Source organism: Cytobacillus sp. IB215665 (assembly GCF_033963835.1).
Taxonomy (GTDB): domain Bacteria; phylum Bacillota; class Bacilli; order Bacillales; family SM2101; genus Nanhaiella.
Genome location: NZ_JAXBME010000013.1, coordinates 1 through 57,671 on the forward strand (window position 1 = coordinate 1; position 57,671 = coordinate 57,671).

General features: G+C 32.7%; 57 protein-coding genes and 6 pseudogenes (2 of these 63 only partly in view). 44 read left to right on the forward strand and 19 right to left on the reverse strand.

Going from position 1 to position 57,671, the window contains the following annotated elements; all coding sequences use genetic code 11:
• The coding region (locus SLH52_RS15290) for a DUF1456 family protein (RefSeq protein ID WP_320210147.1) at positions 1-197 on the forward strand (197 nt) is incomplete at its 5' end.
• A gap of 339 nt (positions 198-536) precedes the next feature.
• Here the strand turns inward: SLH52_RS15290 and SLH52_RS15295 are convergent.
• On the reverse strand, positions 537-1,073 hold the full coding sequence (locus SLH52_RS15295; RefSeq protein ID WP_320210148.1) for a hypothetical protein: 537 nt from the start codon (positions 1,071-1,073) through the stop codon (positions 537-539).
• Between the two features lie 376 nt (positions 1,074-1,449).
• On the opposite strand from SLH52_RS15295, the gene SLH52_RS15300 reads away from it, so the two are divergent.
• The 8 genes and pseudogenes from SLH52_RS15300 to SLH52_RS15330 all read left to right on the forward strand — a co-directional run.
• Positions 1,450-1,962: a hypothetical protein gene (locus tag SLH52_RS15300; RefSeq protein ID WP_320210149.1), complete on the forward strand. Its 513-nt coding sequence runs from the start codon at positions 1,450-1,452 to the stop codon at positions 1,960-1,962.
• 486 nt (positions 1,963-2,448) lie between these two features.
• Positions 2,449-3,552 (forward strand): hypothetical protein, encoded by a 1,104-nt coding sequence (locus SLH52_RS15305; protein WP_320210150.1) that lies wholly within the window; start codon positions 2,449-2,451, stop codon positions 3,550-3,552.
• 40 nt (positions 3,553-3,592) lie between these two features.
• A complete protein-coding gene (locus SLH52_RS15310; RefSeq protein WP_320210151.1) occupies positions 3,593-4,402 on the forward strand; it encodes a YwqG family protein in 810 nt (269 codons plus the stop codon).
• Between the two features lie 12 nt (positions 4,403-4,414).
• Positions 4,415-4,525, forward strand: a pseudogene (locus tag SLH52_RS23425) (cupin domain-containing protein); the annotation flags it as partial.
• Between the two features lie 298 nt (positions 4,526-4,823).
• Positions 4,824-5,870 (forward strand): beta-propeller fold lactonase family protein, encoded by a 1,047-nt coding sequence (locus SLH52_RS15315; RefSeq protein WP_320210152.1) that lies wholly within the window; start codon positions 4,824-4,826, stop codon positions 5,868-5,870.
• A 418-nt stretch (positions 5,871-6,288) separates the two neighbouring features.
• Positions 6,289-7,206 (forward strand): hypothetical protein, encoded by a 918-nt coding sequence (locus SLH52_RS15320; RefSeq protein WP_320210153.1) that lies wholly within the window; start codon positions 6,289-6,291, stop codon positions 7,204-7,206.
• Between the two features lie 300 nt (positions 7,207-7,506).
• Positions 7,507-8,124, forward strand: coding sequence for a rhomboid family intramembrane serine protease (locus SLH52_RS15325; protein ID WP_320210154.1), 618 nt, complete (start codon positions 7,507-7,509; stop codon positions 8,122-8,124).
• Positions 8,125-8,391: 267 nt separating this feature from the next.
• Positions 8,392-8,678: pseudogene (locus SLH52_RS15330) on the forward strand (IS3 family transposase); the annotation flags it as partial.
• A 129-nt stretch (positions 8,679-8,807) separates the two neighbouring features.
• Here the strand turns inward: SLH52_RS15330 and SLH52_RS15335 are convergent.
• Positions 8,808-9,338, reverse strand: a complete 531-nt coding sequence (locus SLH52_RS15335) for a GNAT family protein (RefSeq protein ID WP_320210155.1) — start codon at positions 9,336-9,338, stop codon at positions 8,808-8,810.
• A gap of 927 nt (positions 9,339-10,265) precedes the next feature.
• Between SLH52_RS15335 and SLH52_RS15340 the strand changes: the two genes are divergently transcribed.
• The 5 genes from SLH52_RS15340 to SLH52_RS15360 all read left to right on the forward strand — a co-directional run bounded on the left by SLH52_RS15340 (position 10,266) and on the right by SLH52_RS15360 (position 16,002).
• A complete protein-coding gene (locus SLH52_RS15340; protein ID WP_320210156.1) occupies positions 10,266-10,766 on the forward strand; it encodes a DUF3986 family protein in 501 nt (166 codons plus the stop codon).
• An 825-nt stretch (positions 10,767-11,591) separates the two neighbouring features.
• On the forward strand, positions 11,592-12,752 hold the full coding sequence (locus tag SLH52_RS15345) for a SidA/IucD/PvdA family monooxygenase (RefSeq protein WP_320210157.1): 1,161 nt from the start codon (positions 11,592-11,594) through the stop codon (positions 12,750-12,752).
• 13 nt (positions 12,753-12,765) lie between these two features.
• Positions 12,766-13,950, forward strand: coding sequence for a GTP-binding protein (locus SLH52_RS15350; protein WP_320210158.1), 1,185 nt, complete (start codon positions 12,766-12,768; stop codon positions 13,948-13,950).
• 20 nt (positions 13,951-13,970) lie between these two features.
• Entirely contained in the window at positions 13,971-14,120 is a 150-nt protein-coding gene (rpmG, locus tag SLH52_RS15355; protein ID WP_320210159.1) for a 50S ribosomal protein L33, read from the forward strand.
• A gap of 670 nt (positions 14,121-14,790) precedes the next feature.
• Complete coding sequence (locus tag SLH52_RS15360) at positions 14,791-16,002, forward strand: serine hydrolase domain-containing protein (RefSeq protein WP_320210160.1); 1,212 nt, start codon at positions 14,791-14,793, stop codon at positions 16,000-16,002.
• A gap of 305 nt (positions 16,003-16,307) precedes the next feature.
• On the opposite strand, the gene SLH52_RS15365 is transcribed toward SLH52_RS15360, so the two are convergent.
• Both SLH52_RS15365 and SLH52_RS15370 read right to left on the reverse strand, forming a co-directional pair.
• Positions 16,308-16,862, reverse strand: coding sequence for a hypothetical protein (locus tag SLH52_RS15365; RefSeq protein ID WP_320210161.1), 555 nt, complete (start codon positions 16,860-16,862; stop codon positions 16,308-16,310).
• 496 nt (positions 16,863-17,358) lie between these two features.
• On the reverse strand, positions 17,359-17,679 hold the full coding sequence (locus tag SLH52_RS15370) for a hypothetical protein (RefSeq protein ID WP_320210162.1): 321 nt from the start codon (positions 17,677-17,679) through the stop codon (positions 17,359-17,361).
• Positions 17,680-17,768: 89 nt separating this feature from the next.
• Between SLH52_RS15370 and SLH52_RS15375 the strand changes: the two genes are divergently transcribed.
• From SLH52_RS15375 to SLH52_RS15405, 6 genes are all read left to right on the forward strand, one after another.
• On the forward strand, positions 17,769-18,134 hold the full coding sequence (locus tag SLH52_RS15375) for a MerR family transcriptional regulator (protein WP_320210163.1): 366 nt from the start codon (positions 17,769-17,771) through the stop codon (positions 18,132-18,134).
• A 484-nt stretch (positions 18,135-18,618) separates the two neighbouring features.
• The gene (locus tag SLH52_RS15385) at positions 18,619-18,807 is read left to right on the forward strand and encodes a hypothetical protein (protein ID WP_320210164.1); all 189 of its coding nucleotides are present in this window, start codon (positions 18,619-18,621) and stop codon (positions 18,805-18,807) included.
• A 432-nt stretch (positions 18,808-19,239) separates the two neighbouring features.
• Positions 19,240-19,344 carry an NUDIX domain-containing protein gene (locus SLH52_RS15390; protein WP_320210257.1) on the forward strand — a complete coding sequence of 35 codons (105 nt, stop codon included), beginning with the start codon at positions 19,240-19,242 and terminating at the stop codon, positions 19,342-19,344.
• A 47-nt stretch (positions 19,345-19,391) separates the two neighbouring features.
• Complete coding sequence (locus tag SLH52_RS15395; protein WP_320210165.1) at positions 19,392-19,583, forward strand: hypothetical protein; 192 nt, start codon at positions 19,392-19,394, stop codon at positions 19,581-19,583.
• Positions 19,584-19,682: 99 nt separating this feature from the next.
• On the forward strand, positions 19,683-20,216 hold the full coding sequence (locus SLH52_RS15400) for a DUF4275 family protein (RefSeq protein WP_320210166.1): 534 nt from the start codon (positions 19,683-19,685) through the stop codon (positions 20,214-20,216).
• Between the two features lie 201 nt (positions 20,217-20,417).
• Entirely contained in the window at positions 20,418-20,819 is a 402-nt protein-coding gene (locus SLH52_RS15405) for an RDD family protein (protein WP_320210167.1), read from the forward strand.
• A gap of 475 nt (positions 20,820-21,294) precedes the next feature.
• Here SLH52_RS15405 and SLH52_RS15410 read toward each other — a convergent pair whose 3' ends face one another.
• The gene (locus SLH52_RS15410) at positions 21,295-21,921 is read right to left on the reverse strand and encodes a GyrI-like domain-containing protein (protein ID WP_320210168.1); all 627 of its coding nucleotides are present in this window, start codon (positions 21,919-21,921) and stop codon (positions 21,295-21,297) included.
• Between the two features lie 191 nt (positions 21,922-22,112).
• On the reverse strand, positions 22,113-22,304 hold the full coding sequence (locus SLH52_RS15415; RefSeq protein ID WP_320210258.1) for a DUF4872 domain-containing protein: 192 nt from the start codon (positions 22,302-22,304) through the stop codon (positions 22,113-22,115).
• Between the two features lie 590 nt (positions 22,305-22,894).
• Here SLH52_RS15415 and SLH52_RS15420 point away from each other — a divergent pair.
• The 4 genes from SLH52_RS15420 (at position 22,895) to SLH52_RS23430 (ending at position 25,753) form a co-directional block, all read left to right on the forward strand.
• A complete protein-coding gene (locus SLH52_RS15420; protein WP_320210169.1) occupies positions 22,895-23,290 on the forward strand; it encodes an NUDIX hydrolase in 396 nt (131 codons plus the stop codon).
• Positions 23,291-23,429: 139 nt separating this feature from the next.
• Positions 23,430-23,987 (forward strand): sigma-70 family RNA polymerase sigma factor, encoded by a 558-nt coding sequence (locus tag SLH52_RS15425; RefSeq protein ID WP_320210170.1) that lies wholly within the window; start codon positions 23,430-23,432, stop codon positions 23,985-23,987.
• Positions 23,984-25,006, forward strand: a complete 1,023-nt coding sequence (locus SLH52_RS15430; RefSeq protein WP_320210171.1) for a DUF4179 domain-containing protein — start codon at positions 23,984-23,986, stop codon at positions 25,004-25,006. The genes SLH52_RS15425 and SLH52_RS15430 overlap by 4 nt, the downstream gene beginning before the upstream one ends.
• A 612-nt stretch (positions 25,007-25,618) precedes the next feature.
• A complete protein-coding gene (locus tag SLH52_RS23430) occupies positions 25,619-25,753 on the forward strand; it encodes a hypothetical protein (protein ID WP_413785545.1) in 135 nt (44 codons plus the stop codon).
• A 128-nt stretch (positions 25,754-25,881) separates the two neighbouring features.
• On the opposite strand, the gene SLH52_RS15435 is transcribed toward SLH52_RS23430, so the two are convergent.
• The gene (locus tag SLH52_RS15435; protein WP_320210172.1) at positions 25,882-26,139 is read right to left on the reverse strand and encodes a hypothetical protein; all 258 of its coding nucleotides are present in this window, start codon (positions 26,137-26,139) and stop codon (positions 25,882-25,884) included.
• A 458-nt stretch (positions 26,140-26,597) separates the two neighbouring features.
• Here SLH52_RS15435 and SLH52_RS15440 point away from each other — a divergent pair, with 458 nt between their 5' ends.
• Both SLH52_RS15440 and SLH52_RS15445 read left to right on the forward strand, forming a co-directional pair.
• Positions 26,598-27,728, forward strand: coding sequence for a serine hydrolase domain-containing protein (locus SLH52_RS15440; protein WP_320210173.1), 1,131 nt, complete (start codon positions 26,598-26,600; stop codon positions 27,726-27,728).
• A 623-nt stretch (positions 27,729-28,351) separates the two neighbouring features.
• Positions 28,352-29,245 (forward strand): hypothetical protein, encoded by an 894-nt coding sequence (locus tag SLH52_RS15445; RefSeq protein WP_320210174.1) that lies wholly within the window; start codon positions 28,352-28,354, stop codon positions 29,243-29,245.
• A gap of 228 nt (positions 29,246-29,473) precedes the next feature.
• On the opposite strand, the gene SLH52_RS15450 is transcribed toward SLH52_RS15445, so the two are convergent.
• From SLH52_RS15450 to SLH52_RS15465, 5 genes are all read right to left on the reverse strand, one after another.
• On the reverse strand, positions 29,474-30,514 hold the full coding sequence (locus tag SLH52_RS15450) for a beta-propeller fold lactonase family protein (RefSeq protein WP_320210175.1): 1,041 nt from the start codon (positions 30,512-30,514) through the stop codon (positions 29,474-29,476).
• Between the two features lie 89 nt (positions 30,515-30,603).
• Positions 30,604-31,680, reverse strand: coding sequence for a cytochrome D1 domain-containing protein (locus tag SLH52_RS15455; protein WP_320210176.1), 1,077 nt, complete (start codon positions 31,678-31,680; stop codon positions 30,604-30,606).
• 599 nt (positions 31,681-32,279) lie between these two features.
• Positions 32,280-32,432, reverse strand: a complete 153-nt coding sequence (locus tag SLH52_RS23435) for a hypothetical protein (RefSeq protein WP_413785546.1) — start codon at positions 32,430-32,432, stop codon at positions 32,280-32,282.
• 683 nt (positions 32,433-33,115) lie between these two features.
• Positions 33,116-33,661 carry a hypothetical protein gene (locus tag SLH52_RS15460; RefSeq protein WP_320210177.1) on the reverse strand — a complete coding sequence of 182 codons (546 nt, stop codon included), beginning with the start codon at positions 33,659-33,661 and terminating at the stop codon, positions 33,116-33,118.
• Positions 33,662-34,736: 1,075 nt separating this feature from the next.
• Positions 34,737-35,303: a TetR/AcrR family transcriptional regulator gene (locus SLH52_RS15465; protein WP_320210178.1), complete on the reverse strand. Its 567-nt coding sequence runs from the start codon at positions 35,301-35,303 to the stop codon at positions 34,737-34,739.
• Positions 35,304-35,525: 222 nt separating this feature from the next.
• Here SLH52_RS15465 and SLH52_RS15470 point away from each other — a divergent pair.
• Positions 35,526-36,399: pseudogene (locus SLH52_RS15470) on the forward strand (pirin family protein).
• A 39-nt stretch (positions 36,400-36,438) separates the two neighbouring features.
• Positions 36,439-36,816 (forward strand): DoxX family protein, encoded by a 378-nt coding sequence (locus SLH52_RS15475; protein WP_320210179.1) that lies wholly within the window; start codon positions 36,439-36,441, stop codon positions 36,814-36,816.
• Positions 36,817-37,195: 379 nt separating this feature from the next.
• Here SLH52_RS15475 and SLH52_RS15480 read toward each other — a convergent pair whose 3' ends face one another.
• On the reverse strand, positions 37,196-38,272 hold the full coding sequence (locus SLH52_RS15480) for a GNAT family N-acetyltransferase (RefSeq protein ID WP_320210180.1): 1,077 nt from the start codon (positions 38,270-38,272) through the stop codon (positions 37,196-37,198).
• Between the two features lie 634 nt (positions 38,273-38,906).
• Here SLH52_RS15480 and SLH52_RS15485 point away from each other — a divergent pair.
• Both SLH52_RS15485 and SLH52_RS15490 read left to right on the forward strand, forming a co-directional pair.
• Positions 38,907-39,665: a hypothetical protein gene (locus SLH52_RS15485; RefSeq protein WP_320210181.1), complete on the forward strand. Its 759-nt coding sequence runs from the start codon at positions 38,907-38,909 to the stop codon at positions 39,663-39,665.
• Positions 39,666-39,844: 179 nt separating this feature from the next.
• Positions 39,845-40,063 carry a hypothetical protein gene (locus tag SLH52_RS15490; RefSeq protein WP_320210182.1) on the forward strand — a complete coding sequence of 73 codons (219 nt, stop codon included), beginning with the start codon at positions 39,845-39,847 and terminating at the stop codon, positions 40,061-40,063.
• Positions 40,064-40,642: 579 nt separating this feature from the next.
• Here the strand turns inward: SLH52_RS15490 and SLH52_RS15495 are convergent.
• On the reverse strand, positions 40,643-40,771 hold the full coding sequence (locus SLH52_RS15495) for a hypothetical protein (protein WP_320210183.1): 129 nt from the start codon (positions 40,769-40,771) through the stop codon (positions 40,643-40,645).
• Between the two features lie 60 nt (positions 40,772-40,831).
• On the opposite strand from SLH52_RS15495, the gene SLH52_RS15500 reads away from it, so the two are divergent.
• The 5 genes and pseudogenes from SLH52_RS15500 to SLH52_RS15520 all read left to right on the forward strand — a co-directional run bounded on the left by SLH52_RS15500 (position 40,832) and on the right by SLH52_RS15520 (position 46,545).
• Positions 40,832-42,217 (forward strand): erythromycin esterase family protein, encoded by a 1,386-nt coding sequence (locus SLH52_RS15500; protein WP_320210184.1) that lies wholly within the window; start codon positions 40,832-40,834, stop codon positions 42,215-42,217.
• A gap of 512 nt (positions 42,218-42,729) precedes the next feature.
• A pseudogene (locus tag SLH52_RS15505) lies at positions 42,730-43,214 on the forward strand (N-acetyltransferase family protein).
• Between the two features lie 235 nt (positions 43,215-43,449).
• On the forward strand, positions 43,450-44,370 hold the full coding sequence (gene pyrF / locus SLH52_RS15510) for an orotidine-5'-phosphate decarboxylase (protein WP_320210185.1): 921 nt from the start codon (positions 43,450-43,452) through the stop codon (positions 44,368-44,370).
• Between the two features lie 273 nt (positions 44,371-44,643).
• A complete protein-coding gene (locus SLH52_RS15515) occupies positions 44,644-45,618 on the forward strand; it encodes an NAD(P)H-dependent glycerol-3-phosphate dehydrogenase (protein WP_320210259.1) in 975 nt (324 codons plus the stop codon).
• A 387-nt stretch (positions 45,619-46,005) separates the two neighbouring features.
• Positions 46,006-46,545: a hypothetical protein gene (locus tag SLH52_RS15520; RefSeq protein ID WP_320210186.1), complete on the forward strand. Its 540-nt coding sequence runs from the start codon at positions 46,006-46,008 to the stop codon at positions 46,543-46,545.
• 27 nt (positions 46,546-46,572) lie between these two features.
• Here the strand turns inward: SLH52_RS15520 and SLH52_RS23440 are convergent.
• Both SLH52_RS23440 and SLH52_RS15525 read right to left on the reverse strand, forming a co-directional pair.
• A pseudogene (locus tag SLH52_RS23440) lies at positions 46,573-46,786 on the reverse strand (IS200/IS605 family element RNA-guided endonuclease TnpB); the annotation flags it as partial.
• A gap of 578 nt (positions 46,787-47,364) precedes the next feature.
• Positions 47,365-47,610 carry a hypothetical protein gene (locus SLH52_RS15525; RefSeq protein ID WP_320210187.1) on the reverse strand — a complete coding sequence of 82 codons (246 nt, stop codon included), beginning with the start codon at positions 47,608-47,610 and terminating at the stop codon, positions 47,365-47,367.
• A gap of 130 nt (positions 47,611-47,740) precedes the next feature.
• On the opposite strand from SLH52_RS15525, the pseudogene SLH52_RS15530 reads away from it, so the two are divergent.
• A pseudogene (locus SLH52_RS15530) lies at positions 47,741-47,952 on the forward strand (hypothetical protein); the annotation flags it as partial.
• 602 nt (positions 47,953-48,554) lie between these two features.
• Here SLH52_RS15530 and SLH52_RS15535 read toward each other — a convergent pair.
• The gene (locus SLH52_RS15535) at positions 48,555-49,481 is read right to left on the reverse strand and encodes a hypothetical protein (protein WP_320210188.1); all 927 of its coding nucleotides are present in this window, start codon (positions 49,479-49,481) and stop codon (positions 48,555-48,557) included.
• A 1,073-nt stretch (positions 49,482-50,554) separates the two neighbouring features.
• Here SLH52_RS15535 and SLH52_RS15540 point away from each other — a divergent pair.
• The 3 genes from SLH52_RS15540 (at position 50,555) to SLH52_RS15550 (ending at position 52,312) form a co-directional block, all read left to right on the forward strand.
• A complete protein-coding gene (locus tag SLH52_RS15540; RefSeq protein WP_320210189.1) occupies positions 50,555-51,430 on the forward strand; it encodes an aminoglycoside phosphotransferase family protein in 876 nt (291 codons plus the stop codon).
• A gap of 311 nt (positions 51,431-51,741) precedes the next feature.
• A complete protein-coding gene (locus SLH52_RS15545) occupies positions 51,742-51,894 on the forward strand; it encodes a hypothetical protein (RefSeq protein WP_320210190.1) in 153 nt (50 codons plus the stop codon).
• 280 nt (positions 51,895-52,174) lie between these two features.
• Positions 52,175-52,312: a hypothetical protein gene (locus SLH52_RS15550; protein WP_320210191.1), complete on the forward strand. Its 138-nt coding sequence runs from the start codon at positions 52,175-52,177 to the stop codon at positions 52,310-52,312.
• A gap of 618 nt (positions 52,313-52,930) precedes the next feature.
• On the opposite strand, the gene SLH52_RS15555 is transcribed toward SLH52_RS15550, so the two are convergent.
• Positions 52,931-53,200 carry a hypothetical protein gene (locus SLH52_RS15555; protein WP_320210192.1) on the reverse strand — a complete coding sequence of 90 codons (270 nt, stop codon included), beginning with the start codon at positions 53,198-53,200 and terminating at the stop codon, positions 52,931-52,933.
• A 234-nt stretch (positions 53,201-53,434) separates the two neighbouring features.
• Here SLH52_RS15555 and SLH52_RS15560 point away from each other — a divergent pair, with 234 nt between their 5' ends.
• The 3 genes from SLH52_RS15560 to SLH52_RS15570 all read left to right on the forward strand — a co-directional run bounded on the left by SLH52_RS15560 (position 53,435) and on the right by SLH52_RS15570 (position 55,959).
• Positions 53,435-53,962, forward strand: coding sequence for a hypothetical protein (locus SLH52_RS15560; protein ID WP_320210193.1), 528 nt, complete (start codon positions 53,435-53,437; stop codon positions 53,960-53,962).
• Positions 53,963-53,985: 23 nt separating this feature from the next.
• Positions 53,986-55,062, forward strand: coding sequence for a metal-dependent hydrolase (locus SLH52_RS15565; RefSeq protein ID WP_320210194.1), 1,077 nt, complete (start codon positions 53,986-53,988; stop codon positions 55,060-55,062).
• A 513-nt stretch (positions 55,063-55,575) separates the two neighbouring features.
• Positions 55,576-55,959, forward strand: a complete 384-nt coding sequence (locus SLH52_RS15570) for a hypothetical protein (protein ID WP_320210195.1) — start codon at positions 55,576-55,578, stop codon at positions 55,957-55,959.
• Between the two features lie 34 nt (positions 55,960-55,993).
• On the opposite strand, the gene SLH52_RS15575 is transcribed toward SLH52_RS15570, so the two are convergent.
• Positions 55,994-56,299 carry a hypothetical protein gene (locus SLH52_RS15575; protein ID WP_320210196.1) on the reverse strand — a complete coding sequence of 102 codons (306 nt, stop codon included), beginning with the start codon at positions 56,297-56,299 and terminating at the stop codon, positions 55,994-55,996.
• Positions 56,300-57,266: 967 nt separating this feature from the next.
• On the opposite strand from SLH52_RS15575, the gene SLH52_RS15580 reads away from it, so the two are divergent.
• A protein-coding gene (locus SLH52_RS15580; protein ID WP_320210197.1) for a GntR family transcriptional regulator crosses the window boundary here: on the forward strand, positions 57,267-57,671 show its 5' portion. 3 nt of this gene lie beyond the right edge of the window; 405 of the gene's 408 nt are visible here — the first part of the coding sequence; the start codon lies at positions 57,267-57,269; its stop codon lies off the right edge, out of view.
• A protein-coding gene (locus tag SLH52_RS15585; RefSeq protein WP_320210198.1) for an ABC transporter ATP-binding protein crosses the window boundary here: on the forward strand, position 57,671 shows a 1-nt sliver of it. 920 nt of this gene lie beyond the right edge of the window; a 1-nt sliver of its 921-nt coding sequence is all that appears in the window; its start codon straddles the right edge of the window (only 1 of its three bases is visible, at position 57,671); its stop codon lies beyond the right edge, outside the window. The genes SLH52_RS15580 and SLH52_RS15585 overlap by 4 nt, the downstream gene beginning before the upstream one ends.

The following is a 57,671-nucleotide window of genomic DNA, read 5'->3' on the forward strand; positions in this document are numbered from 1 at the left end:
TTCTAAAGAAAGTGAAAATCGCTCTCTCTTTGACAAGTGAGGATATGATCGAGATATTGGAAGGCGCTGGAGTGATCATAACAAAAGGGGAATTAGGTGCCCTATTACGTAAAGAAGGCCATAAGAATTACAAAGTGTGCGGTGATCGGTACGCGCGGAATTTCTTAAAAGGACTAACCATAAGATACAGGGGATAAGACTTGAACCATCCTTCTTGCTAAGCTTATATTACGAAGGTTAATCAACCAGGATAACCTGTTTCTTTTAAGTATTGCCATTATCTTTCACACTTGAACTTAGCTTACTCCTTTTGCGACATCCAGGACAATGACTGGACCCATACTTTATCACTTCTCCTTTTAAAATATCAATCTGGATGACCTTATAATACGATATGGCGCATTTCTGTATTGAAATGCGTCTTTTCTTTTAGGCTCTAATTAAATTTTTAGTGAATTTCTGTACATAAATTAGGGACTTTAGACTTTATACAAAATCCCCTAATTCCACAATCATATTAGTTTCATACTAGAAGGTTATTTAATTGAATTAGCTATATCAACCAATACTTCAGGAGTCACCTTGTCAGAAACCCTTTTATCTATACTAAGCATATATTGCCAATGATCATTATCAAAAACTATTACATTAAATCCACTTATATTCATATGTGTGGCCTGAATGTCATTTTTTAACTTATAACGATCTAAAACATACTTATCACTTATATGGATTTTATGCTCAATAGGTCGTACACCAATTTTGTAATGATTTTCAGGGGATTTATCACTAACAAATTCCACATCTAATGAGTCGTTTATTTCACCTTCTAAATCATTAAATCTTCCAAAATAGTGTGTGAATTCGATAGGGGGAACTCTAAGTGGCATTTTCAAGTCTTGATTAAAATGCTTTTCAACTTCATTTACAGCTTCTTCAACAGTCGTATATCCTATCTCTAAATATAATTGTTCAAGAGGTTGGGGCTTATCATTTGAATGTGCAAATACGGTACTTACAGTAAATATTTGAAAAAAAGCAAATGATATTAAAATGTGCAAAACTCTATTCATTGAAACCACCCTAAATATTGTTTGAGATATCTTTCCCAATGATTAGCTATATATCCCATTTTATGCGAAGAAATAAGGTTTTTTTCTAAGTTATTCCACAATATGGCGCGTATCTGAAATACTGATGACCGTCACTTATTATTTTTGGGCACTTAATGAGTCGATTAATTCCAGTTTCTCAGAAATGAAAAATTGGAACTTTTTCATATTCTTCATAATCAGGAATCTACTTCTCAGTATACCGTAGCTTAGCTCTCGTTGACCTTATTAACATTGACTTTCGCACAATTTAGTCACGTTATATACGTTAGTCTAACCTTCTATAGAAATTAACCATAAATTAGAGTAAACAAATTATAGAAGGTGAATATTATCAATGAAAGATAAAAATTGTAAATGTAGGGTAGTTCCACCACCACCTCAAGGACCACAGGGACCACCGGGGAAACCTGGACCACAAGGACCAATGGGCTTACCAGGTAACGCGCTAGGGGTCTGCCAAATTCAAGGAGAGGGAACAGAATTTGCATCACCTGGTGGGAGTGTCGTATTTGGTGTACCAGGGCCCTGTATCGATTTATCAACAGCCAATAACAATAATGCAATTCAGCTTTCTGATATTGGCATATATGAGATTTCATTTGAGACAAATTGTAATATGGATATAAATGAAAATCTATCTTTTCAATTTAATTCGGATGTTACAGGATCTATTGGATCAACCATACAACTTAGACCTGCAGCATCTTCATTTGAAACCTTTCCAGTTTCAAAATCTTTTCTATATCAAAGCAGTGCTATGAATGAAGTAATTTCCGTTTCAACACCTACTGCCGATGGTTCTCCTAATTACGGTGACCAACTTTTACATGTAATTAGATACAGTTGACGCACCCGAGGTTGGATTGAAAAGACTGGTGTATCCAGTCTTTTTTGTAAATTAATGAATGTCATATTCAATTCTAGCTTACTTAATAGCCCGTTACAGGAATTTTCATGACTATTAGTTAGTCACAAAATGGTATAGAAGGTAATATGAAATTTTGATTTTGTTACGTAATTTTTGAAATCAAAAAGATTAAGGTAGGAATTATTAAACACAAGTTGAGTTGTGAATTAGATGTTATTCCACAATATGGCGCAAATCTGAAATTCAGGTAAGCGTTTTTTTATTTTAGGACATTGTTTTGAATGATTTAATAATGTTCTATACAAAAAGAGCATTAAGTTCATTTCTTGTAGATGGTATTTTATTGAAGAAAGGAATTGTATTATACATATAGAATAAATTAATAACTACTAATTAGATACACCTATTTTTGCACTATTATTTTTAGAAAAAATATAGAGCTACATCGAAAGGGGATATTGATTTATGGAAGAGTTGCTCAGTAACAAAGCAGTACTCAAATATGAAACACACTCCACTGAATATGGTCATTTAACAATACTGCAAAATCAAAAAGGAGTTGTTCCTACTGACAATATTAATATCGGGAATAATACAATTATTTCATTTGACATATATAAGGATAGTAATACTATTTGTGACAAGGTAATATATGTAATTTTAGATTCAAATGGAACTATATTTGATATTTTAGAAGATAAAGAACAAATCTTAGGTCATCCCCAATTTTTTAAGACAATAGATGATGAACCGTGGGTACTGATAACTACATATCCTAATGAAAAAGAAATACCCTTGCCTTTATTTAATAGGGGTAGAATACAAGTTCCTAAGGGGAAAAGAGAGTTTGTAGGAAAATTCATAGGTAATATAAATAATAAGTCACTTCTTTATTCAAAAGACTGGTTTGATAATAAAAGACCCGACAAACTAAGGACTATTACTTTTAAAGATGGTGTCATTAAATCAGATAAAAATGTAAAGATTCAGCCTCCAATAGGTAACAAGGTATATGTTAATGGAGATAACATTCATTTACTAAAAGATGAAAGGGATCATGTTATTCATAGGATGCTGGATACAAAAGGTGAGGTCTTGCAAGAAAGAAAAATCAGTTGTGAAATTCAAGGAATTACAGAAGTTTGTAACTTAGATTTTAACAATAATAGTCATTTTGTTTTTTATAAACAGAATCAAATGTTTCATTGCACCATTAGTAAAGATGGAGAAGTAGATATAAAGGAACTATTTGCTATAGATTTTGATTTTTATAATTTAGATGTGGAAGATAAAATATCACATAATACATTTTTATTCAGGTTTACATTTGAAGAAGGAAACGGTTGGTTTGTAGTAAGAGGAGATAATCTGATTCAGTGCTTTATTTCAAATGAAAGTAATAGTTATATTGATAGGGTTAGTAATCAACGAATCGATTTACCGTATGAAAACCTTCTTCTTCATGGAATGAACAAAAGTGTAGAGAATGGTTACTGCATTAATTTTTATCGACAAACGGAGTATCCTTTAAAAAGTGATGTTACTGTGATAATTAACATAAAGCTCTAGAGTTCATGGGAATAAAAATTCTGTTTTAAATGGAGGGACTATGGGTAAAAAGCATAGGTTATACTTACCCGATGAGCTTGAAGGTTTTCGAATAGACATTGAAAAAACAGTAAAACCTTATGTTCAAATCAAAGCTGAGAAAGGTGTTACAAAAATTTATCAAAGTAAATTTGGAGGCTATCCATACCTCCCAAAAACAATGGAGTATCCAAAAGGTGCGAATGGTAAGCCAATGAAGTTATTGGCTCAGTTGAACTTTGAAGAAATTCCACAACTAGAGTTGATGCCAGAAAGAGGTATATTGCAGTTCTTTATCTCTGCTGAAGTTGAGGTGATGGGGATAGAATTTGAAGATTTGACGGATCCCAAAAATTTTAGGATTTTGTACCATCAACACACTCTTAATGAGGAGGCATTAATAACGGATTTTTCAATCCTAGAATCTTTGGAAACAGATTTTTTTCCAATTGAAAACGAATTAGCGTTAACGTTTGATATAGATTATGAACCTGTTTCTCTAGTAGATTTCAGGTGTTACGAATTATTAGATGATTCAGTGAATCGATTTCAGCAAATTGATAAGGATAATGACATAGAAATATGGGATGTATATGATAGTTATTATGGTGAAGGGCATAAAATAGGTGGGTACCCCTATTTCACTCAAACTGATCCAAGAGAGCATGAAACACAATTACAAGAACATACCATTTTATTACTACAAATTGATACTGATGATGATGCGGGAATAATGTGGGGAGACAGTGGTGTTGCTAACTTTTTTATAAGAAAGGATAATTTAGAAAGGTTAGATTTCTCAAATGTGCTTTACAACTGGGATTGTCATTAATATGACGGAAACATTGAGCTAGATGGGAAAGATATAACCCTAAATCCCCAAGAGGGAGTTGAAGTTGAGTTTTTAGTGATTTCCCAACCGGAAAGTAAGGGTGATCGGGTTTTGGTGGGATAAATTTATTGAACAATATGGCGTAGGAATGTAGTTAGCACATCCCTACTACCTGAAGAATATTACCTATTAATAATAAATCAATTTAAATGTACTGGTTGATCTCATAATACGATAGGGCACTAATCTAAAAGATCTTTTTTCCCAAGCAACTTCAATAAATTCTTTATTAATAGGATGAGAGACAATTTAATGAGGCATACCCATTTGTTACCTTTACCCCAAACAAACTAAATTTGAATCATGTTAATTTTTTTTCATACAATACAGTGAAGTATAAAGATTGGAAAGGTGGGTTGATATGGGTATGGGATTAGTTTATGTTGCAAATGTAGGTACCAATACAGTTTCTGTGATTGATAGTAAGACACATTCTGTCATTGCTACTGTTCCTGTTGGGAATCAACCGAATGATGTTGCAATTACGGCAGATGGAAAATTAGTTTATGTAGCAAATGAAGGAGTTGGTTTCAATCCCTCAACGGTCTCCGTGATTGATGCAAAGTCACACTTTGTCATTGCTACTGTTTCAATTGGGGTTAATCCGTTTGCACTAGCAATCACGCCAGATGGGAAATGGGTCTATATATCAAATTTGTTACTTTCCGACTCAGTCTCCGTAATCGATAGCAAGACACATTCTGTTATTGCTACTGTAGGCGTTGGGACTAATCCAGAAGCTCTGGCAATCACGCCAGATGGAAAATTAGTTTATGTAGCAAATAGAGGTGACTTTCCTGGTACAGTCTCCGTAATCGACACAAAGACGCATTCTGTCATAGCTACTGTTCCTGTTGGGAATCAACCGAATGCTGTTGTAATCACGCCAGATGGAAAATTAGTTTATATAATAAATTCATTTGGTAGCGATACAGTCTCTGTGATTGATACCAAAACGCATTCTGTCATAGCTACTGTATCTCTTGATAGTCCTGTTGCCCTTGCAATCACGTCAGATGGAAAATTGGTTTATGTAGTAGAAAATAACTCTACAGTCTCCGTGATCGATACCAAGGCAAATTCTGTCATAGCTACTGTTCCTGTTGGGGATCAACCAAGTGCTGTTGCAATCACACCTGACGGGCAATTGGTTTATGTTGCAAACAGCGGTGACTCTCCTGGTACAGTCTCCGTGATCGATACAAGAACGCATTCTACCATAGCTACTGTCACCGTTGGGCTTGGTCCAATTGCTCTAGCAATCACATCAGATGGGCAATTAGTTTATGTTGCAAATAGTGTTTTTGCTGGAAATAATACAGTCTCTGTGATCGATACCAAAAAACAGTCTGTTATAGCTACTTTACCTGTTGATAGGCCTGTTGCACTAGCAATCACGCCCAATTGAAAATGAATATGGATCATGGAAGTAACTCACTGTGTTCAATTTGAATAAAGGCACCTTGTGTAAAAGTAGTAAATAATCCAAAGCAAAAAATAATTGACTTTGCTCTGAATTTTTGCAAGTGCTCTATTATAATTGAAAATAATGTAACAGTCCGAATGTTACTGCTGAATAAAAAGATTTGTAAACAAGATACTTCTCAACAATATGGAGCATATCTGAAATTTAGATATGTGTGAAACATGATGAAGAATGAACTAGGTGGAACAAGAAAAAGGAAAAGAGATCTTGGAGGGAAATGTATTTAAATATACTTGTCCATGCAGCGCTTATAAAAACTTAAATGAAGAACTCCCTAGAATATATAAGAGTGACAAATATGTTGTAATGTATTTATACCATTAAGGGGAGGAATTATGTTATGCATACGATAGAAGAACATTTAGTACTGTCGTCCAGTAGTGGGTTCTCTAAAAATTTAAGTGTCGATACGGAAGAATACTATAGAAAATTACTTAACGAATATAGAGAGAGTTTTAGTATACTTGATTATTTTTTAAATTCCTCGACTGCAAGAATTATGGAATCGAGTTTATTTGAAGCAAACATCTCTATATTCGATAATAAATGTGTGCGTATTTTACCTAATGCAAAATTAGTAAAGCATGAAAAAATTTCAACTAGAGCTGATGAATTACTTTCTTTTTTAAAAAGTGTTGATTTAAGTGATAAGCATATAGGTCATATTTTGGCTGACTTAAAGTTTGATTTTGGTTATTTTATTGATAAAGGAACTGATGTAGCGAGTGTTCTTGTAACTGAAAAGCTTATAAGAATTAAATACAAGGATGTTACAAAGTATGATATGACAAAAATAAACCCTGGCATTAAAAAGTTGTTGGAGAATACTTCATTTAATTTTGGTGGACATCATGCTATTGAGTTACTAAGTAGTATGGGTTGTTTTGAGTTAGAACAATTTGATTTAGGAGATAATCTTTCTGAGATAAGACTTTCGGTCTTGAATAATACAATAAATTTAGAACATGCCATACTTTATGTACCTTTACATTCTTTACGTTATTTAAGAGATCCAATTGAATTAAACAGAATTCTAAAATTACTTAGCCAAAATTCCCCTATGGATTACACGGGTTTTGAGAGTTTATCTGACCATGATCAATTAGTTACAGCTATTTCAGCTTACATTTTAGAGACAATAACAAACATACAATCACATAACTACAAAGACTATGATTATATAAATGTATTATGGTTTGAAAATTTTTCATCACCTTTCCTTGTTCCAGATGGTTATACTGAAGGTCTTGATATTTAAATTATAACAGCCAGCACATAAATTAATTTATACATTAAAATAGTTAATATTGTATGGTTGCTTGGGTGCTTAAACTTTAGCAATTTTCTTATGCTTTTATACAATATGGCGCATATCTGAAAAGTAGATATGTGTCATTATCCATTTTAGGTCCATATTTTGGAATAGTGGTGTTGTGAAGATTTAGAAATTAATGGATAATAGACTTTTAAGAAAGGATTTTTTTATGAAATAAAAAAGTAATTGGGTATAAGTTAAAAAGAGCAAATCTGATATATCTGTTATTGGGGTGTAAATCATATGGTGTTATCTACAAGGAAAATAAAAAATCTATTAACATTATCCCCTGTCACCTTGTTGTTATTAATCTCTTACACTGTTGTAATGATCCTTACCATCGTTAACGGGGGCTATAAAAGCGACGTGTTAATTAAACTAGGTGCCTATGAAAAGCAGCTAGTTACTGAAGGACAAATATGGAGATTAATAACATATTCTATTGGACATATGAGCTTAATACATTTTTTCTTAAATTTTCTTTTTATACTTTATTTTTCTAAGCCACTAGAAAAAATATATGGGAGTGTAAAATTTCTATTCATTTGTATAATATTAAGTGTTTTCTCAGGAATAGTTATCCATTTCTTTTCGAATAGAACTACACCGTTGGCAGGGTCTTCAGGTTTAGGGTATGGATTACTAGGAATTTATTTTGTTTTAATTATTAAAAAGACAAAATATTTTACAACGCTCAATAATAGCATGATAATGTTATTCATTTTTCTTAGTTTTATTATGACTTTTCAAATCGAAGAAATTAGCAAGGCTGGTCATGTTGGCGGCTTTATAGGTGGCATCGTAATGGCTTTTATACTTAGCTTACATAACCTCCATATACGCCCAAGTAATACCATTTGATATGAATAGGTTTACTACAAAAATAGCAAATCAATTCATTTACCTACCTATCTTTATATTTGTCTAACTGAAATCTGTATGGGGAAAAAATTATGCTTATTGATTTATTTTAAATCGAACATAAGTTTAAAAGTAATGTTTTATTTGAAAGGAGCGAGTTAATGGTTTTTTTTTAGCAAATTATTTGGAAAAGGTAGCCCTAACCAACGAGAAACAGAACGTAACAGCTAAGATGAAATTCTTGAATTCATTATTATCTATAAAGGGAATACAGATAGAGGAAAAGAATTTAAAAATCAGTTAATTGATAATGCTTTCTCTATTAAACGCTCCTAAAGCATGAAGGGCTGCCCTATGATAATGCAGTTGCAGAAGCTACATTTAAGATTATTAAGACAGAATTTGTTAAAGAGAGGAAATATGAAAGTTTAGAAGAATTAACACGAGAACTCCATGACTACGTGCATTGGTTTAATCATATTCGTATTCATAGCACACTAGGGTATGAAAGTCCTGTTGAGTACAAAACTAGACACCTTAAGAAAGTTGTCTAGTTAGGTGTTGACAGTCCAAAAAGTGGTGTACAATTCATGGGTTGATCTTATACAATATGGCGCGATGACCTAAAATCATCGTTCTGAAGTTATACTGAATGCATCTAGAATAACTTTAGAAAAATCAGATTAGTTTGTTGAAAGCAAAGAGTAGACATTCGTATCATATGGAATGTTATTTTGATACATATAGTTTCTAAGAATCCCTTCTTTTTCAAATCCTAACTTAGCTAATAATTTATTAGATGGTTTGTTATCTATAAAAACAACTGCTCCAATTCGAGTTAGCTCAAGTTCATTAAATCCATATGATAAAACATTAGTAATTGCTTCAGTTGCATACCCATTTCCCCATCGTTCTGGAAAAAGTGCGTAAGCAATGTCAGCTCTCTTATGTTCGGAAGACCAATCATGAAAACCAATGGTTCCAATAATTCTTTCTGTTCCTTTAATTTCAATGCCCCATTTAATCCCTCGTTTTTCCTTGTAGTTAATGGAAAAATTTTTAATTATATTTTTCACCTGTCCTATACTTGTTAATGGTTGTTGACCGTAGTGACGTAAAACATCTTCATTTGAAAAACAATTCAAAATATCTTGTGCATCATTTTCTATTAGTTCTCTCAGCATTAGCCTTTCTGTTTCTAATTTAGGAAACATATTCTCACTCCTTGTATAACAATTTTATACAGTACTCAATCTAAATATTTGTGATTAATAACAAATATTTCTAATTAAATAAATTCTCACAAGAAGATAATTAGCAATTTGATCTGTTATGAAGTATAGCGTCACTAGATAAGGTTTAATTAGGAATTAAAAGGGAGAAAAGGAAAAGTAGGTATTGATATGCTGGGTAACTTACATTAATTTTTTACTTTATTGTTGTTGACTTATGTTGATACTTATAGAAAAAATTACTTCCATTTTGAGGAGATTCTGTTTAGGGTTATTTTCCTGTCCACCTATCGATTCCCGATAATATTATTAACTCTCTAATTGGATAAGCAACACCTTGATGTACGTGAAAGTTCTCTGTTTCAATAACCAAACCACCATCTGGCTCTATTAATCCACTTGTTATTGCACAGCTAAGACACTCAGCTTCTACTGTTTTTCCATTTGATAAGGTTATTTTCCCAAGCTTTTTCTCCCCATAACAAAAATTTATAAAGTTTCTTTATTCCAGACAACAACCTCATTAGGTTAAAAGAATATGTTTTACCCCTTGAACTTAGATAAGGTTAGTGTATCATAGGTTTCGACACTTGGAATTAAACTTCCTTTTAGTAGACTTCGTTTTTCTGATGAGGTTATCCAGAAATTATGATGAAACCTAAACCAATAAACCAATAAACCAATAAACTAATCAACAAAGGGAACGAGGTAGGGGTGCAAAGCAAATTAAACTCATAATGAATTAATAACTTAGTATATTTTTCAGTAGTTGCTGTTGATTTTATATCATCAAAAATCCAACAACTCCTTTTTTCCGCCAAATATGATAACTCATTATAGTTTGTTTAAAGTACCATTTGGAAAGAGAACTCCTAAATTTCCTTTGTAAGATGAGATAGAGGTGACAACATGGGAATAGAATATAGTGTATATATATTAAAAGAATATGCAAAAAATAATTTTTATCCTACTAAGGCGTATATAAGAAACTTTATAAAAAAAAATTCTATATCTGGTATGATTGAACAAAGTGAGCATGATCGAGTAATATTTTCATTTTTTACTACAAGTGAAATATACAATGAACTAGCAACTGTCATAAAAATGGAATTTGGGTATAATATAGTTGAGTTTTCAACAATAGCTTATAGACATTATCATTTACACCGATATGATGATTACAATCAGATGATACACTCAGCTACAGCTTACAATGTGGATGAAAACATCTGGGAGTTATATTATGATGACGGAATAATTGCACATAAAATCCCTAATATGATAGTAGGCAGCTTAGATGATGGTGGTCTGTATTTATTTAAGGTAGAAATGAATGAAGATGGAAATGAAACAGAAACTTTAGAAAAAGCATTTAGTAAATGGCTTATAGAGTTTTACAAAGTAAAATAGTTAATTATAGATAGCTAAGGTATGAAAAAGTAGTTTCTTTTATATAAAGAGTTAAAAATAGCAACAGGGTATATTATTATTTATAAAACAATAAGTGCTCTTGTCTTATTATGAAACATTTGGCTTAAAGTATGATTAAGGAAAGCTAATAAATACAATCCAACTTCAACAATTTTTTATAGCATATGGGTCTTTCTCAAATATATGAAACAGAAGTTAAAAGAGGCTGGGACATAAGTGGAAAACTAACTGGTTTTTATACATTAAGCAAAAATAAAACCGCACGAAATCAAGGTTTATAAATTTGATTTCGTGCGGTTTCTTCATTTTAATTAGGTTTTGTCCCAGCCTCTTTTTTATACTTTAATATTTCATAAGGCAACTAAAAAACTTCTTCATGTCACAACTGAGTTGTAATATCATTGACAACTTAATCGTGAAAAGATAATCTTTCACGAAAATGCCAGTGGTTTTCTTCCTCAGTCGGGCCATATTGTGGAATAACAAGTATTTTTATTTAATCATTTTTTTAGTAATAAATTGTAGGGAAATCGGTAACTGCCGCTGTGAGTATTGAAGAAGCCCCGTTCATATTTAAAAGGGATTAATTACTAGTGCATCGAGGTGTAAATTCTTCGTTTCATATTATTTATGTTCGAAGACTTAGTGTTGTTTTTATTAGTAAAAGAGAACCGAAAATAAGTAAGGGAAGAGCCTCAGCTAAAAATGAGGTCACTTTAAATATTCAGTGACTTGATTTCATGTGACTCGTGTAATATAATTTAAATCGTAATCATTACGATTTAAGAGAAAGGAGACATATTAGTGTATGAATTGGCCATAATTGGTGGCGGGGTTCATGGCTGTACGATAGCGAACTACTTAATAAAAAGTGGTAAAACGACGATTGATGAACTGTTAATTATCGATCCTCATAAAGAACCGATGAGGAAATGGAAAAAATTAACTAACAGGATTGGTATGGAATATTTACGTTCACCTTCTGTTCATCATATTGATGTTAATGCATTTAGTCTTCAAAACTTTAGTAAATCATTCAAACATACAGATTTTTACGGTCATTATAAGAGACCTTCTCTTACTTTGTTTAATGAGCATTGTGATTCTATTATTAAAGATATTCGGCTTAAAGATTACTGGGAACAAGGAAGAGTCATACATGTTAATAAAGAAACTGGAAAATGGAAGATTGAAACGGATAAAGGCAAGTCAGTCTTATCAAATAATCTTGTCATTTCCATTAGTGTTAATGAGCAATTACATATTCCTGAATGGGCAAAAGAATTAGACATAGGAATAGCTGGCCATGTTTCACATATTTTCAGTGAAGAGCTTACAAGCCTTAAGAACTTACAACCACCTGTTGTGGTTGTGGGTGGAGGAATAACAGCAGCACATACTGTAATCAAGCTTTGTAATTTGTTTCCAAGAAAAGTTACATTACTATCAAGACACAGGCTTCGTGTACATGAATTAGATAGTGATCCGGGATGGCTCGGCCCGAAATACATGAAGTTTTTTTCTGAAATAACAGATTATAAAATACGGAGAGAACAAATAACTCATGCAAGTCACAAGGGATCAATACCAAAGGAAATCTATCAGAAATTAATAAGACTAGAAAAACAAGAAACATTACGAATCGTTTATGATGAGGTTGAATTAGCTAGTCAACATAATAGTGAAATTTTATTAAATCATAAAAGTGGTACTCGCGACCTTGTTAAGACTATAATCTTAGCTACTGGATTTGAGTCAAAACTTCCGGAAAAAAGTTGGTTAAAACAATTGATTCAGAACGAAAATTTGATGTGTGCAAATTGTGGATATCCAATTGTAAGTCAAAGGTTAGAGTGGTGTCCCCATTTATATGTTTCAGGACCATTAGCTGAGCTTGAGATTGGACCTGTAGCAAGGAATATTTCTGGGGCAAGGAAGGCTGCAGAAAGAATCGTAACTAATTAAAGGAGAGGTTGTTTTGAAAAAGAAAATACCAGTTACAGTTTTAAGTGGTTACCTTGGTTCGGGTAAAACAACATTGTTAAATCATATCTTAGCGAACAAAGAAAATAAGAAAATTGCGGTTATTGTTAATGATATGAGTGAAGTGAATATTGATGCTTCAATGATAAAGCAAAAAAGTTTTTCAAGAACGGAAGAGAAAATGGTTGAGCTACAAAATGGTTGTATTTGCTGTACATTACGTGAGGATTTAATGATTGAAGTGGAAAGGCTTGTGAAATCAGGGGATATTGATTATATCGTGATTGAATCGACTGGGATATCAGAGCCGATTCCTGTAGCCCAAACATTTACGTACATGGATGAGGAATTGAATATCAACTTATCCGAATTTTGTAGGTTGGATACGATGGTGACGGTGGTGGATGGCAATCGCTTCTGGCATGACTTTGCTTCAGGAGAGACGCTGTTAGATCGTAAACAAGCCAATAATGACAACGATCAACGAGAAGTAGTTGAACTGTTAATAGATCAAATTGAATTTGCAGATGTCATCCTACTAAACAAAACAGATTTAATTGAAGAGATTGATGTTAAAGAATTACACTCTGTTCTTAGAAAGTTAAATCCAGAAGCAAAAATTTATAAAACAGTAAATGCACAAGTACCTTTAGATACTGTTCTTAACACACAACTGTTTGATTTTGATCGAGCAAGTCAAGGTGCAGGTTGGATTAAAGAGTTAAACGAAGAACACATTCCTGAAACGGATGAGTATGGTATCTCATCCTTTGTCCATCGAAGTAGAAGACCGTTCCATCCTGAAAGATGGAAGCAATGGCTTGAAAATTGGCCGGTAGATGTTGTTCGAGCAAAAGGATTTTTCTGGCTTGCAACACGAAACAATATGTCTGGTTTAATTTCTCAAGCAGGACCATCAATTATGCTTCAAGGAGCCGGCGAATGGGTGGCAGCTTATCCGGAAAATGAAAGAAATCAACTTTTGAAAGAAGAACCAGAACTTGTAGCCAAATGGGATCCAATCTATGGAGATCGAATGAATGAAATTGTATTTATTGGGCTCGAAATGAATCAAAAGGAGATTGCAGCTTCAATAGAGGAATGCCTGTTGACCGATATAGAGATGAATAGCGATTGGTCACTATTTAAAGACGAATTACCCACATTTATTGAAGATTAAATTCTAGGAGGAAACAAATCATGAGAGTAAAAATTACACTAGCCTGTACAGAAACTGGAGACCGTAACTACATTACTACAAAAAATAAGAGAAACAACCCAGACCGAATTGAATTAATAAAATATTCACCAAGACTAAAAAGACGTACATTGCATAGAGAAACGAAATAATGCTGTTTTTAAACTTGAATGTGACTCATTGTTAGGAAAAAGAAATTATAAAAGTTTTTTGGCGTAGATATTGAAACAGGTAGATCTAAGTAGAAATAACCTAATACAAATCTTAAATCCAAGTCTTCAGCAAAATGGCTCAAGAATGTTGTAAAGGCTATCCGTAACCTAAAGAATGAATCTACCTTTTATAATAGGGCAATCTGAAATGGACTGTCATGGACGAAGAAATATTAAATATTACTGAATTGGGAGTTTTATATAAAATTTTTTTAATAGCGTTTATACATTTTTCTGTACCACTCAAAAATAGATTAACCAAATAACAATTGGTCGACCTCATAATACGATTTGGCGCGCTTTTCAGTAACAAACAGAAAAGCGCCCTTTTTATTGATCGGACTTTTTATTTAGTTTTATCTTTAATGTTGTTTTTAACATAATAATCCAAACTGTACAGCTTTCTTTCCAAATGGTACTTTTTGTTGGCTTTCAAGAAGTAAATCTAAATTGCCCTGAATGATGCACTTCTGTTTTCTGATGAAATGTTCCTCATTTATTTAGAAATAAATTGAAACCTTTAGGATAATAATCCGTATTAAATTCATTACGTCTCTGAAAGAAGCTTAGTTATTCATGTATCATCAAAAAAGTATAAGGGGTGATTCGTATGAAAAAAAGCTTATTTTTTATGTTCATTAGTTTTTCGCTTGTTCTAAGCGCGTCTTCTACAGAGAACTCTACAAAAGAAGGGAATGAATTATCAGAAAGATCAGACTTTGTTGAAGAATCAACAATAGAAAATACTACATCAGATCAAGTACGAGGTGAGAGTCAAAATTCAAACAACTTGGATTTATATAGCAAAATTGATAAAGCTGTAACTCGCTACGAAGAATACTATGATTTTTCAGGAGCTGTATACGTCGGTATGAAAGGTGAGGAAATATTCTCTAAAACGTTTGGTAAGGCCAACTATGATAAAGATACCCCAAATACCTTAGATACTAAATTCATGATGGCATCAGTGACTAAACAATTTACAGCTGCAGCGATATTACTACTAGAAGAAGGAGGATTGCTAGAGCTTGATCATCAAGTTACAGATTACATTCCTGAAATTACTCATTGGGAAGGGATTACGATTCATCATCTATTATCAATGTCGTCTGGAATTGTAAATTCAGATCATAGAAAATTACTTGAGAACATTAATAAATTTCTTGAAAATTCAGATGTTACCCCATTGCTAGCCCCAGAAGAATCCATTGGTATATATAAAGACATTCCCCTTAACTTTAAACCTGGTGAAAGATATGAATATAGTAATTCAAATTATTTAATATTAGGGTTGATCATAGAACGAATATCGGGTATTCCATACGAATTATTTTTAGAAGAGAATATTTTTGAACCTCTAGGGATGTCGAATTCGGGCTATAGTATTGACTGGGATATTCAAGATAACAAAGCCATTGGATGGTATAAAAAAAGTCATTTTGAAAATGAGGTATATCCTATCCATTTTGACTATTTCTTGTATCATTCTTCTGGGGGTTTGTATACAACTATAAATGATTTAGTGACATGGGATAGAGCCTTATATTCTGAAAAATTATTAAAAAAAGAGACAATAGCTAAGATGTATGCTCCTTATACTAAGATTTCATCCAACGATGAATATGGGTATGGGTGGTTTACAAATGGAGATACTGTTGAACATTCAGGATCTGTACCAGGATTTATATCCCATATTTACCGTGAGCTTGATACAGAACTTGTCATTATTATTTTAAGCAATAATGAATCCTTAGTTGGGGGAGTGTTGGATATCTTAACAAATGACCTAAAAGAATTGTTACAGGTGAAAAGTGATGATTAAAAATAAAAAGAGATCCCAATTTTTTACTAAACACAATGACAAGTGAGTCGAATAGACTAAGATAAGCTTATCTTACTACTGGATTTCATGAAAATATTATTCAACAATATGGCGCTGTTCTGTAATATGACAGTCCGTTTTTTATAATTTTACAATTACATTAATACGCAATTACCAAAAAATAGAACTTGCGGACGATACCTTTCTTCTAAACCAATATTAGTCAATTCTTTTTTTCATTCAGCGAGATTATCTATAAAGTAGTGTATTAGAAAATAAGGAAAAATACTCATCTATTACAAACCTCAATTAAGTAATTCTCTTAATTCGATTATGATAATGACTATGCCTTCATAATCATCGTTATTAAGTTCATCTATTTTGTGTAAGGTTGTATAGTATGCAAATGCAGAATCTAATACTGCTTGAAATAGTAGATTTCTTGGTGCGCATCCGTGATATTCATACTTTTCTTCATTACCTTCTTTAAAAATGATAAATTCTACATCCTCACCTTTATTGTTAATACGGATACGACTGTAGTATACACCCAGTGTTTGTGTTAATGATTTAAAACCATTTTTATAAAATTCAGCTAGTGCATACATTACGTCTTGAATAAGTTCAAGCTCACGCACACCTGGCCCTATTAAAATCTGATCTTTATAAGTGATCAACATAGCATTTTCTATCCATTCTCCTAGTTCTTCATCTATACAAAGTTCTCCTTTTTTAACCTTGCTAACATCATAATAAAAAAAATCAGGATAATTATGGTGGTTTTTGGGGGTGTTACTTAAATCAATATCTTTGATTGGTTTAGTGTGACCTTTGGATATGTATGTTTTAACTTCAATCAATTCTTGTCCTCCTGAAAAAAAGTATAAATCTTATAATAACGTACTTTCATCATATGTAACAGTTAATCAATGATAAATATTAATTAAGTAGACTTCCATCTTATATAGGTAAAAATAAACCAGAAATACAATCAAAAAAAGATCAAGTAATCTTCTACAAATGGGTGCTTTGATTATGTAAGAAAATACCGAGAAATTGATTCAATTATTAATAAGAAACACATAAATTCTATAGGGGAAGAAGCCATTTTTATCAATCTTGTTTCAAAATGGCTACTAACCTGTATATTCACCAGTTGAGCATAGAAAGAAAAGAGATTACCAGAATATCGTATTTTTATGAGCATGAACATCAAATACCAATAGGTGAAAAGCAGCTTGAATATTATACAACCTTTTACACAACAGAGCTAACAGAAGACTTGGTACCATTGACTATAGAATTTATAACAGATGGTTCCAAACAATAGCATAGAGTGATAGTCTGTGACAGAAATTAAATTACAAATAATATAATAATTACTACAGAAAGAATAGCTCTTATTGTATGATGAAATAAATTAAGCTTATGGTGCATGTATAGTCCATTATATATTGCTAATAAATGTAGCGTTATCAAACAGGTGGCTAAAACATAAAACAACACCGAGTTCGTTACAACTAAAATAGCCGTACCAATTAATACTAAACCAGAGATTACCATACTCAGAGCTGCCCAGGTTGGAATTAATTTTTTCGGAAATTGTAAAAGTCCACTTAAGATACACGTTCCACCATAAAAACTTGCTAAACAAATTGCCAAAACTAAAGATATCATATGTCAGTCACCTCCATTTCCTAGTATTCATAGTGATTTAACCATGTGTGGTTAACCACACGTCAATACAAATATAAGGAGGGAGTAAAATGAAGATAGGGGAATTTATATCATCTGTAAATACAACTAAGGAAACAGTCCGTCATTACGAAGATATGAATCTCTTACAACCATCATGGGATCAAAATCGCAAAGTATACACAAAAAAAGAAATAGATGATTTTCAAATGATTATGGATTTAAAGTCAATGGGATTTAGTCTTAAAGATATTCAATTAATGTTTAATTTGAAAAAGGCTTATGGATGTGGAAATGAAAAATTGATTAATGATGTGATGAAGCAACTTAATAATCATATTGATGTGCTTAAGAAAGAAGAAGAAGAAATTTTACAGAGGAGAATAAAACTCGAAAAAGAAATTAATTTGATAGATTCTTATATGAGTAATAAATAATTAACATCACTTTCTCGTTATACGATAGCGAGAATATGCTCCGATAATCTTTTGTTTATTTGTCCATGATGTTCCAGGTCGTCTTTTTCTGAATCTATTTCAAAGTTAAATACTAATGGGAGTTCTGTTTAGGACGATTCACTGTAATAAGGATTGCCTGAAAGATAAACATTTGAAATAATTGGTATTAAGTTATAGGGTAGTGGTTATTGAATAACTGAAATTATCTTTACTCAAAGTGGAGGACCTTATAGAAACAAACATGCAGGGATAAATCATGATTTAAAGCTAAATAAAGAAGGGAACATAACTGTAAAACAAATCTCTGAAATTACTAATGTTTCTAGGTCAGCATGATATAGAAGGTTAAAAAAAATGAATTAAGCAGTTATTGAAAATGTACTAAAATATCAAGCCATTAGTACAAGCATATCTTCTCTTGTTTCATAGTCTACTATGAGACTGTTAGAGAGGAGGTTATTCAATGGAGAATCTGCAAGTAATATGTGTAAGATCATCATTGTGTGATGATGTTATCACTTACTTTGCTAGAGTACAGCAAGGTGCTAGCGTATTAGATATTGTAATAGGTGAAGATACGTTTAATATTTTGAAAGACATCTTCCAGGTACCACTTTGTCCTCCTGAACAAGGAGACCCTGACCCAGTATAAATAAGTATAATACCTCTATTTTCCGAAATGGAGAATCAGAGGTATTTTCGTATGTTTATGTTTAGCGTATTCAACTATAGGAACCCGCATACTATAGAGAACGTTGATATAACAGTGTTTTTTAGAATTGGAATTTTAATGAATATACATGATTTTATACATTGTTAAATTATAAAGGTTTTGAAGAGGGGGAATTTAATTATATCCCGAATTTCTTGCATAAAAAGTTTTTGCAACATGAGGTGTTAGTATACATAAGTTGAGTTCTGTTTACTATATTAAATGTTATTCAGCACTATGGCGCGATGATATAATATCATTGCGTTTTGTTTGATTAAATTAGGATGTAATAGTTAAAAGGTATTTAACATTGAGGGAAATATGAGAAATAGAGGCTCAGTGGTTTTTATCGATAAATAAAAAGTATGTCTTATTAAGAGAGTTGTTGGAGATTCAGTTTATTATGTTTTCCCTGGTGGAGGAATAGAAAGTGGAGAGACACATGAAGATGGTGCAAAAAGAGAAGCCCTAGAATAGTGGAAGTACGGTTAATATAAGTGAATGCTTTGCAAAAGTTCAGTATAATGGTACACAATATTTTTTCCTTGCCTGAGATAACAGAAGGAAAACTTGGTACAGTGAAAGGAATAGAATATACAGATAAGAATAGAAATCGGCGAACTTATCTTCCTATGTGGTTTGAAATAAATCAGTTATTATCAGTTGATGTAAACCCAAAAGAAGTTGCTACTAAAATTCAATCGGTATTCAACTAAGTGGCGCAAGAATGTAGTTAAGGGTATCCAGACTACATTCATGGAGAACTATATTTTTTAGAAAATTGTGTTATAAAAATGTTATATTGAGGTGGAATAATGAATAGAGAAAAAGAAAAATTGCAAGCAATTATTGATGTGCTACCTAAAAAAGCAGTTACTGAATTGTTATATCATGCTGAATTTACTAAAGGAAGATACGATTTTATTAAGGGTTTTACGGATAAAGGAGTAATTGCTACAGATTATGATGGCGCATATTTACGAAAACTGTGGGAAGAAGCATTTGCGAACACCATTAGTAAATCGAGGAAATATGATGAAATTTATTTTGATCAATTTTTATGGCATGTTTTTAGTTATAATGATTTGTCTTGTAAAAAAGGAGAAGAAGCAAACGCAGCGTTTACTGAGGTTAAGAAAGAAAAATGTTTCGTATTTTACCAAAATCATAATTATGGGTGGCTGTTAGAAAGTGCAGAAAAAATAAAAGTAGGGTATTTTAAAAATGAACAAGATGTTTATGTAGTTGATTCAGATTTCACATGGACTTATATAAACACACATGAATCGGATTTAGGTCCATACTTTTATAAAAAACCCGTTCGATTGGAAAATATTATCTCAAATTAAGTAATGTAATTCATTAAATAGAGTATTATTATATCTTCAACAATGGCGTCTTTCTTGAAAAAAGAGAGACTATCTTCTAGGTATTATTAGTTTTTTCTTATGTTAAATAAAGATGTTATCTTTCAATAATTTGGAAGTAATTGAAAAAGAATATAGATGATATACTTTTCTAAAATAAGTTATTTTTAGGGAAGTGTTTAAGTGGAGCAGAGGCCAGCTGATTTTGTATTTAGATTTTTTGCATATTTTATAGATAGCGTCTTAATATTCCTGTTTATTTCACTACCAATTTACTTGATAACTAAATCAGAAGAGGGTTTACTTCTAATGCAGATTATATCAAGTTTATATGTGATTGTTTTACCTGTAATTTGGAAGGGTTATCTACTAGGAAAACGTTTAATGGGTATCAGAGTAGTAAAAACTAATGGTCAGAAGGTTACAATTGGAACAATGGTTATTAGATATATAGGTGGAAGTTTTCTCTATTTAATTTCATTTGGAATACTTCTAATCATAAGCATTTTTATGGTAATTTTGCGACAAGATAATCGTGCTTTTCATGATTTATTAGCTGGAACAATTGTTATAAATAGAACTTAGTATTTGTTGTAGAATGAAGTTTTATAATCTGTTGATTTTCCACAATATGGCGCATTTGTAGAAGAAGTTAGACAATAGAATGATAAACTTTTTTATATAATTAAATAGTCGAGCTCAAATTTAGAATCCATTTTGATCAATCTTTTTTTCAAAATGGATTCTTTTTGTTAGCCATAGAATGTGAGTTTGGGAGAGGCTTTTGATAAAACTTCCTTCAAAAATAACATTCTATAGAAAAATTATATTCCTATAAAATCATTCTAGAATTAATAAACGAATACCCAAATGATAGGGATGCAAAAAATATGTTTCTTTCCACATTTCTGACAACAATTCCATAAGTGTACTTAATGTATATTATATAACTAAATGTCTTTAATGTACCAAATTAGTGGTTCATAGATTTCACTTCCACTGTATATTTCTTGGTTGTAAGTGAAAAATCTATTTACCTATTGTTAAATCATCGAGAAAATTACCCTCCAACTTCAAAAGCTAGAACAGTTTTTAGTTTATCACTGCTTACTCTTCTGAAATCACTTAAATAAATTTCTTCGTGATCTCTTGATTTACGTCGATACCCATTTTCCTTAACATATGTTTCCATTATATTAAATGTTTTGATTTCCGTGTCAAACGATCCAATGTGCATCATTACACAATGCTTTTTTGATTCTCTGGTGATTAAAGCTACTTCATCAAATTTAGGATTATTCTTTTTAGCTGATACAATACTTCTTGCTTTTTCAAAATACTTTTGAGAAACGAATTCTGGCATCATTATTCTAAGTTCCCATTCAAAAATACTTTGGTCCACTCCATCGTATTCTGCTCCATTTATTGTACTCCAATGACCTTCTAGTGGCGGACAAACAAATCGGTTAAAATTTGGTATTTGTAAGTCATCATTTGCGTGACTCATTGAAATAGTATATGCAATACCATATAAAGCTTGAATAGATTGTTTAAACAAGTCGCTTCCTGGTGCGCCTTCCCCCCTAATTGCTATAAATTGTAAAGTGGGTATATCTACAACTGCTGCTTTTTTAGATGACGGTTTGTATATGGTACTATATACTTTTTTATAATCTATTTTATCCATTTTATGCTCCTTTTGAATCATAATTTGTTAGTTAATTGATATAAGTCTGTTAATGCTATAGTTTCATCCTTGCATATTGACTTTATTAACTCAGACATATGGGGGAACTATTTTCAATCAATTGTTTCAGATAATTTCCATAATAAATTTGCTAATGTATCCGTTATCTGAATTTGCAAGATACTCAATACCTAAAGTTTCATTTCTTTGCTGTTAACAATTTCACTTGCATGAACTAAAAAATTGCCATACATCTTTCTAAAAATACCTCCACCAGTACCACCAGCCTTATTGATCATAAAATAAATTGACATTCCTAATATTTTCAACTTTTCGTCATCAAATATGTCCCACTTCATTATCACTTTGCTAAATTTATTTATACCTTTCCTCTAATACTATCATTGCACTGAATTACGACAGGGTACGTCGTAAATAAAAAAGTTTTTGGTAATATGTACACACGGACGTATGTAATATCGTTAGAATAATGAACCAGGTCTTAAGTATTGCTTTAATGTTTAATGATCTCTGTACTTATTTAACAAAATGGCGCGAATATGAATAAACATAGGTGGAAATGATAAATCTTTTTTTCAAAATGTCTCCTGTAATTAGTGGTAGATTCAGTTTATTGTAATATTTTTAATTAATCTTAAAGAAAATTTTGTAAAAATATTTAGATATAAAAGTAAACATTTATGAAAATGTCTTAAATAGAAGTCTTTTTAAATTGTACTGTTGTTTTTTAGTGTAAAATACGGGAACGTCCGATTTGGACGTTCCGCAGCGTCCCAATTCACTTTCTCAATGGGACAACAGACAACTTGGATTGCTAAAGACTATCTATGATTCTTATAGAGAATTTTAATCTATGTTATTCAACAATATGGCGCGATGATATAATATCATTGCGTATTGTTTGGTTAAATTAGGATGTAATTGTTAAAAGGTATTTAACATGGAGGGAAATATGAGAAATAGAGGCTCAGTAGTTTTAATTGATAATAAAAAGGTATGTCTTATTAAGAGAGTTGTTGGAGATTCAGCTTATTATGTTTTCCCTGGTGGAGGATTAGAAAGTGGAGAGACACCTGAAGATGGAGCAAAAAGAGAAGCCCTAGAGGAGTTGGGTGTAACGGTTAATATAAGTGAATGCTTTGCAATAGTTCAGTATAATGGCACACAATATTTTTTCCTTGCTGAGATAACAGAAGGGAAATTTGGTACAGGGAAAGGTATAGAGTATACAGATAAGAATAGAAATCGGGGAACTTATCTTCCTATGTGGATTGATATAAATCAGTTATCATCAGTTGATGTTAAACCAAAAGAAGTTGCTACTAAAATTCAAATGGTATTCAACTAAACGGGGCTAATCTGTAAAAAAGGTTAGTGTCTTTTTTCATTTTTGGACTATAAACAACAAGTTTTTTTGAGAATAATCTCTTAAACAGTTCGTTGTACATTATGAAAAAGCTTTTTCAATCAAATAAGGAGAAATAAAAATGATAAGTTCATCAACAAACTTTATCACTAGATTAAAAAAACAGAAAGAAGATGCACTTGAGTATACCATTGATGCTTATATGCCACTCGTGAAAACAATTGCCACCAAAATTTTATACATGAGACCAGATGTTGAAGAATGTATTAATGATGTTTTTCTAACAGTATGGCAAAATGCTCATCAGTTTCAGGGTGATACACACGACTTTAAAAAATGGATTGGCATAATTACTAAGTACAAAGCAATCGATCGATATCGTCAGGCGGAAAAACGAATCGCTCATGAACAAGCGGATGCTCCTATCGAACAGAAAGCAAGTGCTTTACAAACAGACGAATCAGTCTTGAAACGAGAAGAAAAAAACGCAATGTTATTTGCGATTAGTCAATTAAAAGAAATTGACCGCGATATTTTTATAATGAAATATTATTTAGAGCTCTCAAATAGTGAAATTGCTGACAATCTAGGCCTATCTAAAGCTGCTGTCGATAATCGGTTGTATCGAGGTAAGAAAATGTTAGCCACAGATACCAAGTTAAAGGAGCTATTAGTATGAGTATGAAAGAATGGATAAATATGGATGTTGAGCAACTTGAGTTATTAGACGTAACAGACATAGAAAAGGCACGTGTCAAACAACATTTACTAACAAAACGCAAAAAATTACCGATTTGGCGTAATATTGCCGTTGCTGTTGTTGTCATTGTTGGAGCAAGTACGGCAACAGGTTTCGCATTCCCGACTCTTGCATCACAAATTCCGTTTATAGATAATGTAATTAATTATTTTATTGATGAAGAACAACATTACAAAAATTTTGAAACCTTTTCTACTGATATTGGTCTTGTGCAGACGGATAATGACGTTTCGGTCATGATTGATAACGCGGTATACGACGGCACGAACATTACTGTGTCTTTTGCGATTGAAACAAATCATGATTTTGGAAAAGCGATGAAAATGAGTGGGGGAAACCATTTTAATGTCATTAGTGCAACCGGTAGTGGTGGTAGTTATCAAATTACTAAGATTAGTGATACACACTATGTGGGCTTATCAACATTCACACCACATTTCAAAGATGAAAAATACCCAGAAACAGTTGAAATTACTTGGTCTCCCCATGCCTTTTATAGTATGTCTAATGATTTAGAGGTTGAGGGGGATTGGTCATTCGACTTTTCATTAGATCGTATAGAGGGAGATATCCAACTTGTGAATGATACTGTCCAGGACAAAAATGTAAACTTCACACTGAAGTCAGTTGAACTCACAGATGTTTCGACGATTATTGCCTATGAGCAAGTTGTGACAGACGAATTACTGAAACAATGGCCAAGTGTAACACCTGTATTCCGAGTTTCAGATAATCTAGGTAATGTGTACTTGAGTGAAACTGGTGGTGGTGGTGTTTCACCTGATAATGGGAAGACCTTTGAAGGAACGACAACATTCGGTACAATACAAGAAGGTGCTAGTCAGCTTATCATTCAACCTGTTGAAATCGCAAGCCTAATGTCTGGTCAAGGTCATATCGAAATTGAGCTCGATCCGATTGTTATTCAGTTGAAATAAATGAAACATGAAAATGTTATTCCACAAACTCGCGCGATTAGCGCGATACTGTGATAAAAAAACCCTTGCGTTCTTAAACAATTAAAAATAAAAGTAGTTAAATTAATTCATAGTGGGTAAAATTGTTATGAAAATGTACTTATGAATAGTGTGTAGATAGGAGAGGTTAAAGTAAAATATTCTATAAAGATTAACCTTCCAATATGTAGGGAAGAGGTGCCAGGTTTAAGCCCGTCCTCTTAAAAAGTGAACACCAAATATAAGAGTTGCATAGGATAATATGTACCATGATTGCTTTCACGAATTCACTCCCTACCTACACCAATTGGATAGGGAGTACATATTTTATATGCGAGGCAGAGTATATGTTTAGTCACTTCATACCTCAAAGCCCTGCTTTTTATAATGTGGGGCTTTTTTATTTTGCATTTTTTAGGCTAGTAAACAGAATATATGTTCGTTTACAATGTAATTAATTGCAGTTATAAGGAGCATATATTGTGTTAGATGGAATGACAAAAACAGAAATGAAAATGTTGGACAAAGAGCAGAAAGTATTAAAAGCTATAGAAAAAGAAAAATATCTAAAAGCTTTATAATCGTACACCGAGCATGAGAGAGATCAGGGGAATGACTGAAATAAAATCGTTAGCCACTGTGTCCGATGCTCTCAAGAGACTGCAGGAAAAATGTTTATTAAGTTGGGAGCCCAAAAGACATAAAACAATAAAGATAGTAGAGAAATAATGCCTTACTACTTGATTAAGGCTTTTTATTTTGCGTTTAGTTATACATACGTTAACGAAAAGATAATTTTGTCTGAGTGCGTTATAGCAACACTATCAATCACAATAGTCATAATGGTTACAAAACAATTATGTTACTATCCTCTTTAATTGGTCTTTGGGATTCCAATTATCAGGTTGCTTTCTTGCTTTAGAATACCAATTACATCCTTCTTCTATCCACTTTTTACGGTAGTCTTCAAATGAATACCCATCATTATCATCTGAATAACCGTACTGAAACCCACAAGAAGGACAAATTTCATATGATGGGTATTTATCCATTATATATGCTGGCTCTAATAACTCATCATATCCACAAACTGGGCATATATCTATTTTAATCACCTCTAAACATATTATTTACTAAGGATATAATAACAAAGATAAGATATTCAAGGGTTATTTGAAATCGAAAATTTAATCAACTTTACTTGGTAAACACAAGTGATAAAAACAATGGCGCTAATCTGAAAATAAAGATTAGCGTCTTTTTTATTTCGGACCATTTAGTTAAAAAAATGTCAAAAACGTGGAATAAATTCTGGCGGAAGAAAGATTATTTTAAACTAAATGTTAAAAAGATATCGAGCAGAGCTGGAAATTGAATTAGTTGGTCTCCACTTATCAATTAAAATGATAGTTTCTGAGATTTCAAGGGAGCATCGCCCTTTCATAAATAGAATGACTTTGGTATCTAGAAACAAAACGAAACCCTTAGAATATATAATTCGTATTATTAGCTATAACTTCTCATAGAGTAATCGATTCACGTTTTTAAAAAAAGAGTACGATGGGAGATTCGTATGAAAAAAAGTTTGTTTATTGTGTTCATTAGTTTCTCACTTGTAATAAGTGCTTGTTCTGCTGAAAACTCTACAAAAAAAGAGAGCAAATCAATAGGAAAATCAACAATAGAAAATGTTGCATCAGATCAAACTCAAACTGTAAATCAAGATTTAAGCAACTTAAATTTATATACCCAAATGGATAATGCTATGACGCGCTTCGAAGAATACCATAATTTTTCAGGGGCTGTATATGTAGGTGTGGAAGGGGAAGAAATATACTCTAATGCGTTTGGTAAGGCTGACTTTGATAAAGATATCCCAAATACATTAGATACGAAATTCATTATGGCATCTTTGACAAAACAATTTACAGCTGCAGCGGTATTGTTACTAGAAGAAAGAGGATTACTTGAGATTGATCATCAAGTTACAGATTATTTACCTGGAGCTACTCAATGGGAAGAAATTACGATTCATCACCTATTATCGATGTCATCTGGAATTGTAAATACCAATCATCCAAAATTTGGTGAAAAGTTCTTTAAATTTATTGATAACGGAGGGAGTTCTAGATCTAATTTTACATCGTTGCCAACCACAGAAGAGGCCATTGCTATCTATAATGACATTCCTCTTAATTTTAAACCTGGTGAAAGATATGAATATAGTAATTCGAATTATATAGTATTAGGATTGATCATAGAACAAATCTCGGGGGAAACATACGAAACCTTTTTAGAAAAAAATATCTTTGGGCCTTTAGAGATGTTGAATTCTGGTTCTAGTATTGACTGGGACATTCAAGAGAATAAAGCTCTTGGGTATGAAAAAATCCTTTCAGAAAATGATGTTTATCCTACTCCATATTATGAGTATTTCTTGTATTCTTCTGCCGGTGGATTGTATACAACTATGAATGATTTAGTAACATGGGATAGGGCATTATATTCTGAAAAATTATTAAAAAAAGAGACAATAGATAAGATGTATGCTCCTTATACTAAGATTCCTGCTAACTCTAGCTATGGATCTGGATTTGAATATGGCTACGGGTGGCTTTCGAAAGGAAATATTGTTGAACATGCAGGGTATTCGCCAGGATATTTAGGAAAATTTATCGTGAGCTTGATTCTGAACTTGTCATAATTATCTTAAGCAATAATGAATATTTAGGCGGGAATAAAATTAATAGTTTAACAAATACCCTAACTAAAATAGCTAAAGGGAATGATTAAAATGTAGATGGTTATATATTGAAAGGTATCGAGCCCTAATGGCGCTAACCTGAAAAAAGATAAGTGTCATTATTTATTATCGGCCAGGTTACTGGAGATTATAATATAATATTTATATGTTATTAGGATAACCTAGTAAACTCATTGATTATTAAGTCGCATAGTTCCAGTTTTTCAGAAATGAAAAATTGGAACTTTTTTATTTGTACAGATTGACAGCTTATACTTATAGAATAGGGTCATCGGATTTATAGTCACATAAGCCTAGTATTAGGTAAGGTAAAAAAAGTACTAATGGATTATTACATATTTCGACAATATCTCTTATAATTTTAAAATACAGAATATTCAATTATCTTAAATTATAGCTATTTATTATAGGGGGTGATAGAAAACTTCAGATGAGCCGTGATGAATAACTAAAAGATTGCTGTTATTAGTTTTTTGGAGTGACTTTTTTTCGTTCGTATGATTTGTTTCCGAGACATGATAGATTTTGAAGGTCTATTAAACTATTACTAGGGAGTGGACATCTTGAATTTTAAAAAAGGTTTCGCAACAATAACTTTAGCAGGCACGTTAATGGTTAGTAATATTGTTCCAGTAAATGTTCTTGCTGCAGAATCAATATCAATCAACAGTACAGAAAACCAATCATTATCACTACTTCCTCCTCTTGAGAGCGTGATAAAAGATGATTTTAATAGAGAATTACCTACCAACACATTTAGATATCGAACTACAGTTACGGCACCTGCCATCGATTTTGTTCCACTAGAGACTGAAGCTGGTTTCTTTACATTGCCAATTATAGAGGACATTATCCAAGCTGCTGAAGAAAATTTAGCAGGAAGTGCAACTACTGTTATATTAGGATATATTGACAGTGACAATAATGTTTACCAAAGTGAAGCGGACCTAAGAGAAACAATGGATGCCCTTATCCCACCTGAAAATATAACAATTATGATAAATCCATCATCTGAATTAGCAAGGGGTACAAAGGTACAATTAGAAAGTTATTGGGAACGTGTAAGTAATCAAGTTTATAGTTCTTCTCAAGGAGAACCAATGAATATATTATTTGACGAATCTCATGGAATTACTAGGACAGAAGGATATAGATTAGCACAATCAGTTGGAGTGTCAATTTCGGGTGAAGTTGGCGGAATAACAGCAGAATTATCTTCAGAAATATCCGAAACTTTTAGTCAAAGTATTTCTTTTTCTGAATCTTTTTCTCAAACCAATTCGTGGAATTTTCTGGAACAAAATACTGCTTATACGGCTGCAGTTTACCAGTTAAAAAGAAAGTATACAATCATTCCAGGGAAAAATCTTGATTTATCAGATTCTCCTTTTTCATTACCTTCTTCGTTTGAATATTCTGGAAATGTTTATCGAGCAGTAGTTAGGTTAGACAATTAATACATTGTAAAAATAAGTTGAGTTCTGTTTACCAAAATCATAAAAAACCTTACTCTTGGATATGAATGAAGTTTTTTTATGATTTCATAATATTTTGTAATTTTTTTATCTCACTAGTTCTGAAAGCAGGTTGTATCTAAAGTGTAATTTTTCACGTTTATTTAATACCCTTTTCGATTTGGAAAAATTCGTATAAACGTCAAAAACCCCCGTTCGTAATGAGCGGGGCTAATTCGGTGTGAATGCGATAGCCCTCGGATCCGTACCGACAGGAACTGTTGCGATTACCGAATGAGTTTTTACGTCAATTACCGATACAGTGCCATCGGCCTGGTTTCCAGCGTAAGCTAATTTATTATCGGGTGTAAATTCTAAGAAACTGTTAAATTGGATATTACCTACTTGTATCGTAGCAATTACCGAATGAGTTTTTGTATCAATAGCCGTCACTGTATCGACTATTTCAGAATTTACATAAACTAGTTTCCCATCATTTGTTATTGCTACATCAGAGGGATTGCCCCCAATATTTAAAGTAGAGATGACACTATGTGTTTTTACATCTATGACAGTAACAGTACCACTCATGTTATTCGTTACAAAAGCAACTTTCCCATCGGGTGATAAAGCGATTCTATGGGCTTGAATTCCTACAGAAATCGTAGCGATAACAGAGTGTGTCTTTACATCAATAACTGAAACTGTAGAAGGGCGATCATTAGTAGAATTAATTACATAAGCTAATTTTCCATTAGGAGTAAATCTGAAATTTTGGGTATCTAAAGTATTTGCATCGTCTACTTGAATAGTAGAAATCATTAAGTGCGTTTTTGTATCAATGACGGAAACAATATTACCTACATCATTCCTCACATAAGCGTGTTTCCCATCAGGGGTAAACGCTACAAAAAATGGAAAATCTACTTGAACAGTAGCAATTACATTATGTGTTTTCACATCAATCACCAATACACTGTTTCCTAATTGGTTAATCGCATAAGCAAGTTTGCCATCTGGTGTGAAAGCCATATTCCTTGGACTGGAGCCGACCTGAATGGTAGTGATTACACTATGTGTTTTGACATCGATGACAGAAATAATATTATCACCTTCATTAGTCACATAAGCAAGTTTGCCATCAGGCGTGAAATCGACGAAATTTGGTTGATTTCCAACCTGAACAGTAGCAATCACGCTATGTGTTTTGACATCGATTACTGAAACTGTATTATCACCAGCGCCACGATTCGCAACATAAGCCAGTACCATCGTTCCGACCTCCTTATATTCGTATGATTAAGTCTATGCGGTAAATTCAGCTGTGAGTATTAAAAAAGCCCCGTTCGTAAAGAGCGGGGCTAATTCGGTGTGAATGCGATAGCAGCCGGATTTGCACCAACATCGACAGTAGCAATTACGGAATGTGTTTTTACGTCAATAACCGATACAGTTCCTTCAATGTTATTTCCTACGTAAGCTAATTTTCCATCTGGTGTGAAGGAGACAAAACGTTGAGATGAATTATTATTTTCTACTTGAATTGTAGCAATAACCGAGTGAGTTTTTATGTCAATAACTACGACAGTGTTTCCATTCGACGTAGGTACATAAGCGAGTTTTCCGTTAGGTGTAATATCGATGCTGCTAGGCGTATCTTCGTTTCCAGCTAAAGGAATTGTTGTAATAACAGAATGAGTTTTGACATCAATTGCGGAAACTGAGCCAAGACCACTCGGATTTGAATTTACAACATAAGCGAGTTTCCCATCAGGAGTAAATGCTACTTTGATAGGTGCTATTCCAACTACAACAGTAGCTATGACAGAGTGCGTTTTTACATCTATAACCGATACGTTTTCGGAAAATCGGTTCATTACGTAGGCAAGTTTTCCATCTGGTGTTATCTCGATAGAATTCGGTCTATTTTCTACTAGCACAGTTGCAATAACCGAGTGAGTTTTTGTATCAATGATAGACACACTACCTGGTATAAAGTCATTAAGAACATAAGCGAGTTTTCCGTCTGGAGTAAAGACAAAATCATCTGGTCCCATCTCTGCCTGTACAGTAGCTATGACCGAGTGTGTTTTTACATCTATGGCAGATACGATATTTCCTCCACTAACAGTTGCATATGCAAGTTTTCCATCCGGTGTAAAGGAAATTACATTTTGTGGGACAAATCCTATATTACTACCTATTTGCACGGTTGCAATAACTGAATGAGTCTTAGTATCAATGACAGAAACTAAACTAACATTATTAATGTTATCTAAAATTAACACATAGGCGATCTTTCCGTCTGGAGTAATAGCGATATTAGTATTAGCTGGAAAATTTATAGAAGGAATGGTTGCGATAACAGAGTGTGTTTTAGTGTCTATCACCGTTACATTATCACTCTGTGACATACTAACAACATAAGCCAGTACCATCGTACCGACCTCCTTTTATTCGTTTATAACAGTGTATGCGGTCATTTTCGTTGCGAGTATTGAAAAAGCTCCGTTCAAATGAGCGGGGTCAATTGCTAGTTCAGCAAGGCAAAGTATTTCTTCGCTACATATTATGTTTGTTGGAGGTTGCCGGTTGTTTGTATTATTTTTCAAATTTATTCGCATTGATAACAAATTCTTTCTCGGGATGAACTCCGAATTTACCCCAATTTTTATAGTTAACGTTTTCACAGTTCGGTCATGGCATCTACCCCCAGTTTATATTTACTTCTTCGGCGTTAACCTCTTTTAACTGAGTGTTGTAATATTTCCGTATCTCATATAACTCGGCGGCTGCCTTGTTGCTTGATAGATTATGAGGAGCAGTAAAGCGTAATATAAGGGAAGTTTGTAGCTATATATTCTATAAAACTTTCAGGTACACCAGACATAACTATAAAAAGACTTAAGCTAAAACCTAAAATTGTATATACTATAATCTTAAGTTTATATTAATTTTTTTCTTCATATAGGTTTCATCAATATCTGATTCAGCTAAATTTATAAGATTTTTAAGGTTAAATTTCCTCTTCTCTTGCCTATATTAAACAATAACAAAAGGGAAAGTTCCAAGAGCAATAAAAAAGTGGATTAATTCCTACGGTTACGGTAGAAACAACAGAATGAGTTTTAGTATCAATGACCGAAATATTTTCAGCTCTACCACTTTTCGTTACATAGGCTAACACCATATCTATACCACCTTTTTACAAACCTAAGTTTATTAATCCAATGAATGGTTAAAGTAGATTATTCGGTTAGTTCAGTTTCTAAAACATACTAAGCATTGTGGTTACTAAAGCAAAAAACGCCCCAAGAATGGAGGGCGTTCACATGAAGAAACTTAGTTTAAACGGATCGCTGCTTTCTGAAAAACTTTCCTATCCAGTATATGATGGCCACAGGTATCACCGAAAGCACAGTTAATACAATAAATGCTAAGCTGCCCAATGTTAATCGCTCCAAACATGAATTTTTTATGTTATAGAAATCCTTACCATTTATTATATAGCAAAATATTAGATTGTAAAATTAATGAAACATAATAGCAATTATGTTTCGCAGTAGACAAAGAAAGTGCAACAAGGAGAGCGATTTCTTGACTGTAATTACAAATAACTTAGAAACCGAACAAGATATTAATAATTATAGAGATTGGTTGTCTCGCAAAAATCTGAATGCTATCAAGAGAATTAAAATGATGTAAGAATGAGATAAAAAGCACAGATCGAACAAATGAAAAAACCTTGACTTAAGAATTAAATAGATGGCGGAGAGAATTGTAGTTTCATGTTAAAAAGCTACGAAACTTATTGATAGTTGTGTTTACTAAAAAAATGAATGCCCTTTATAGAGTCCTACAAATGGCATTCAGTTAAACACACATTTCCGTTGTTATTGTGATTTGCCATCCACCTGCAATATTACCTTGACCACTTCCATCATTATCGAAAATAAATAATGACCATATACCATTCGGGTCCTCAGAATTAAAAATACTTAATTGTGGACTATGAGGAGCTGGAGGTGGGGGATTATCAGGGTCTATTGTTGGTTTAAAAGTACCCGAAAAAATTGGAGAAGGGATAATATCTTCTGCATCATCAGTAAGCGTAAGTGTAACGTCATTAATTTGAACATTAAATCCAATATCGTTCATAAGAAATATTGTAGATCCACTAGGGGCTAATAGTAGGATTTGTATATCATTTGGGTGTGTATGGCTTAACCCAATAATTGTAGCAGTGACTTTAGTAATTTCCCCTTTTAAGCCAGAAACGCTGATGTTTGATGGATAAGGTGTTGCGATTGCATCTTGATTAATAGTGATTGGGTTTAAATTAGTAAAAGTTTTTGTAAATGACACGCATTTTTTCTTGGAATTACAACCACATTTAGATTTGGAATATATATATGACATTATTTCACCTCCACTTCATATAAAACTATATACTTTATAAGATGCAGAGAGTTAGAGATGTGTATAGGTTTATAATTCAGTAAAAAAGCTGATTTTAGTAAACACAAGATAGATTGTGTTTACTAAGGACAATATGAATAATTAAAAGTTAAAACGTGTAGTGATTTAATTTTGAATATAAATGCAGATCATATGACTGCGGAAATAACTTATATAACATATAGTACACCATAATTATCATCGTCTCTCCCTGTTTTCTCCTTTCAAAAAAACAGGGAGAATTTTCCATACCCTTATTATATCAAGTATTGAAAAGAGAATCCCTGCTACAGTTTCCATCACTTTGCAAAATAGCGGAGACTATGAAATTTCATTTACTGTAAATGCAACTGATTTTACAGATGCTGCTTCCCTTGATTTTAACGTTGGATAACAATTAATAATGTAATACAGATGGATACACAGTTATTTGTTACCGATTCTAATCCAGGTGTTATAAATCTTCCATTATCAAGATAATGCTAATGATGTAATTTCTGCCGAACTGCTAACTACAACATCAGGTCAATCAGTTATGCTTATACGACCTTCACTGCAGAAAATACAATTATCTTAGAGCAATGAATACTCCCAGAAGCTGACGTTTAATAACGTCAGCTTCTTTGTATATCTATGTATATCACATTCAATTCTAGTTTATATAATAGTAGCTTACAGAAGTTTCATGACTTTTAGTTAGTCTCTAATGGGTACACCATATTGAGAGAAGTGGAAAATGACTATTAAATAGTAGAGAGAGTAGTTTCATCAAATTTGTCTCAAAATTGAGAAGGTAATATGACATGATTTGTCATATTATATACTCTTATAAATAGCATTCAACTACTGTCGTATATAGAACAGTTGTTGTGAAATTTTATTATAGGCACAGCTTCACTCACTCAAATAACAAAATTCTGTTATTGTTGCATAAGCTTCATTTTCCCTAATTGCCAAATTAAAGATGAGACTGTAATGGTTATGGATGTGATAAAAGGAAGAAATTCGAATCTACATGCCTTCCCAAAAATTTAAGCTATTCCATTTTTAATAATTCCCTAATAGACAAACTTGCATATTTCAAATAATCTTCTGATGATTTACTGCTGTTCTGCTTCCAATCGATTGAAGCTCCGTAAATCATCCAACTTAACATAGTGGCAATCATTCTTAGCTTTTCATCACTTTGATCCGGATACTTATTTAATAGTGATTGAAAGATAATCTGTTCAAGTTCCTTCTTTAATAGAGTCTCAATATTTACAGCCATATCATGATAACTTCTCTGGCATCGGTCAGATAAGCTCATATGAAACTTTGTAATGGATAAGAATAAACTCTTCAGCATTTCCTCATTGAACTCTTTATTATTCGATAGTTCCTGAAGTACATTCTTCATTAATTCTTCTTTTATTACTTTTTCGAGCAAATCATATTTATCGAGAAAATGGTGATAAAAGGTTGCTCGATTAATCATGGCTCCTGACGTAATATCACTGATCTTAATACTATTGAAAGCCTTTTTTTCCAAAAGTTCTATAAAAGAATCAATAATGAATTTCCTTGTTCGAACTGAACGTAGGTCTGTGTTTCCCTTAACCATAAAGATATACCTCCATCATTCCAAAATGGTTTTAGACATTTTACATTAACTGTGGCTTACGCAACAAAGTGAGTTTTTTGTTGCTAGGATATTAAACTAACTACATCTATAATCTAATTATACAACAAGTGTTGCCTTATGCAACGATTGTAAAATAAGTGCAGTATCTGAAACTGCCCGAAATTTAAATGACTAATACGCAGGTGATAAGGAGGAATTGAGATGTCAAGTAAATCAACATTTAATAGAGAAGTAAGAGAATTTTGGTATCCAAAATATAATAAAAATGGATACCCTCATGTTCAACAAGGAGTTATTTTAAATCCTGAAAAGAATGAAGAATTTTCCCCCTTTATTCTTATGGCTGAAGACTGGTATAAGCGTGGAGTTTTCTCCGATCATCCTCACAGAGGCTTTCAAACTGTAACATATGTTGTTGATGGAAGGCTTGAACATATCGATAATGCTGGCGGTTATAGCCTTTTGGATGCTGGTGATGTTCAGTACATGAATGCAGGTTGGTCAGCTAGGCATGCGGAAGAGGCTTTTGGATGATGACCTTATTCATACTTTACAAGTATGGCTGAATCTGCCAAAAGGTCTGAAACAAACAGAAACAAGTTATCAAAATATTCGCGTTGAAGATGCCCCTGTTGTGAATGTCGATGGAGGAACTGTTCGCGTTTATTCTGGTGATATCGCTGGAGCAACTGGACCGATGATAAGTTTGGTGCCAATTACGATGTCAGAAATCACCCTTGGTGAGGGAACAGAATATACACATGTTTTGCCTGAGAATCATAATTCATTCTTGTACATGTTGGCAGGAGAGATGGCGTTCGGAGAAAGTAAAACAAAGGTAGCTAAAACAGGAGCGGCTACCTTGTCCTTTAATGAAGAAGGTACCGTGTCTAACCCTAGTGAATTAAAAATAAAGGCGGTATCCCGATCCAAAGTGTTGATCTATTCAGGCATTCCTATTCGGGAAGAAATAGCTTTTGGTGGACCATTTGTGATGAATACACAAGAAGAAATCAGGGAGGCTTTTCGAGATCTTCAGCGAGGAGTATTTGGACCACCTGCAGTAAAAAAGTAGAAATAATATTCAAAGATATAATGAGAGGAGACAAAATTGATGGATATTTTATATTTAATTGGAAGAACTTTATTTTCAGTTATTTTTATTTCGGCAGGATTTAATCATCTAAAAGATTTTTCGAATACAATAGAGATGGTGAAGATGACTAAAGCTCCTTTTCCGAAATTGTCTGCTGCTGCTATGAGTTTATTTGCCCTAGTAGGTGGCTTAAGTGTTGCTATTGGCTTCTATGCAGAAATTGGGGCGTTTCTTCTTTTCATTTTTCTAATACCGACAACCTTTATTGTCCACGGTTTTTGGAGATTGCCAGATGAACAAAAGGAAATTCAGAGTGTGCATTTTTTTAAGAACCTTGCTCTTATGGGTACAACATTAATGATTCTTTATTACGGTTCTGGTCCTTTTAGTTTGTAAAAGTTTCTACTAAAAAAGGGGAGATTAAAAATCTTTCAAATCCAGTGCTCTTCTTTATTTTAAGGTCATGTTGTTGAACTAATAGACAGGGTATTTCTATTAAAGCAGTAAAAAGAGGTTGTCCTGAATATGTTGAGAATCAAATTTCAGGAGCAACCTCTGTCATAATTTTAAGTGTTAAGATCTAACTAATTACTTTATATTAACTGCAAAAAGTCGAAGGAATCTGATCCATTACGGTGTAGTTCAACTGAAATTACCTTGGGCGTTAGCTTTATTAAGAAAGTTGATTCAAAAAAATCATTAAAGTTTTGGCAGTAGTATGTTTATCATGATTATAGAATCTAAGAAAATAAGGAAGTGTTTGCTATACTAATTTCTAAAGTGACTCTGAAAGTATGCTAGCAATCTGTTCGCTATTCTTTTCTTTATAAACAAATTCATGATAATGTGGTTGATGGATATCTTTCCACCCCATATCAATAGCCCTTTTGTAATAATGTCTCGCTTGTTCCATTTCACCGGTCAAATAAAACATACAGGCTGCATTCCAATATAATGCCATATCTCCATTACAGTCCCAGCCTTTATCAAGTGCTTGAGCATAACTCCAAGCAGCACGGGCATAATCTTTCTTAACACCATATTTACGATCACCACGCATATAATGGTTGCCGTTGACAAGAAGGTTGTTTAAAGGATGAGTCCATCCAAAGAGAACAGGGAAATCCGCGAACGGCATGAAACCAACAGACAGAGCTGTTCGCTGAGAAGCTATGTTGTTTGACCAGCACTGCCAACCAACTTTTCTGATACCTCTCTGTTTTGCGAGGGTGAGTATAGCTAATGATGTTTTTCGTGCCCATCCGTTACCTCGATAGTTTTTATTTGTTTCAATACCGATTTCACACTCATCATCAACTACCCAGTCTGTAAGGCACCAACTAATAATAGTCGGCCCCTGATGGGTATCTTGTATAGCAACACAACCGAAGCCCTTATCCTCGTATGCTTCTATTGAAGGCCAATTCTCTAGAATTTCACTTTTTACTTCACTAAGCCCTATTACATCTTGACGTTGCAATAAGTTGCCATTTATGGGAACAATACTATTACCATCGGGAACGTTGATACTGCTTAAATTGTGAGTAAAGGTCATTCGCCCACTTCTCATAGGCAATAAATCTTTCATTACGATCTGGAGAATAGTATCCCATTTTCCTTCTGTAGGATAAAACAGTACATAGTCTAACTCTCCATTCGAGGCAAGCTCAGGTAGCAGCTCCTCTTTGACTAAATTATTGGTTTCTTCGAAAAATCGGTTGTTCTCTGTACTGCCACCTAGAAAAATACCTTGAGGGCTTGTCAATAGTGCTGATGCACAGTCATTAGACAGAAAAACCCTGCCAGGTACAGTACCTTTAATGACCGCTTTAATTGATAACTGATGCTTCAACGCTTCAAAAAGACCTGCTGCTTTATAAAAGTTTTGGCTGGTGAGTTCAATTCCTTCAACCATGTTTTTTGAGTACATCATATTCATTTGCCTCCCATGAGTTTATGAGAGGTTTTATTCAACTAAAAATATAAACCTCTCATTCGCTTCCAGATTTGTTTGTTCTTAACCAAACATCATCACTCCCTTAAACGTATTTGAGGATTAAGTTCTAAGATGCTTTGAAATTTATGCCCTCTTCCAATTATGGATTTATTATACAATTTGTTCAAGATGGAATTTATTTTACATGCCACAATTTCCTCCACTTTTTAGGTTTGATATGTCTTGAATGGCAAGGTATTTAAATCCAAACCCCATAGATATTTATAGTAAAATAAAATAGCAATCTTCAACAAACTGGTGCATTTCTGTAGTAAAACAGAAATATTTTTAAAAAATGAAACATTTCATATCAATTTTCGTATTACTTATCAATAAAGATAATCAGAAAAAAATTTTAGTTTGAGTAATTTTGATATATAAATATTTAGAGTTAAGTCATTTTAATTTTTCTATAGTTTTAAAAACAACAGATATTCAATGGTAGAAATAGATAGAGAAGTTAATTGGAGTGATAAGGGAGCGGAGAAAGGTGAAAAAAATATCAATTGTAATGATTAGTTTTATTTTGTTAATTCTGTTATCAATTAGTGCCTGTTCCAACAAAAACACAGATTTAGTTCTTATACAAGAAACAGAGCATGGTCTTTTTTACAGTCCAAGTTCAGGTGAAGATGAAAAAGAGGTGGTAAAGATACTGGCAGAATCGTTTGAATTGAATTATCCCCGTATTACCAATATGTTTAAATACGAAAATAACAATAAAGTTGTTATTCACGTTTATGCCGATAAAGAAGAATTTGTTGAAATGATTGGTCGTGAAACTGAAGGTACTTATGTATCAAAGGAAAATATTATTAAAGTGTATACACCTCCACATTTAATAGGAGGAATTCAAGAAGAATATTCGTTTCAATTAATCCATGAATTTGTTCATGCAGTTATTCAACAAATTAACCCGTCTGTTGCAGGTGTGAAATGGCTAGACGAAGGTATCGCAGAATATGCTTCTAAACAGCTTGATGAGGGTATTAAGTCTAGGTCTACCTTCAACGATTATCCAACTCTAGAACAATTGGAGTCAGGATCTGTATACTTTGATGAAGCAGGGTCTACAGCTTACTTATATTCTGGTATTCTGATTCAATATATTGTCGATGAATATGGTATAGATGCATTAAACAATATTATTAGAACACCCAACAACATTGAAGTTATTATGAACGCTTCTACTGAGACTATATATGAAAGATGGGTAAAATATTTGGAAGGTAAAGAATGGTTAAGATAGAAAAGATGTACCAGCGCACTTTGGCCTGTCCCGATTGTATATAGGATTTAATTTTATCAGCATTTGGAACAACTAACGATGAAGGTTCTGCTTCTTCAGACATAAAAGGAAGTCATGAATTAACAGTTATTGGTTCAAATTGGGAATTTGATCAAGAAACATACACCATCCCTGCGAATGTGGATGTAACGTTTAATTATGAAGATATTGCGAGTGTTCATGGGGTCAAATTAAGACGAAATGATGATAAGGATAACATTATTGCAAAAGTAATGGATGGAGACAGTGCAACAATTAACTTAGAACCAGGTACGTATGAAATCAATTGTTTAACGTTTTGTGGTGATCCCGGTCATAAGGAAATGAGATCTCTACTAGTTGTAGAATACTTATTGTGATTTGTGAACTACACGTTTCTTAGCACCTTTACGGGTTACTTGAAGTGGGTGCTACCTAGATACAAAAACTTAAAGGACTCTAATTGATTAAGCTATCTTTCGGTGGGGATTCGTAGAGGATTGGGAAGAAGCAATAACTAGCATTATGTGTAACTATAAGGAGTTCATGGAAGTGTTAAATGGCGAAGGAGAACTTTGTTGTCAGCTAGAATAAGTGATTCTTAGTCTTTTTTTTAATAAGTTGATTGTTACATAGTAAGGATAGTTTACTATCCTTGAAAAAAAGAACATATCGTCGGTATATACAAAACCTCCAACTATTAAAAATTTTTTAAACTGTGTAGGTATTTTCTTTATTTCGTAAAATTATGGGCAAAGGTATAAGGATTTTTATAATTTATAGATAATAATAGAAACACAATGATTTATGAGTATATTAGTTTATCTTACTAAAGGTCAATCTGAAAATTGTTATTCAACATAATGGCGCTAATCTGTAAAAAGGATTTGCGCTTTTCTTGATTTTAGGGCCATTTCTTATTACTAAGATTGGGGTTATAAGAAAATAATGGAACCTTTTCATGGAATATTCGTATTAAAGTGTACAAAGAAAAATAAAAGTGGTGTTTGTCTTGCATAAGTGAGAGGGTTGCTGTCTATTTGCAAAGTATCAGAGGAGAAATAATCAGTATTGGTTGTGATATCCACCGCACTCAACTCCTCTTTTAAACTAAAAATGTGAAATATGGAGGTTGGAGGTTACATGCATTGAGTTTATTTAAGCGGTTTCGCATTCCTACTATATTATCTTTAACTCTAGCTGTGCTCATTTTATTTGCTTGTATAAATCAAGAAACTACAGATAGTGTAGAAGAAAATAATATTGAATTAAATACAAATGACAAAAAGGCTCATATGCAAAATGAAAAAAATAACGATTACAAGTCTATCCAATTAAACAGTACAGATTATAACGATCTAGCATTCCTTAAAGATATCTTAGGTAATAAAAGGGTAGTCATGTTGGGGGAAAGCTCTCATGGAGTAGCAGAATATAGCTTAATAAAGAGTAGATTAATTAAATTTTTACATGAAGAGTTAAATTACAATGTGGTTGCCTTTGAAAGTGGCTTGGCAGATGTAAATGTAACAAATGAGCTGTTACTAGATAATAGTCCATACAGAGCATTGGAATATGCGCTCCATGGTGTCTGGAACACAAATAATAACGTCAACTTATTTAAATATCTTCAAGAACAAAAGTCTTCAGACAAGTTTATTGATATGGTTGGGTTCGATATTCAACTACAGGGATATATTAGTCAGAACTCAAATATACTTTATGAATATTTTGAAGGTATAAATAAAGATTTTGCAGAAAATATAAAAGAAGCAGAGATAGGTTATGATGAATTAATCAAAAACGGTAATAATTTTTGGAGAAAGGGATTTACCGAATTACCTACGGAGTGGGATGAAGAGAGAAAAAGATTGATTCTTCAGTATGAAAATTTATTAGCTATTCTTAGAAATAGTGATTCTCAAATATCAAGGACTTTGAATGATCAACATGAGAAATTATTTATAAAGATTTTTGAGCAAAGAATCGATTGTCTAACAGAAATATATAATGAAGAGTATTTCATACAATTAAATTTAACCGAAAGAAAAGAACGAAGAGATGCAATAATGTCAGAGAATTTAATATGGCTCTTAGAAGAAATGTATCCAAATGAGAAGTTCGTTATATGGGCTCATAATGCCCATATAATGAAAAACAGGTCTAAAGTAAAAATAGCCGATGGTAGCGTCCCGTTTGTAAATTTTGTGGAGTTGCTACCAGACTCAATTAAAAATGAATCATTTATTATTGGGTTGTATATGTATAGTGGACAGCATACTTTTAATAATCGAGAAGTATTTGATGTATTTGAAAATCATAAGGAAAACTCTATAGAAAATCGTCTAAGTCAATCCAAATTCTCTACAACTTTCTTAAATATTGCGATAAAAGACACTCCAACAATTGATTATTGGTGGAATTCCGATACGGTAGGAAAAGCATGGGGATATCTAGAAGAAACGTTCATCCCTAGCGAGCAATATGATGGTCTTATCTTAATAGATCAAGCGAATCGACCAATATATCAGTAAATCGAGAGTGTGAGGAATCTTTGATATCAAAAAAGATAATAGTGGCAAAAAGAAATTTCAAAATGTGTTAACAGGTACAGAGTCAGATTATAATGTGAAATTTATTTTATCAACAATCCCTCAAAATGATAGATAAATCTTGTAACTAGAGTAGTGAAGCTGGCGGAACTCTTCCCTACCTGTTTAGTACCAAATGGTCATTAATTCTATTAGTTTTTACTAGTGTTCAACCTAAAATTGTTATTCCACAATATGGCGTGATAATCTAATGTTAACTAGTTCGAATTTGAAGTACAAAACATGAAATAGCATTACATATAGCAATAAAATTAGAAGCAACTTATTAGAGAAGATAACTTAATATTTCGCAGATGAAAAAGAGCATTGTTCACCATAATGCCTTTTGCATCTCTTTTTTAATACGCAAACAGAAAATGTCCATTTTTATCAGAACAAATGTTATACTGTTAAAAAATATTGGAATTAAATAACAACTTGGAAGGCTGATAAGAATGGCATATGAAATTCGGAAAATGCAACTAGAAGATATAAAACAAGTTCAAGATGTGGCAAAAATAACTTGGAACGCTACTTATGAAGGAATAATTCCTTTAGAGGTACAAGAAAATTTCTTAAATTCAGCTTACAATGATGAAAGGATGAAGCAACGATTAGAACGTTCTACTCTTTTTGTAGCTGAAATAGAAGGTAAAGTTGTGGGTTTTGCTAACTTTTCTCCAGTAAGAGAAGATGGAAAAGTTGAGTTAGGGGCTATTTATCTTTATCCAGAACAACAAGCAAGGGTATAGGTTCAGTATTGTTACAGAAGGGGATTGAAAGTTTAGATGGTGTAAATGAGATTTATATAAATGTTGAAAAAGATAATAAAATAGGAAAGACCTTTTATGAAGCTAAAGGTTTTGAGGTTGTCAAAGAATTTGATGATGATTTTGATGGTCACATCCTAAAGACAGTAAGAATGGTGTTAAAAGCTTAAAGCTAACATATGAGTGCATTTTTAGCGCAAGTTGATAATATCATTCAAGGTAAATTTCTTGTAATTATTAACCGTTATTGATTGGGTTCATACATTGCATTAACATAGATTAATCAATAATACAGCTAATAAAAGATCAATTGATCTTTAACAAAATGGCGCAAATCTGGATGTGAAAATCTATTATTATTGATAATGGAAAGATATATCACATCAAACTAAGGAGTCCAAACATATGAAAAACTTTGCAGACACATTGATAGAGCACAGTATCAAAAAAAACACAGCAGTAGTTGGGTTAGACCCTGATATATCCTATTTCCCGGACTTCTTGTTAAACAAAGATACGCAAACAACAGAAGGAATATGTAATGCTATAATAAAGTTTAACAAATTAGTAATTGATGAAGTTTGTGATCACGTAGTAGCAGTAAAGCCACAGCTTGCTTACTACGAAGTATATGGTAGTGAAGGAATTAAAGCTTTAGAAGAAACTATACAATATGCTCGGTCAAAGAACATAATTGTAATTAACGATGCAAAAAGAGGAGACATCGGTTCAACTTCAAAAGCGTATGCAAAAGCATTTTTAACAAATGAATCCTTATCCGGTGATATGGTAACTGTAAACCCTTTTTTAGGAAGTGATGGCTACAATCCTTTTATTGAGGTTGCACAAGAAAACAATAAAGGTCTATTTTTGTTACTAAAAACATCAAATCCTTCTTCATCCGAAATTCAGAATTTAAAACTACAAAATGGCGAAATCTTGTACATGCAAATGGCGAAAGAAATAAATGCTGTAGCTTCAGCAACTAAAGGTGATAATAACTACTCATTTATTGGAACAGTAGTAGGGGCAACCTACTCATCTGACGCAAAAAAAATAAGAGAATTGTTACCACATTCAATCTTTTTAGTTCCCGGGTTAGGAGTACAAGGAGGCAAAGCAGAAGATTTAGCCGTCTTCTTTGATGAAAAGGGGTTAGGAGCTGTTATCTCTTCATCCAGAGGAATTACGTATAGCTATTGTTTTAATAAAAAAGATGAAAATTGGAGAAACATTTCAAAAGAACAAATGGCTAAATCTATTGCAGATGTAACCATTACAGCAAAACAACAGATCAATAATGTTCGGTTTAACACAAACTCCTAAAATGTTAATCAAATAATTTCTGATAACAAAGATTTTGTGGAATATGTGTACAAATAACTGTGCTTTTCGTATTCAATAAAATGGCGTAAAACTGAAATTTAGATAAGAGTTTTTTTATTTGAATGACATATTCTGTGAAAAAGTATTATGTAAGTACTGAACATTAGAAATATTAGTTCTTAAGTTAAATGACAGTATTATTAAATAAGTGGAATGTTATTCTTACTAAATATTGAAAAAGGAATTTCTGAAATAAAAAAAATACAGACAAAGGTGAGAGTATTGAATATTTCAGTTCTTGGTTGCGGGCGTTGGGGCACATTTATAGCGTGGTATGCTAACAAAATAGGTCATAATGTAATGTTGTGGGGGAGAGAGAACTCTAAAAATTACATTAGATTAGATGAAACTAGAAGGAATGATTATCTTACGTTATCTGAAGATATTGAATTAAGTAATTCTCTACATAAAGCAGTTTCATTTGCTGAGGTCATAATTATCTCTATAAGTGCTCAGGAATTAGGTTCGTTTGCAAGTCGATTAAGCTTAATCAATGAAATACAAGGAAAAACTTTCATCTTATGTATGAAAGGACTAGAAGCTACAAGTGGAAAAAGGCTATCTCAAGTATTCAGTGAAACAGTGGGTAATAATACCAATGTAGCAATATGGGTAGGGCCTGGGCATGTACAAGATTTTATAAATGGCATCCCGAATTGTATGGTAATTGGTTCTGAAGAAATCGAAATCACTAAAAAAATGGTTCAAGCATTTAGTAGTGATTTAATAAGGTTTTACTACGGACAAGATATGATTGGAAACGAGATAGGAGCAGCTACGAAAAACGTTATGGGAATTGCGGCGGGAATGTTGGATGGATTGAATTACAGTAGTTTAAAAGGTTCACTTATGGCGAGAGGGACCAGGGAACTTTCACGTCTTGTTACAGCTATGGGAGGTAATGATGTAACAATCTATGGATTGAGTCATTTAGGTGATTATGAGGCAACATTGTTCTCTTTACATAGTCATAATCGGAAATTTGGACAAGCTTTTGTTACAGGTGAAAAGTTTGAGAAATTGGCAGAAGGAGTATCAACAGTCAAGGCATTAAAAGAGCTATCTGAACAATACAATGTTGAACTTCCAATTTGTAACGCACTATATGATATTTTATTTAGGAATCGAGATGCAAAAGTTACTTTAGAGAATCTTTTTTTAAGACCTGTTAAATTCGAGTTCCAATAAAAATAGAATTGCTAAGGTGAATCTTCATATTCAATTAAATGGCGCTATTCAGTAATAATACTGAGAGCGTCTTTCTTTATGTTTTAAGCAATATTGTTCAAATGGGGATATCTTAGTAACCTCAATGGGGATTGTGGTGCTCAATTAAATAATTATAGTTCAAAGTGTTACTTTTACATTATTAACTAGATTGTTTAACTTAGATTTCATGATATACTTTTCATTGTTTGATCATCCTACTTACCGTACAATACGGTAGAATATTGTTTGGAGTTGCTAATGATGTTCCCATACAAACTATATGTTGGTTATGTATGGACTGGAGGATGGTAAAGGTAGCGTGTTCTGAACAACATTAGAAATAACTTCTTAAGGTGGACTGTTTAAATGGAAAAAACAATTATCAAGATTACAATTGGGTTGCTAGTGTTGACGTCAATCACACTATCATACTTGTTATATGAAAAGAATGAGAGAGAGAAAGAAATACAACGTGACCTTTATATTTATTTCATTGATAATGAGATTTTCTTTGCAAATCAATTTAATGTACTTTCTGACTCTACAGCAGAAGAAATAATGGATTCTAGTTTAGCTGTAAACAATTTAAAAAGTTTTTCATACAGTCTTTTAGAATACACTAATTCGCCAATAAGATCTTATTTAGGCTTTCCCTTTGAATTAAAGGAATTCATGTATTATACAGCTAATGAAGTAAACCTATTATACGACAAATTTATTACAAAAACTTTAACACAAGATGATTTAATTACAATAAAAGAGTTAAATTCAGCTCACCAGTCCTTTATTGAAGGTATGGATCTAAAGTATTTAGAGAGAATGGAGAACTCACCAATCAAAGATATTAGAGAAGATTTACAGAAAAGAATTAATGCTATTAATGATGAAGGTCGAAGGAAGGACTGATAATAGTCCTTCTTTTTTGTCTCAAAACTAGCGTATCCTCGTAGTTCCTACGGTTAAGAGACGAAATGCTTCATTTCTGAGATTTTGTCCCGGGTTAATATGTCTATCGTGATGTGTTCTGCATGACGATCTATCCCGTATACGTACGTTTTGATTCCTAACATTCTTATTTTTGAAACCACAATGAGAACAAAATTGACATGAAGCGAAATTTGGATACTGCAACTTGTTCTTTACCGTATCATTAAGCCTTATATTTAAGCATAGTATGAAATTTCTCTCAAGCACTTCACTATAATAATCACATTTCTATTTTTACTATCTTATTCAGGAGATTTTTAAGACATTGAGAGAACAGACTAAAACTGATTGAACAAAATAAAAATTAATAGAGTTCTAGAAGGTATTAAGAAAAGAAACATTTAGGTAGATTTATTAAACGAAATAGAAATTCTTTTTATAGAAGGAAATCGATTAGTGGAACATGGCCAAAGTTGAATATACGAAGGAAAAGGAAAATAAATTTGCAAACCATTTGAGCCATGGGGAAAAGAAATCAATAAACTTTTTATGAAGACGATGGTGCATGTGGATACCTATAGGTGCGGGGGCTGACATTTCAGCAGATGGTGTGAAAACCCTTTATGGAGCGTTTTCAATGCGTGGCAACCTGGATAATTACTTATATTGGTTCTAATACCTTGAACAAATCAAGAAGGTTGCTCAAAAAGAACGAGTGTGACATCTTTTATTTAGTGCAGTCCATAAATCGAATTACTCTAAGGTGGAGATGTTTAGAAGCATATAAAAAACTTGGTATTATACCAAGTTAGGGTTCCTTTTATGCTTATTTTTGAGTATTCGTTCTGTAATAAATCCAACGATAAAACCAATTATAATTGGAATAAACGAACCTCCCGTTTCAAAAATTACCCCTTCGGATGGATTTTCTTTATAAAATTGCCAACTTAAAAATGAAATTTCAAATATGTTTCCGATTGTATATAAAATACCTACTGATATTAATGCCGCTAACAAAGGAAACCAAAATAACTTCTTTTTCACGAAAAACACCTCCTTTTTTCATTTTAATATTAAGTGAAAAAATGTCAATTTATTATTGGCCATATTGAAACAAAGCATACGAAAACAGCGTTTTGATAACAGTATTTATCTCTACATACTATAGAGCTTATTATTGGAAGCAATTGTTTATTTAGTGAGTTTAGGAATAGTTTTTAATGATTTAACTAACATATACAATATTGTTTCGTATGTTATAGGGCATAGTGTTGTATTATTAGGAGGTTTTTAGAACAGAAATTATCAATTGGCTATATCACATATAAAGTCAGTTTGTTAGATAAAAATGAGAAACTAGTAAATTTATTAAGGACATCAGGGTTTTTCATCGATTGGTCTCTCTTAACAAAGAACTATTTTGTGTGATGTACTTCCTATCATAGTAGCTTTATTTTTTCATAATGTGTCATAGTTACTTCTCTATTAATACCTAGTAGCAACTCAGAATTATATATATTAGTAATAGTTATCAAAATGTCGAATTACCTATAAAAAACATAAGAGTCTCAATAAGAAAAAAGGAGAATAGGAGGAATTATGAGTGGCAAAATATTATTGTTCACAAAAAAGATGCGAAGGTATTCTCCTTTGGTTAAGGCTTTATCAAAATCTAAATTAAAAAATATAGATAAATTAAGGGGCATTACATATTTTATGACTATATGTAATGTCCTTTCTTATTCCTGAATTGGGCCAAATTGTGGAGGATTGAAAAGTTAAACAAAACAGATCAATAAAAAGGAAATGGATGATACTTGATGATTAGACTGCTTCAAACACAATCTAGTAGCAGGGTATGAGTAACCCCATACTACTCTGTTAACAAGAACAAATATTAAAAGGGCTCTCCAATAGCCGAATGATAGACTTATTAGATCGCCCCTTATTAACATTGATCATATACCTTAAATGGTAAAGAGCTACAATTAATCAATTCTCAAATCTAATACACTCGTTTCTATTTGTTTAATATCACCATTTGTGGTATAGAAAAAATACTTTTTATCAGGTGAAACATAAGGACTGTATTTTATACCATCACTGATCTCTACAGGAATTTTTTCTCCTTTTGACCATGATCCATCTTCATTGTAGCTAATATATATCTCTTGTCCTCGTGTAAATATTAAATAACTTTCATCCGGAGCAATAAAAGGTGACTGTTCGAAAGCAGGAGTATTAAATGTAAGCAATTCGGGGTCAGAATATTGCCCATTCACTAATTTGGAAACATATATATCTGTTTGACCGTTGCTGCCATGTTCACTCGGTCTATTTGATGCAAAATAGAGATTTCCATTCATTGCAACGGAAGGCAGCCATTCTTCAGATTCAGAATTGATGATATCACCTAAATGATAAGGTTCGCCCCAACCATCTTCTGTTTTGTCTGCTGTCCATAGGTCATATTTATTAGGTGAGAGTCCTCCAGATCGGTTAGAAGCAAAAAAGAATTTCTTGCCATCAGGAGAGATAAAAGGTCCATCTTCAAAAGAGGACTTGTCTTCATTAGAAAACATAGATAAAACGGGTGTGGTCCATTTATTATCCTTGAAATAAGAAACATAAATTTGGGAGTCTCCAATAGTACCTTTTTGGATATATAATTCTGTTCCATCCCATGAAAAATTAAACGACCATTCATTTAATTCTTCAGTAGTAATCAGACCTTCTTCAAATAAAATCGCTTCAGTAATAGGGTCATCAGAGCTATATGGAAACTGCTCTTGAATGGGTGGAATATTGTTTGACGAAGTATTGTTTCCCGAGCAGCCAGTGCTAAGAATAAATATAAACATTAAAGTAAATCCAAATAGTAGACTTTTTAAAAATGTTGTACGTTTTATTTTCATCTGATTTAACCGCTTGAAAAACAAATGAACTCAGTTGTTTTATATGTAGGTGTTTGTTTTTCAGAAGGTTTTCCTCCTCTTTATGTTTTCTTTGTATGTAAAATTCTTCGCATTATGTATATACTTGTAACATCGTTCAAACGGTGCAATTTTAAGATTAACAAATAAACTTTAGATACTAAAGCATAAAGAAGTTAGTCCTGCAAATAACATAATTTCACCTGAAATAATATTAGATAAGACACTAGCAGAATCCCCTCCATTTAAAAACTACCATTTAAACTAGCATATCCATTGAAAGTAAGTATGAATGTATAAATGAGGAAACTATATTTGAAGATTCTTTCTTTTGTAATCGTTATTTCACCTCCCCTAATATTTAACGAAATTATAACATTAATCCAAAAAAATAACATTAAAATGGTAATAAAATCCTAATTAATGTTGAAGGGGTGTTCGTGTGTACCTATTACTTAATGAATTAAATATCTTATAACATTCAACAATACCAGCTAATAGGAACTTAAATGATCTTCCGCACTATGACGCTTTTTACGAGGGGAGGGGGTCTTTCTTTATTGTAGTAAACACAAGATAAGAAGTGTTATATAGATAAGTAACTGATGGTCATATTAGTGCGAATCTCGGAAGGTAGAGAGCCTTATAGGCTACCATTTACCTTAAATATAGCAGAGGATCAATTGGTAATTACATCAACCTTGATTCTGCTTTATTAGATGTTAAAAATCCTCCTTATTCAACAAAATGGCGCTTTTCGGTAATAAGAGAAGCGTCTTTCTTTATGGAAACGGCCAGGTATTGAGTAATAAATATTAATTATATGCTAAAATTAGGAAGTATTGTTGGAAATGTAATAGGTGTAGAAGAGAATAGCAAAAGTTATCTCGAATTCTAGTCTTTTATTGCAAGGTACTAATTAATAAAAGAAGCACGTTTTTATTTATGAAATTGGACATATAAAAGGATAATGCTTCCGAAGATAATGGATGCTTATTTATGTTTTTATTGTTCGTATTTTAGAAGATAAACAGAACAGAAGCGGAGAGGAAAGAATGAATAAGCTACAAGAAACAATAGATAAATTTAAATTGAATGTGTTAGCAGTCGAGAATGTTCCCCAGTCGTTTAGTTCGACTGTATATAAAATTCTACTAATGGATAATCGAACAGTATTTATTAAAATTCCTTATTCCAAACAAAAACTTGAAAGAGAGTTTAGTGTACTTAAGCGAATAGAAAATGATTTACCTGTTCCACAAGTGTTAGATTATTGGGAAGGTAATGAAGAAATCACTGGTGCATTATTGTTGTCAGCAATTAACGGTGTGCCAATTACAGAGAAGGTTGATTCAGTATTAGCGTTTGATATTGGAGTGCATCATGCTAAGCTGCATGCAATTGATCCATATGAGCATGATTTCAATAGTTCTGTTTCAAATGAGTATGATCTTTGGCCTGAGTTTATTAAGCGACAATTTAATTCCTTTGCAATAGATGTTAAAGAAGTAGTTGATCCGAGTTTATACGAACTGTCTTTGCAGTATTTTGATAAGCAAATCAAATTACTCCCACCTTCTGACGGACCTTGTTTTATACATTTGGATTTTAGACCAGGTAATATTTTAGTTCGTGAAAATAAAGTGGTCGGCATTATTGATTTTGAAAGTGTCCGAATCGGATCAACTGATATGGATTTTACAAAAATTAACAGGGATATTTTTCTCAAATATCCTGGGACATTGCAAGCGTATCAGCAAGGATATGAATCTATTCGAGCACTTGTTGATTTACAAGAAGTGTTCCCGTTTTATCACTTTATCGACGCTTTTAATTCAATTGGTTGGTGTAATAGGAGAGGTATTGAAAAACATCAAGCTTTTCTTCATGAGAATTTAGCATATTTAAAAGGTATTTTAAATGTTAAATAACTAAAAACGTACAATACTTTTGTTCACTTATTCAACAATAAAGCGCAAATCCGAAATACAGATAAGCGTCACTTATTAATTTGGGCAATTCATGAGTCTATTAGTTCTAGTTTTTCAGAAACGAAAAATTGGAACTTTTTCATATCTTATATAATCAGAAGTCTACTTTTGGTATAACGTAGCTTTGCTCCCGTAGACTTAATTAACATAGACTTTCGCACACTTTAGTCACGTTATATATGTTAGTCCAACCTCCTATAAATAATATCCATACATATATAGTAAAAATAATTATAGAAGGTGAATAACTATTGAAAGATAAAGATTGTAAATGTAGAGTTATTCCACTACCTCAAGGACCACAAGGACCCCCGGGGAAACAAGGACCAATGGGGGTACAGGGAATACAAGGACCACAAGGACCAATGGGACCTATAGGTACACCTGGACTATCGGATCCTTAATCTGCATTTAGAGCAGAAAATGCAGCAGATTCTCAACCATATCAAAGTGGAACAGTACTTCCTGTAATTTTTCCGAACGAAATATTTGATTTAAACAATGAGTACAATACAGCCAATTCACAGTTTATCCCTTCTCAGTCCGGTGTATATTCTATTTATGCTGGTGTTTTTTTTCAAGCTAGTTCGAATCTTAATTACCAAACATTTTGTGCAATTCGAGTAAATAATGTACCAGTATATCAAAATGACAGAGATGTTATACAAGCAGCTGGTTTATTAATTGCAGCAAAACTACACATTAGTTCAATTAAACGCTGGTGACATCGTAAATGTAACATTTGTTGCAAATCAATCTGGTACTGTTTTAGCGAATAGTGCAGGAACTATCTTTGCCGCCGCAAGATTCCCATCTCCATAAGCTGATTTTTTAACATCAGCTTATTTTGAATATCCATGTATAAGATTTAATCGAGCTTTTGAAGTGTATTGTATATATAATCCAGCTTAAAAATAAAAGAACCGAAGGTAGGTAAAAGAATCCCTAATTTCCTATCTGAGCAAGAGATAGAACTCTTACGTGAATCATGTCATAACATCGATGGAAAATGCGCTATTCTAATTTATGTATTCTTAAGGCTAGTAGTTAAATTAAATAGGGATGATATAAATTTTTCAAGTAAGTCAGTGTTTGTTACGGGTAAGGGAGATAAAGTATTGGGGTAGGTATCCTAGTTTTTTAGAAAAGTATCACTCACAAAGTTCCTTAAATTGCATTAACTCATAGATAACTTTTAACCTAATTTGATCTAAAAAAGCTTTAAACCTTATTTCGTTCACTTTAGAGGTAGCTTCTATGTTCGTATCTACCAAAGGTTTCCCCTTGACCTCACTTCTTATTAATCGGAAAAATTGATTTTTATAGTAGTGCTAAAAAGTAATGTTAGGAGTATTTTCTTTTGTTTTATCAGTCTTATCAAAGTGTACATATCACTCTTCTGTTCTTTATTGCTAATACTCCAAATAATAGAATAAGATCTTAGTTCTTTAGCATAGATAAGACAGTCGGCAATAATCCCTTCTGTTGAGGCTGCTTATACTCAGGGCAAATAGCAACTATGCCAAGAACTAAAGTATAAATTTGAAAGTATATGAATGAAGAGATTTCTTGAGCGAATTCCGTTAGGTTCTTTTTCATCACAATACAATCAATATATCCTTCACCAACCAGATAGATTTTATAGGAAAAAAATAAAGCTTCTAATTGGGAAACAAGCGCCTCTTTGTTTTCGTCTAGATATTTCATCATTTTTACCCTCCTAAAAACATTTCTTATAAAATTTTCTTCTATCATTCCATTTTTTTTAAAAACAACCTGCATGATTATGTTTAAAAAGAGCTCATCTATAAACATGAAGAAATCTTAAGAAATTCTTCATTATGTTACAAAGAAAAACGTAAGATTTGAATGTTATGCTAGAAAAGTAAGAGAACATTAAACGTTCTACAAAACATAGAAAACGAATCAATCTGTTAGGAGGAAATGTGTGTGACAGAGACTAACCCAACAAAAATGACCCCCTTGATGCGATTCTCCATCGTGGGGTCGTTACTCATATTCATTATTATTTTGGTCTATACGTCCATTGATTTGGTTCGGTATATGAAAGAAAATCTAAGTGATTCTTCCATCAACTGGGTAGAATCCATTGCTTTGGATGAAGACATCGGAATCAACTTGGTAACGAGAAATGATGGAAGCACCGAAATGGAAGTCGTAAACGGGGAAAAGAAAGAGGTATTCGAAGTATCTGATCAAGATGAAGACATTATCTTGTTTCCGAGCGAGTCATTAGGGATATTGGGTGTAATCACAAGCGAACAAATTGAACAAATTTCGGTCAATGACTCTAATGAAAAAATATCCATAAATGATTCCAATGGAGAGATCAAGTTCTATCCTTATGAAGATTATATCTTCTTTTATTCAACCGAGAAAGTAGACGAACCTGTTATCATCAAAGGATTTTCCGGCGAAAACGAATTGGTTGGTGAAACTCGTTCTTCATAATCTACGAAAAAGGAGTCTTAATCATGCTTTTAACATTAATTAGTGAAGTGGGATATCACGGCGCCGTCGGGGCCTTTGTTGCGTATTTGATCGGTCGTCGTTATCTTCCGGAAAAGAAATTGTTTCTTTTTATGTTTTTAGGAGTCATTGCGGGGATTGCCCCTGATTTGACTTTGATCTTTGAATTTGCAGGAGGGGTTCTTTCAAGTATCACCGATTTTCCTGTTTTGGAGTTTTTAGGAGTACGTTTGTATATGATGGGTCATTCGATATTTGTGGCTCCAGCTTTTAGTTTAGGGATAGCGGTTCTGATCCGTCCTATTTTTCCTGAACTGACTTTGAAGATTCGCTGGATGTCGATGTTTTTTTCTATCGTATTTGGGCATTTATTTATGGATTTTCTAGATAATGGATTGCCTTTATTCTTCCCAATAACATATGATCGAGATATTGGCTTAAACGTATTGAACGGGAGCGATGGGTTCCTTGTTCTTTCCTTTAGCGTTTTATTTGCACTCATTCTGGTTCTTCATAAAACGGGAAGGCAAAAATGGGCCCCAAAACTCATTATAGTCGGAGTTGTTCTGCTGGCTTCCTATGGAGGGGTAAGGGGGATGTCGAAAACTCAAATGACAAAGCAATTGTCTGAACAATACCCTGGTGATAAGGTGTACATTGAAGCGGGAAGCGGAAATCCTTTCTCGAGCCGGCTATGGCATTATGAAATCAGGACGAATTCCGATGATTTTATCTTTATCATTTATGGTGAAGGATCTTTCTCGAACCTGAACGAATCAGAACAAGAACGTCTTTTCTCAACAGATAACGGGTATACGCTCTTATTGAAGAAAATAAAAATCGAAGATCAATTGTATTTAATAGGAATCCCTTATAATATCGATCAGTCTAGTTATAACTTTGATGTTGGAAAAGAAGACTTGCTTGTTTATAAAGCGGAAGAAGAGTCTGAGGAACTAAAAAGGATAGAAGGAGAAGTGAAAGACAGTCTTTTAAACGAACTACCATCTCTCTCTGACGAAGCTTTCCTTTTTGAAAAACAAGATGTCACTATCAAGGGCATCGATCCGATAGAGGAATGAAGACAAAAACGTCTGAAAAGGCGTTTTTGTTGATTTAGTCAGAAATAAAAAATGACATGATACAAGTTTAAACTGTAGTAGAGATAAATGAAAATAAATATAAAATTGAGTGAGAAAGGGATTTATCCTATACTGACATTAATGATAATGTGTAATTAGTGATAAGTTGCAATCTTCTCAAGTGGTTACAAATATTTAAGGTTGGTGTGCATACACATGTCACCAATATCCGGGATGATACAATACCAACAAGCGGTTAATAAAGTAAAATTTTTGAAGTCTATCCAAAGGATAGGCTTTTTAAAATGGAACGGGAGCCCGCCTAACATATGGACATACTCGTTGAGGTTTATCAAGAGAAGAATTAAAAGATATGGCTGGATTTGTAGTAGGTGCTATATCGCCTATAATTTGTACAACAAAAAATCATGAACTTATTGTAGTAGGACAAATTGCCAAAAGGTCACATAGTTGATACAATACCATAAGAACATTCGTTTGGTGGTGTAGAATATGAGAGCAAGTATACCAGAGGAATTGTTAGACACAATTGTTGAGAAAATCTATCTTGATCTAGAAATCCACATTCTTGAGAAAAAGCATATGTATGCAGAGACACAGAAGAAAGATGAAGAACATATCAAGTTTTTAAAACAAGTTATATCAAGTGTCAGAAAGAAACGGAAAGAAATAGGTGAAGTTCTTAAAGGAAAAAACGTAAAGATTTATGAAGTAGTAGAACTAGATGATATGTTTGTTGAATACACATATGCTCAAAAAACGAATGGAGCATCTAAAGAAGGTACGCAACGTTTTTGGAAAGCGGGGTTAAAGTATCGGTTAACTCGCAGAATAAATGAACGATTGACAAGAGGTGTTGAAGAAAATACAAATTGATGAACAAAAAATAAATAAGGTGACAGATAGCCACCTAAGAATTCCTATGTTCCCATTGTTCTAGCGCCAAGTCGTACATATCATCCCAAGTTTTAAAGGATGTGTTTTCCTCCATAAATTTATTTTGTTCTGATAACGGAATGTAGGTGTCTGGAAATGTAGCAGAGTAACTTTCAAAGAACTCACTATGATTTTTGAATCTAGAATATTTTTGAAGGAATTCAGAAGTATATAAATCGGTTGAGTCAATCAAAGTAAATTCAATTTCACGTTCATGTTTGCTGGATTCAAGGTGAGGTGGTGTACATAAAGAATCAAGTAATTCGCGTAGGTTTTCCATAATAATGCCTCCTTTCTTAAATTATAATATTGAATTAACGCATCATTAGTTTAAATATTGGATATTTTGTGAATATTAATAGGTCATTTTGAGAGTTAATTAATGTTATATGCTCATTAGCTGATGTGGGCAACTAGAGGTTGAATTATACAGTTTTGTTATGCTGATCTTCCACAATTTGGCGTAAGAATGCTACCTAGACTACATTTAGAATAATACTCATTAAATAAGATCAACCAGAAAAGTTACTGACTGATCTTATAATAATACTAAGTGGCGCTTTTCAGAAATGATACTGAAAAGCGTTCTTCTTTTGCTTAGAAGAATATTGTTTAAACAAGATATTTTTTATAACCTCAATGGATATTCTTTCAAATACCATATTTTAAAGTAGGGGTAGTTGAAATGTAGAAACAAATCATTACACCTAAAGAGTTAAAGAAATCATCAAAGGTATCATTTACTTTTGAATTATTGTTCTTATTACTATAGTTAAGCTTTCGACTGTTCAAAAAGGTTTGATGTGAGCTCAGTTATTATAACAGCGTATTAATTCACATTCATTTAATGACCTCAAGATGATAGGTATTGATTCTAATACTATACATAGTAGCAACTCAGAATATAAAATTAAATTCGTTTGCAAGACATCTTTAAAATTAAATTACTTAAGTGAAAATCATTGGAGAGAAATAACAGCATAATCACAAATTTTTTCTCTTAAATAAAATAATAAACATATCACAGTATTTATCAGCTAATTTACATAAAACACGCTTGGAAATATCCAAGCGTGTTTTATCTAGATTTCTAAAAACCTTCTTAAAAAACGGCTTATGCTTTATAGAATATGTAGCTAAAGCTGTTTTCGCGTTGTTTACTTATAATTTAGGCAAAAAAATAAATGTGATACATACGTGCCTATTGTAAAAAATGTAAGTTTACTATATACTACATTACAACAGTAATGCACTATGTTAGAGAGGAGGCGGAGACAATTCTAAATACAGAAAGCACTAAGCCAATATATGTGCAAATTGCTGAGTGGATTGAATCAGAGATCTTAAATGGCCATTTCCAAAGTGATGACAAGGTGTATTCACAATATCAATTAGCTGATATGTATACGATTAATCCAGCAACTGCAGCGAAAGGGCTTAGTCTTCTAGTGGACGAAAATATTCTATACAAAAAACGCGGACTTGGAATGTTTGTCTCTGGTGGAGCAAAAGACATGATTATCGCTAAAAGAAGAAATCAAACATTGAAGGGGTTAATACAGGAGTTGGTTTTAGTAGCTAATCATTTGCAAATAGAAGATAACGAATTAATTGAAATGATAAGAGAAGAAATGGTTAAGGAGGAGAGAGAA

Bases quoted from the DNA above. Each gene is read 5' to 3' on its own strand.
- SLH52_RS15305 (WP_320210150.1), top strand. From the start codon at position 2,449: ATGGAAGAGTTGCTCAGTAACAAAGCAGTACTCAAATATGAAACACAC.
- SLH52_RS15440 (WP_320210173.1), top strand. From the start codon at position 26,598: ATGAAAAAAAGTTTGTTTATTGTGTTCATTAGTTTCTCACTTGTAATA.
- SLH52_RS15300 (WP_320210149.1), top strand. From the start codon at position 1,450: ATGAAAGATAAAAATTGTAAATGTAGGGTAGTTCCACCACCACCTCAA.
- SLH52_RS15535 (WP_320210188.1), bottom strand. From the start codon at position 49,481: ATGAAAATAAAACGTACAACATTTTTAAAAAGTCTACTATTTGGATTT.
- SLH52_RS15450 (WP_320210175.1), bottom strand. From the start codon at position 30,514: ATGGTACTGGCTTATGTTGCGAATCGTGGCGCTGGTGATAATACAGTT.
- SLH52_RS23430 (WP_413785545.1), top strand. From the start codon at position 25,619: ATGAGAGAGATCAGGGGAATGACTGAAATAAAATCGTTAGCCACTGTG.
- SLH52_RS15320 (WP_320210153.1), top strand. From the start codon at position 6,289: ATGCATACGATAGAAGAACATTTAGTACTGTCGTCCAGTAGTGGGTTC.
- SLH52_RS23435 (WP_413785546.1), bottom strand. From the start codon at position 32,432: ATGGTGTTAGCCTATGTAACGAAAAGTGGTAGAGCTGAAAATATTTCG.
- SLH52_RS15360 (WP_320210160.1), top strand. From the start codon at position 14,791: ATGAAAAAAAGCTTATTTTTTATGTTCATTAGTTTTTCGCTTGTTCTA.
- SLH52_RS15385 (WP_320210164.1), top strand. From the start codon at position 18,619: ATGGAGAATCTGCAAGTAATATGTGTAAGATCATCATTGTGTGATGAT.
- SLH52_RS15295 (WP_320210148.1), bottom strand. From the start codon at position 1,073: ATGAATAGAGTTTTGCACATTTTAATATCATTTGCTTTTTTTCAAATA.
- SLH52_RS15425 (WP_320210170.1), top strand. From the start codon at position 23,430: ATGATAAGTTCATCAACAAACTTTATCACTAGATTAAAAAAACAGAAA.
- SLH52_RS15370 (WP_320210162.1), bottom strand. From the start codon at position 17,679: ATGATATCTTTAGTTTTGGCAATTTGTTTAGCAAGTTTTTATGGTGGA.
- SLH52_RS15430 (WP_320210171.1), top strand. From the start codon at position 23,984: ATGAGTATGAAAGAATGGATAAATATGGATGTTGAGCAACTTGAGTTA.
- SLH52_RS15475 (WP_320210179.1), top strand. From the start codon at position 36,439: ATGGATATTTTATATTTAATTGGAAGAACTTTATTTTCAGTTATTTTT.
- SLH52_RS15375 (WP_320210163.1), top strand. From the start codon at position 17,769: ATGAAGATAGGGGAATTTATATCATCTGTAAATACAACTAAGGAAACA.
- SLH52_RS15315 (WP_320210152.1), top strand. From the start codon at position 4,824: ATGGGTATGGGATTAGTTTATGTTGCAAATGTAGGTACCAATACAGTT.
- SLH52_RS15325 (WP_320210154.1), top strand. From the start codon at position 7,507: ATGGTGTTATCTACAAGGAAAATAAAAAATCTATTAACATTATCCCCT.
- SLH52_RS15565 (WP_320210194.1), top strand. From the start codon at position 53,986: ATGCTTTTAACATTAATTAGTGAAGTGGGATATCACGGCGCCGTCGGG.
- rpmG (WP_320210159.1), top strand. From the start codon at position 13,971: ATGAGAGTAAAAATTACACTAGCCTGTACAGAAACTGGAGACCGTAAC.
- SLH52_RS15520 (WP_320210186.1), top strand. From the start codon at position 46,006: ATGGAAAAAACAATTATCAAGATTACAATTGGGTTGCTAGTGTTGACG.
- SLH52_RS15465 (WP_320210178.1), bottom strand. From the start codon at position 35,303: ATGGTTAAGGGAAACACAGACCTACGTTCAGTTCGAACAAGGAAATTC.
- SLH52_RS15575 (WP_320210196.1), bottom strand. From the start codon at position 56,299: ATGGAAAACCTACGCGAATTACTTGATTCTTTATGTACACCACCTCAC.
- SLH52_RS15400 (WP_320210166.1), top strand. From the start codon at position 19,683: ATGAATAGAGAAAAAGAAAAATTGCAAGCAATTATTGATGTGCTACCT.
- SLH52_RS15540 (WP_320210189.1), top strand. From the start codon at position 50,555: ATGAATAAGCTACAAGAAACAATAGATAAATTTAAATTGAATGTGTTA.
- SLH52_RS15395 (WP_320210165.1), top strand. From the start codon at position 19,392: ATGGTACACAATATTTTTTCCTTGCCTGAGATAACAGAAGGAAAACTT.
- SLH52_RS15340 (WP_320210156.1), top strand. From the start codon at position 10,266: ATGGGAATAGAATATAGTGTATATATATTAAAAGAATATGCAAAAAAT.
- SLH52_RS15460 (WP_320210177.1), bottom strand. From the start codon at position 33,661: ATGTCATATATATATTCCAAATCTAAATGTGGTTGTAATTCCAAGAAA.
- SLH52_RS15335 (WP_320210155.1), bottom strand. From the start codon at position 9,338: ATGTTTCCTAAATTAGAAACAGAAAGGCTAATGCTGAGAGAACTAATA.
- SLH52_RS15455 (WP_320210176.1), bottom strand. From the start codon at position 31,680: ATGGTACTGGCTTATGTTGTTAGTATGTCACAGAGTGATAATGTAACG.
- pyrF (WP_320210185.1), top strand. From the start codon at position 43,450: ATGAAAAACTTTGCAGACACATTGATAGAGCACAGTATCAAAAAAAAC.
- SLH52_RS15560 (WP_320210193.1), top strand. From the start codon at position 53,435: ATGTGTGTGACAGAGACTAACCCAACAAAAATGACCCCCTTGATGCGA.
- SLH52_RS15410 (WP_320210168.1), bottom strand. From the start codon at position 21,921: ATGGATAAAATAGATTATAAAAAAGTATATAGTACCATATACAAACCG.
- SLH52_RS15570 (WP_320210195.1), top strand. From the start codon at position 55,576: ATGAGAGCAAGTATACCAGAGGAATTGTTAGACACAATTGTTGAGAAA.
- SLH52_RS15310 (WP_320210151.1), top strand. From the start codon at position 3,593: ATGGGTAAAAAGCATAGGTTATACTTACCCGATGAGCTTGAAGGTTTT.
- SLH52_RS15555 (WP_320210192.1), bottom strand. From the start codon at position 53,200: ATGATGAAATATCTAGACGAAAACAAAGAGGCGCTTGTTTCCCAATTA.
- SLH52_RS15420 (WP_320210169.1), top strand. From the start codon at position 22,895: ATGAGAAATAGAGGCTCAGTAGTTTTAATTGATAATAAAAAGGTATGT.